Raw genomic sequence first — 55,573 nt, 5'->3', positions numbered from 1 at the left:
TTGTTCGCCGTGGCGACCCCGGTCCTGCTGGTCGCGCTCGCCCTGGGCTGGATCGGGCCGACCGGCCTGGCCGTGGCGTCGCTGCTGCTGGGCACGGCCGCGTTCGCCGGGCTCGGCCTGCTGACCCGGTACATGATCCCGGCGCTGCGGGTGCGCAGCGAGCTGCCGCAGTACACCGTCCGCGAGAGCAACATCCCGATCGACCCGTCCGACGACCTGTACGGCAGCGAGCGCGCCAGGGACGGACTGACCTCTGGAGCGAACCTGTGAGCACAGCGAACCTCATCATCCTGGGGGCCGGGGAGGACCAGGTCCCGGCGTACGTCGAGGGCCGCCGCCTCGGGTACCGGATCATCGGGGTCGACCAGAAGCCCGACGCGCTCGGCGCGTCCCTGGCCGACGAGTTCCTCTGCCTGACCACCCGCGAGCCCGAGGCGATCGCCCGGCGGCTCGGCGCCATCGACGTGGCCGCGGTGATCTCGCCCGCCAGCGACGCCGCGCAGGCCTCGGTCGCCGCGCTGAGCCGGCACTACGGCACCGCCTTCCAGCCGGCCCCCGACGCGGTGCGCGCCTCCGAGGACAAGGGCTACTTCCTCTCCGTGGTGGAGAAGCTGGGCCTGCCGCGGTACCGCAGCGTGCACGACAGCGACCCCGACGCCCTCGCGCGCGCCGCCGCCGGCCTGCGCTACCCGCTCGTGGTGAAGCCCGCCGACGCCTCCGGCAGCAAGGGCCTGCGCTGCGTGACCGACCCGGCCGACCTGCCGGGCGCGATCAGCACCGCCCGCAAGCACTCGTTCAGCGGCGAGATCGTCGTCGAGGAGTTCGTCTCCGGGACCCACTACTCCGTCGAGTGCTTCGCCCGCGACGGCCGCCCCGAGCTCACGATCGTCACCGAGCGGACCCTCACCCCGATGCCGCACATGATCAGCGTCTCGCACCTGGTGCCGGCGTCGCTGTCCTGCGCGGTGCGGGCCCGGCTGCAGGACATGGTGACCGCCGTGCTGGCCGAGCTCGGGCACCGCAACGGCCCGGTCAACCTCGACGTGATCGCCGGCGAGGACGAGAAGCTGTACTTCGTCGAGCTGGGCGCCCGCCTCGGCGGCAACGGCATGCCCCGGCTGGCCGCCCACGCCTACGGCGTCAACACCGTCGCCGCCGCGATCCGCCTCGCCGCCGGCCGCCCGCCGGAGCTCACCACGCACGCCGAGCCGCGGGTCGTGATGCTGCGCATCCTGACCGCCGACACCGAGGGCGTGGTGACCGGCATCGCCGGCGCCGACGCGGTCCGGGCCCTGCCCGACGTCGCCGCGCTCGAGCTGTTCAAGGAGCCGGGCCAGCGGGTGCACCCGTACACCCAGGCCGCGCACAAGCTCGGCTACCTCATCGTCGCCGCGGACACCCGCGAGTCGCTGCAGCGCACCCTCGACACCGCGCTCACGACACTGTGCATCGACATCGAGCCGGACCAGACACCACAGGAGATCACGTCATGAATTCCGCGCTGCGCCGCAACGCCGCCGCCATCGTGCTGGCCGGCCTGGCGGCCGTGCTCGCCGCGATCATCTGGTTCGTGCTGCCGCACGACCGGGAGGTCAAGAACCTCGGCATCTTCCTGTTCAAGCTGCTGCCGTTCGTGCTGGCCACCGAGGCGGTGTCCCGCATGCCGGTGGAGTGGTTCGCCCGGCGGAACCTCGTGCGCCTGATCGTGCCCGCCTCGTTCGCGGTGTACTTCCTGTTCTTCGTGCCGAAGATCTTCTTCTACGCCGAGGACCACCCGACGCTGTACTACCACATCCTGGTCCTGACCCCGTTCCTGATCCTCGCGCTGACCACTGCCTACCGGCTCGGCGGCGGCACGCCCGGCAACGTGCGCCGCGTCTCCTACGCGATGCTGCTGCTGATGGTCTCCGGCGCCGAGGACCTCGCGTTCCTGAAGGTCAACCACCACACCGACCCCGAGTGGGCGACCGTCCCGGAGCGCTGGAACTGGGCCTCGCACATCAAGGTCTTCCTCGGCCACTACCCGACGAAGTACGAGGCGTACGTCTTCATCGCCGTGCACGTCGTGATCGTGCTGTTCGTCCTGCTCGCGCCGACCCGCTGGTTCGAGCGGCTCAACCCGTGGCGCAACCGGCGCCCCGCGGCCGAGGCCGTGCCCGCCGGCCGGGCCGACCGCGACTCGGTCGAGGTCTGAGGCGCCGGCCGTGTTCCTTCGCGAGGCGCTGTACATCCCGGTCACGCTCGTGCGCCAGCACGCCTCCCGGGCCGCCGTCGACCGGCGCAAGCTGCGCTGGATCAATGAGATGCTGGCGTTCAGCCGGGTGCACGTGCCGTACTACCGCGACGACGCCCGCTACGAGCACGCGCCGCTGCGGGACCTCGCGGAGCTGGCCGACCTGCCCGTGCTGGCCAAGCCGACGCTGCGCGAGCGGCCGCTTCCCGACCTGCTGGCCGAGGGGTCGCAGGACCGGCCCTTCCGGCAGTTCCAGACCAGCGGCAGCACCGGGCAGCGGGTGACCGTCCGGCACGACCAGCGCACCCACGACTACCACATGGCGGCGTGCTTCCGGCGCTTCGCGGCGACCGGCCGGTACCGCCCGACGGACCGGCTCACCCACGTGCGCCCGTACGTCGCCCCGACCCGCGGCTTCGAGAAGCTCAAGCTGTTCCGCCGGCACACGATCCTGTCGCACCGGCCGATGGCCGAGATCAAGGCCGAGCTGCTGGCCAACCGCCCGCACGTGCTGGCCGGGCAGCCGGTGCACATGCGCGAGGTGCTGCGGGCGCTGGAGCCGGACGAGATGGCCGTCCTGCGCCGCACGCTCAAGATGGTGCTCACCGAGTCGGAGCTGCTCACCGACGAGCACCGGGCGCTGCTCGTGGACGGCTACGGGGTGCCCGTCTTCGACGAGTACTCGGCCTTCGAGATCCTCAACATCTACTTCGAGTGCCCGCACGGCGGCCGCCACGTGGCCGAGGACCGCATCCACGTGGAGGTCGTCGACGACGCCGGGCGGCCCGTGCCGGCGGGCACCGAGGGGCGGCTGGTCATCACGCCTTACATGGAGCGGGCCATGCCGCTGATCCGCTACGAGCTCGGCGACATCGGGGTGCTGGACCCGAAGCCGTGCCGGTGCGGGCGCGCGTTCCGCACCATGCGGCTGACCAAGGGCCGGTCCAACGACTACGTGATCCTGCCCGACGGCCGGCGGCTGTACCCGGACACGTTCGTCTGGTTCGCCGCCATCCACCCCGACATCGCCGAGTGCTTCGTCGAGCAGGACGCGCAGGGCCGGGTGCGGATCAACATCGTCTCGGCCGGGACCGAGGACCTCCAGCCGGTCTTCGACAGCGTGCGCGCGGAGATGTACCGCGTCGCCGGCGGCCCGTTCGAGCTCGACGTCGTGCGCGCCGAGCGGCTGCCGCTCACCGCGGGCGGCAAGGGCAAGTTCATCACGTCGGAGTACACCGTTGGGGCCTGAGCTCGCGGCGGCCGGGGCGCCGGCCGCCACCGGGCCCCCACCGGCGTCCTCGTCGCTGCTGCCGCGCGGCGCCATCGGGGGCCGCCTGATGCTCTCGCTGCTGGCCGGCCGGGGCGGCTACCGGGTCGCCACCGTGCTGTCCAACGTGCTGCTGCTCGCCGCCTGGGGCGAGGCCGGGTTCGCCGGCTACGCGCTGGTCATGGGCGGCTTCACGGCGGTGCTGTACCTCACCGCGTTCGGCGTGGAGAAGAGCGCCCTGACCCTGCTGCCCCGGGTGCGGCGGGTCCGCGGCGAGCTGACCGCCGTCTTCGTGGCGCTCTCCGCCGGGCCCGGCCTGCTCGCCCTGATCGGGATCGGCGGCTACGGACTGGCCACCGGCAAGCCCCCGATGTGGCTGCTGGCCGGGGCCCTCGCCGTCGGCCTCGGCCTCAACCAGGTGCTCGTCGGCCTGCACCGGGCGCTCGGGCGGCCTTGGCGGGACGTGGCCAACCACGGCGTGCTCGTCGCGGCCGTTGCCGCCGCCACCGGCGGGGCGCTGCTCGGGCTCGGCCCGACCGGCGTGCTCGCCGTCCTGCTCACCGCGGTCGCCGCGCTCGACCTCGCGCTGCTGCCCGGCCTCGCGGCCCGCCCGCGCGGCCTGCGCCGGCCGGCCCTGCTGCGCCCGGCCGCCGGCACCGCGGTGCTCATGTCGGCCGGCGAGCTCGCGGCGGCCGGCACGGTCAGCGCGGTCTTCCTCGTCCTCGACCACACGGGGCGGGCGGGCCAGAGCGGCCCCCTGTACCTCGCCGTGAGCGCCTCCGCCCTGCTGGCCAACGCCTTCGGGTACCTGCTGCGGATCGTGCAGCCGCACGTCTCGCTGGCCCTGCACCGCTCCCGGGCCGAGCGCCCGGCCGCCCGGCGCGCGGCCCGGGGGCTGCGCCTGCTCGCGCTGGCCGGGCCGCCCTGGGTCGCCGCCGCGACCGGCGCCGCCGTGTGGTGGTACGGCCACGCCGCCGGCACCGTCCAGGCGGTCGCGCTCGGCGCCCTCTACGTCGCCTGCCTGCCGGTCTTCTTCGGCCTCGGCAGCCTCAACTTCCTGCTGGAGAACGGCGACCGGCACACCCTGCGGCGCACCGCCACGGGCTCGGCGGCCGGGCTGGCCGGGGCGGTGCTGGCCGCGCTGGTGCTCGTGCCGTGGCTGGGCGCGCCCGGCGCGATCGCCGCGATGGCGACCGGCGACCTCGTCCACGCGCTGGTGCTGCTGCTGATCCTGCCCCGGACGGCCCCATGAGCACCTCGCTGACCGAGCCGCTGGTCGAGCCGGCGCCGCTCGTGCGGCACCCGCGGCGCATCTTCGTGGTGTCCCTCGCCGTCTGCCTCGTCCCCGCGGCCGCCCTCGGCCTCTTCCTCTGGCACAACCACGGGCTCGGCGGCGCCGGGGCCGGGGCGAGGGGCGGCGGCCACCCGGGGCTGCCGGTGTACCTGCGGCTGTTCTTCGCGGTGCTGGCCATCGGCGGCCTGGCCCACGCGGGCGGCTGGGCGGCCCGGCGGCTCGGCCAGCCCGGCGTCGTCGGCGAGATGATCGCCGGGCTGCTGCTCGGACCGTCGGTCCTGGGCCGGTTCCTGCCCGGCGTGACCGCCGAGCTGCTGCCGTCCGACGTGCGGGGCCACCTCGCCGTGCTGGCCCAGGTCGGGCTGGTGCTGTTCATGTTCTCGGTCGGGGCCGAGTTCGACCCGTCGGCCCTGCGCCGGCAGGGCGCCGCGATCGGCATGCTCAGCCAGGCCACGATGACCGTCCCGTTCGTGCTCGGGCTGCTGCTCGTGCCGGCGGTGTTCCCGCACTTCGCCGGGCCCGGCGTCGGGCAGGCCCCGTTCGCCGTGTTCCTCGGCACCGCGATAAGCATCACCGCGTTCCCGGTGCTGGCCCGCATCGTCGAGGACGCCGGGCTGGCCCGCACTCCGCTGGGGAACCTGGCGATGGTCTGCGCCGGCATCGACGACGTGCTGGCCTGGTCGGCCCTGGCCGTGGTGCTCGCCGTGATCCAGGCCGGCAGCCCGCTCGGGGCGCTCGTCGCGCTGCCGCTGGCCGCCGGGTTCGCCGCGCTCGTGCTGTTCGTGGTCCGGCCGCTGCTGGCCCGGGGCGCCGACCGGCTGCGGGACGTGCGCGCGCCCGTCGCCGTGCCGCTCGTCGCGGTGCTGTGCCTGGTGTTCACCCTCGCCGGGCTGACCGACCGCATCGGCGTGCACGCGATCTTCGGCGCCTTCCTGGCCGGGATCGTGCTGCCGCGCGGCTCCCGGTTCCTCGCCGGCGTGCCCGAGCGGCTCGGCACCCTCAACCGGGCGCTGCTGCTGCCGGTCTTCTTCGCCTCCATCGGGCTGCAGGTCGACGTGGTCAGCGCCGTGGGCGACGCGGGGCTGCTGGTGGCCGGCGCGGTCACCATCCTCGTCGCGATCGGCGGCAAGCTCGGCAGCGCCGCGCTCTGCGCCCGGGCCGGCGGCCTGTCGTGGCGGGCGTCGGCCGGGCTCGGCGTGCTGCTCAACGCCCGCGGCATCACCGAGATCGTGGTGCTGCAGACCGGCCTCGCGATCGGGGTCATCAACGAGCGGGCCTTCACGGTTCTGGTGTTCATGGCGCTCGTCACCACGGTGATGACGATGCCGTTGCTCCGCCTGCTGGGCCTTGTACGCCCCGGCGGGTCCGCTCCTACCCAGGAAAGGTTGGCTCGGTAATGGCTCAGCCGACGTCCCTCGTCACCGGCGGCGCCGGTTTCATCGGCGCGAACCTCGCCCGGGAGCTGTTGCGCCGCGACCACCGCGTCGTCGTGCTCGACGACCTCAGCGGCGGCGTGCGCGAGAACGTGCCCGGCGGCGCGGAGTTCCGCCACGGCAACATCTGCGACCCCGCGCTGGTCGACGCGCTCTTCGCCGAGCACCGCTTCGACTACGTGTTCCACCTCGCCGCCTACGCCGCCGAGGGCCTCAGCCACTTCATCAAGCGGTTCAACTACACCAACAACGTGCTGGGCAGCATCAACCTGATCAACGCCGCGGTCAACGCCGGCACCGTGCGCTGCTTCGTGTTCACCTCGTCGATCGCGGTGTACGGCGCGGGCCGGCTGCCGATGACCGAGGACCTGACCCCGGCGCCGGAGGACCCGTACGGCATCGCGAAGTACGCCGTGGAGCAGGAGCTGCGCGTCACGTACGAGATGTTCGGCCTGCCCTACATCGTCTTCCGGCCGCACAACGTCTACGGCGAGTTCCAGAACATCGGGGACCGGTACCGCAACGTCATCGGCATCTTCATGAACCAGGCGCTGCGGGGCGAGCCGTTCACCGTGTTCGGCGACGGCGAGCAGACCCGCGCGTTCAGCTACATCGGCGACGTGGCCCCGGCCATCGCGCGCTCGGTCGAGGTGCCCGCGGCCTACAACGAGACGTTCAACATCGGCGGCGACACCGCGTACACCGTCAACACCCTGACCAGCGAGACCGCCGCGGCCATGGGCGTGGAGCTGTCGGTGCAGCACCTGCCCGCGCGGCAGGAGGTCCACGACGCGTACGCCAGCCACGACAAGGCCCGCAAGATCTTCGAGCTGACCGGGGAGCCGGTGCCGCTGGCCGAGGGGCTGGCGCTCATGGCGGCCTGGGTCCGCGCCCGCGGACCGCAGGAGCCGTCGGTCTTCGACGCGGTCGAGGTGCGCCGCAACCTGCCGCCGTCCTGGCTCGCGGTTCTGCGCGGCTGAATTCGTGAAGGGGTTCTGATGCCGTCCGCCCTGCGTTCCTCGATCAGTCTCGCGCCGGTCGCGGCCAACCTGGTGCTCGCCCGCAACCGGGAGCGCCGGCCCGCGGCCGCGCTGCACGAGCTGCAGAGCCGCCAGCTGCGCACGCTCGTGCGGCACGCGTTCGAGCACGTGCCGTACTACCGCCGCGTGCTGACCCCGGACCAGGTCGACGGGGTCCGCTCGGCGGCGGACCTGGCCGCGCTGCCGGTGCTGGACCGCCGGCTGGTGCACGAGCTGCCGGAGACCGACCTGCTCGCGGACGGCTTCACCGCGGCGAACACCCGCGCGGCCCGCACCAGCGGCTCGTCGGGCATCCCGGTGACGTTCCGCAACTCCGAGCGGGACCTGGGCTACCTGCGGGCCACCTACCTGCAGGACATGCTCGCCTCCGGGCTGCGGCTGACCGACCGGATCGGGTACTTCCGCACCGCCGCGTTCCTGCGCCACCCGCTGGAACGCCTCGGCATCGTGCGCAACCTGCACATCGACACCTCCCGGGGCCTCGATCAGCAGGTGGAGACCTTCCTCGCCGCCCGCCCGACGTTTCTGTTCGGCTTCCCGAACGTGATCGCGACCCTGGTCGAGGAGCTGCAGCGGCGCGGGGTCGAGTACCCGCACGTGCACACCGTCGTCTTCGGCGGCGAGCGGCTCACCCCGGCGGCGCGGGCGAACGTGCTCGGCTACTTCGGCGCGCAGGGCCACGAGGTGTACGCCTCGGTGGAGATGTTCACCGCCGCCCGCACCTGCCCGCGCGGGTCGCTGCACTTGCGCACCGGCAACGTCGTGCTCGAGGTCGAGCACGACGACGGCAGCGTCTCGGTCGAGGACGGCGAGGGCGAGGTCCTGGTCACCCGGCTGCGCAGCGAGGCGATGCCGCTCATCCGGTACCGCCTCGGCGACCGCGTGACCATCCGGCCCAACGACTGCCCGTGCGGCGTCGCCCACACCCCGATCGTGAGCGCGGTGCAGGGCCGCAGCGAGGACCGGCTGGTCGGCCCGGACGGGCGCAGCCTGCACGCGGACTTCCTGACCAAGGTGGTCGAGCGCTTTCCCGCGGTACACCGGATGCAGCTCTTGCAACGGCGGCCCGGGACCCTCGACGTGCACGTCGTGCTGACCGGGGTCGTGCCCGGGGACCTCACGAGCCGGATCCAGGCCGCGGTCGCCGGGGCGCTGCCGGCCTACACGGTGGAGGTCCGGCCGGTGGACCACATCGTCCCGGAGGCCAACGGCAAGATCAAGCTGGTCAAGGCGGTACCCGCGGCCGGGTGACGCCGCTACGCGATCACCCAGGAGGGACGTCGTCCGTGCCTGAGCGGTGTCATTCGGGCACGATGGTGCCGTGCTCGTCCACGACCTTCGTCTGCCAGTACCGGTACCACTCGTCGCCCACGTGGACCGGCTCCTGGCCGGCGGGGTAGCGCACGTACCCGGCCGGCGGCTCCTGGCCCTTGGCCACGCACGCGGCGCCTGTCCGATTCCCGACCGCCTTGACCGGGTACTCCTGTGACCGGCACACCCGCTCACGGCCGTTGCAGCCGGTCGCGGGCAGGACGGCGAGGACCAGCACGGCCACGGCGGTGCGGATGCGGAGCTGGTGCATCCCACTATGGTGTACCACGATGGCGCTGAATGACCGGCTGCGCGACGCGCTGCGCGATCCGAACGCCGTGGTCCGGCTCGACGCGGCGCGCGCCGCCGCCGGCTCCGGGGACCACCGGCTGGTCGAGCCGCTGCTCGAGGTGGCCTTGCGCGACACGGCCGAGGTCCGGGTGGCGGGCGGGCTCGGCGAGACCGTCGAGCACGTCGGGGACGCCGCCGCGGTCGCCCTCGGCGAGATCCTCGCGCGCCGCAACGGCATCGACGCGCGGATCGCGCTGGCCGCCGAGGACCTCAACTGCGACGACGACCGGATCGCGACCCTGCTGTACTACCTCGGCCCCCGCTACGAGCCGCTGCGCCAGCGCCTCGAACGGCATGAGCAGCCCCGGATCCGGCTGCGGGCGGCCCGGGCCGTGCTGTCCTTCAACCGCACCGCGGCGTTCGCCGCGCGGCTGCTGAACGACCCCTCGCCGCTGCTGCGCCTGGAGGGCCTGCAGGTGCCCGCCCACGTCCGCGACGACGCCGTCTGCCTGCGGCTGATGCGCATCGACCCCGACCCGCGGGTCCGCGCCGAGGCCGCCATGCTGCTGCGGTTCACCGCCACCGGGGTCGAGCCGTTCGCCGCGGCCGCGCGGGAGGAGCCGGATTCCGGCGTCCGGGCCGCTCTCGTCGCCTGCCTGGCCCACCGCCGCCGCGAGCCGGAGGCGGTGCGGGCCGTCGCCGCGCTGCTCGGCGACCCCGCCCTGGCCGTGCGGCGCGCGGCCGCCGAGGCGCTGCGCGACGCCACCGACCCGGTCGCGGGCGCGGCGATCGGCCTGCGGATCCTGGCCGAGCCCGACGACGGCGTGCTGGGCGAGCTGCTGCGCTACCGGGGCCTGCTCGATGACGCCCCGGAGCTGCGGCCCCTGATCGAGCGCCTGCAGCGGTACGCCAACTTCGACGACGACCGCCGCGCGCTCGGCGCACTGCTCAACGCCCGGCTCAAGGCCGCCCCGGCCGCCGCCTACCCGGCCGACGGCCGCCTGCTGCGCGCGGTCCTGCGCCAGGCCGCGGACGCGCTCGGCTCGGGGCCGCTGCGCGACTGGCTCGACGACCCCGGCCGCCCGGTGCCGCTGGGCCCGCCCGAGGTCGACGAGTGCGTGCAGGCCTGGTCGGCGCTGGACACCGAGCGGGCGCTGACCGCGGGGGAGAACGCCGCCTACACCGCGGCCCTCGCCGACCCCGCGCACGCCGGCCCCGACCCGGTCCGCGGCCCGACGACAGCCGCCCGCCGCGCCCTGGAGCTGACCCGGGTCGCGCACGTGCTCACCGCGCGGCTGCTCACCGCCGGGGCCGAGCCGCCGCCGGCCGCCCCGATCCAGCGGCTGGTGCTGCCGGGCGAGGACTCGATCGAGGCGCTGCGCTCGGTGCTGTCGATCGAGGAGTGCCGCCGCGCCCGCAACGTGACCTGGCTGCGGCTGCTGATGCGCCCGGCCGACGAGGCCTGGTACCTGGAGGCCCTGCACGCCGCCTACCCGAAGACCCCGCCGCCGGAGGACCAGGTCAGCGACTGGCACCTCGACCTGGCGGTCACGGCCGCGGAGGGAAGGCGCAGCACCGGCTACCACTGAGCCCGATTTCAGTGCGCCGTCAGGGTGCGGTGGCACCCTGCGGCGATGACACCCCTGGAGGCGGCCCTGGGCGCGGCCGTCGGGCACGTGGGGCCGCCCACGGACGCGGAGCTGGCCGCGGTCGCCGAGCTGACGGTCGTGCGCCCCGGCGACCTGGGGCCCCTGGCCCGCTGTACCGGCCTGCGGCGCCTCACCCTCGTCGGGGCCGACGTCGCGCTGCCGCCGCTGCCCGGGCTCGAGCACCTGCGCCTGGTCGGCTGCCGGATCCGCGGGCCGCTCGCCGGTGCGCGCCGCGACCTGCTCTTCAGCGCCGCCGCCGACCTGCCCGCCAACGACGACGAGGTGCTGCGGGTGGCCGGGGCCGGGCTCGTCGCCGGGGTGCCGCACTCCCGCTCGGTCGCCGGGTACCGCGCCGAGCTCGCGGCGGACGTCTCGGAGTACGAGCGGCGGCAGTGCGTGCGGCTGTGGGAGCGCACCGGGGCGGTCTTCGGCGCCGGGCTGCTGGTGCGGCCCGGGCCGGACTTCGGGGCCGTGCGGCTCTCGGCCGCGGACCTGGAGCGGGAGCTCGACGCGCCCGGGTTCTCGCTGCCTTCGATGTTCCGGCGGTACGCGCCCGGGCCGGCCGGCCTCCCCGCGCTGCTCGCCCTGGTCGCCGACCCGCCGGGCGCCCGGCTGCGGCGGTGGGCGGCCGCGGCCGAGCTCTGGCCGGACGACCGGCTCGGGGTGGAGCGCTTCGCCCAGCGGTACCCTCGGGCCCGGCTCCGCACCGATCCGCGCCCGGTGCTCGACGCCGTCGCGGCCGCCTATCGCGGCCTGGTGCCCGCCCCGTTCCTGCTGCGCCCGAAGCTCGCGCGCTGGCTGCTCCTGCGGACCGCGCCGGGGCTGTGCCTGGGCCGGCTCCCGGGCCGCACGTGGCGGGTCGGGCTCGCCCCGGCCCCGCCGGCCCCGGACGACGTGCTGCTCGCGCTCGGGTACCTGGTGATCGGCCGCGCCGAAGGCCCCGAGGTGCTCGCGGTGCGCACCGACGACGCCGGGCGGATCGTGGCGCTGGACCCGGCGCGGGTCGCGGCGGCGCTGGCCGGGCGGCCGAGCCCGTTCCCGGCGGTGCGGGCCGGCGGGGAGCCGCCCGCGCTGGGGGAGCCGGTGTACCGCTCCTACCGCGAGCTGCTCGACGACGTGACGGCGCTCGGCCCGGCCGTTGCGGCCGCCGAGCCGCCGCGGTCCACCGAGGACGGCTTCCTGCCCCGGCCGGTCCGGCTGGAGCTGCGCCGGCTCGGGCTGGTCTACAAGGGACGGTCCACGGTGGACCCGGCGGGCCTGGAGGAGCTGCTGTCCGGCGTGGTCAGTCGGCCGGACGGGGCATGACCGGGCGGAGGCGCTGGACGGTGGCGGCGAGGGCCTCGCCGAAGTGCGGGTCGGTCCAGACGGCGTCCTCGAGGGCCTGGATGACCCGCCGGCGCGTGCCCACGCTCGGCGTCGGCGACGCCGCGGCCTCCCGCTCCAGGGTGCGCAGCGCCGGGTCGTCGTCGAGCTTCGCCCGCACGAGCCCGGCCAGCCCGCGCAGCTGCTCCTCGACCGCGGGCTCGGCCTCCTGGGCCTGGCCCCGGTCGAACAGGTGCGACGCCAGCCAGCCCACCGCGAGTTCCACCATCGTCACGGTGCATACCATCGCACATTCACCGCCCGTCAAGAATGGCCGCGAAGCGCTCCTCGGCGAGGTCGAGCTGGCGGAAGATGTGCTGCTTCACGAGCCGGGACAGCGGGGTGTCGGGGCGCGCGACGAGTTCGCGCAGCACGGGGACCATGGGGCGATATTTCGTCGCCGACCGCTCGACCTTCGGGCCCGTGGTGTGGATCACACCGACGCCGTTGTCGGTGAAGTCGGAGACCTTGATGACCCGGGCCCAGGGCTCGCGCTCGAGACTGGCCCTGACGTGCTCCCGGTACTGCTCGTACTTGTCGAATGACGGGTCGTACACAGGGTTGGTGACGGCGGCGACGAGCCCGGCGACCCGGTCGCCGAACCGGCCGGCGAGCGCCGCGACCGCCTGCTCGCTCGTCGCGCCCGGGTGGCCGGCGAGCTCGTCGGGGTGGTCCTCGGCGGTGTCGTGCAGGACGGCCGCCGCGATCACGTCGACGTCGGAGACCTCGTAGTGGTGCATGATGCGGATCGAGACGCGCAGCAGGTGGTTGACGTACGGCTCCCGCACCCGCCGGTCGTCGCGGTGCAGCTCGCTCGCCAGCCGCAGCGCCGCGGCGAGACGTTCGCGGTCGGGCGGGGCGAAGCGCTGAATCTCCAGGTGGTACCGCTCGCGCAGCCCGGCCTCGCCATAGACTTCGGTGATCGCGTGCATCGGCATCGTGCCGAGGTACGACGGGAACTCCATGGATATGGATTATCAGACGGTACGATCCGCAACGTGAACCGCCGTCACCTTCGCTGGGTCGTGCCCGCCGCCACCGTCGTCGTCGCCTCGGTCGTCGCCGTGGTGCTGGTGACCCAGGTCGGCGGCAGCGCGGCGTGCGCGGCCGGCGGCTCCGCGTCGTACTACACCGCCGGGCGCAACGGCATGTGCAACCTCGGCACGCCCGCCGACGGTGCCTATGCGGCGGTCGGGCGCGCCGAGTACGCCGGCGGGAAGGGCTGCGGCACGCTGCTCGACGTGACCGGGCCGAACGGCACCACCCGCGTCCAGGTGATCGACCTGTGCCCGGGCTGCCCGGCCGGGAAGATCGACCTGGGCAAGGGCGCGTTCGCCAAGATCGGGTCGCTGAGCGCCGGGGTCATCCCGGTCACCTACACGACCGCCCGCGACCCCGAGGTGGGCCCGCTGCGGGTGAAGGTCAAGGGCGGCAAGGGGTACTCGTCGCTGAGCGTGGTCGTCGACAACCACGGCAACCCCCTGTCCACTGTGGAGCTGCAGCAGGGCGCCGGGTTCACGGCCCTGAGCCACGGCGAGGACAACACCTGGACGGGCCCGTCCGGCCTCGACGGGACGGTCGCGCTGCGGATCTCCGACGTGTACGGCCATCAGGCGCTCGTCTCCGGCCTGGCGTTCGGCCAGAGCGACTTCCAGCAGACGACCCAGCAGCTGTACGGCGGCCCGTCGCCGTCCCCGTCGCCGTCCCCGTCCCCGTCGCCGTCGCCATCCACTGTGGAGTCCCCGTCGCCGGCGCCCTCGGTGGTCCCGGCCGGCGTCGGGACCACGGCGCCGCCGGTGAAGTGCTAGCCCCTAGCGGCTGACGGCCTTCTCGACCAGTGCCACGACCGCGCGCGGGTCCTCGACCTCGATGACCAGCCGCGCGTACCGCTCGTCGGCGAGCTCGATGACGACGGCCTTGCGCGCGTCGTGCACGTCCCAGAACACCTTCTCGCCGTCGAGGTGGAAGGTGCCGGCGGTGATGACGTTCGGGATGTACGCGCCGGGCGCGCGGATGCCCTTGGGCTCGCGGGCGATGCCGGGGTCGGCGGTCGCGCCGCGCACGTTGGCCAGCGGGATCGCCAGCCGGCTCTTGAGGGCCCAGAGCTTGTCGAGCCCCTCGATCTCCACGACGAGCGTGTCGCCGTCGATGTTCACGGTTGCCATGGTGTCTACTCCCCGGTGTCGATCCGGGCCCGCAGGCGCAGGCCCAGTAGCAGGTTGGCCGCATCCGGCCCCAGCACGTCGTCGAGGCGCCGCAACGCCCCGCCGACCAGCGCCCCGACCTCGCCGTCGAGCGGCGCCTGCTCGGCCGCGGCGAGCAGCAGCAGGTCGAGCTTGTCGCTCGTCCGCAGCCCCTCGGTCGTGGCCCCGGCGACGAGCAACGGCTCCAGTTCGTTGCGCAGGTACCAGCGCAGCGCGGTGAGGTACAGCCCGCGCTTGCTGCCGAAGGTCTTGTAGAGGCTGTTGCGGTGGACCCCGAGCCCGGTGACGAGGTCGTCCACCGAAAGCCCGTCATAGGCCCGTCCGGAGAACAACGCCACCGCCTCGCGGGTGACCGCCTCTTCGTCGAATCCCCGCGGTCGTCCCATGGGTAGGACGGTAGCGCTTTGAGGAACGATCGGTCAAGAACGAACGTTCCCGAATGGCGCGGCTCACACCTGCCGCCTCGCTTCAGGCTCGTTTCAGCGCCACGTCAGGACGGGTTGGCACGCTCTTCCCAGCACCGCGATACGCCCCGGCCGGTTCACCGGCCAGCTGCCCAAACTTTCACGGGTCCGGCCGGGGCTTCTACCAACCGCGAGCACGCGCACCGCCTGCCGCGAGTCGAAGACCACGACCCCGGCGTGGCGGGCGGCGATACGGCGCGGCGTCACCTCGACCCGCGGCGGCCGCGGGTAGTCCGGCGCGCAGCTGCGCATCATCCCCGGCGCCGGACACCTGTGGAACCTCGAGCGGCCCGAGGCCTTCACCGCGCTGCTGCTCGAGGCCTGAGCCACCGGACGCCGTAGACACTGTCTACGCGATCGTGTAGACAGTGTCTATGCACGATGACGAGGGGCTCCGTGAACGGCTGGTGCGGGCCGGGGTGGACCTGGTGGCGCAGGAGGGCTCGGCGGCCGTATCGCTGCGTGAGATCGCCCGCCGGGCCGGGGTTTCGCACGGGGCGCCGCGGCGGTACTTCCCGACGCACGTCGAGCTGCTGTCCGCGATCGCCCGGGAGGGCTTCGCCGGCCTGACCGCCTGCCTGGGCGCGGTGCCCGCCGGGGGCTCACCCCGCGAGCGGCTCGGCGGCCTGGCGCGGGCCTACGTCGCGTTCGCCCAGGAGCACCGCGGCATGTACGAGCTGATGTTCCGCCACGACCTGCTGCGCTCCGACCGCCTCGGGCTGCGCGAGACCAGCCTGCCGCTGTTCGGGCTGCTGGCCGAGCTCCTCGCGGCGACCGGGGTGGGGCCGGGCGATCAGCGGGCGGCGGCCGGGGCGCTCTGGGCGAACCTGCACGGGATCGTGCAGCTGTGGCGGTGGGGGAGTCTGCCGCTCGCCACGGGGACGGCCGACGTCGCCGAGCTGGTCGACGTGGCCCTCGACGCCTACGCGGGGCCGGGGGCCGCGTGACGCCCGTGCTGTACCGCCTCACCCGCGCCACCGCCGGGCGCGTCCTGCGCGCCGGGTGGCGGCCCGAGGTCCACGGGCTGGAGCACCTCCCGGCCGGCGGCGCGATCCTCGCCGGCAACCACCTCAGCGTCGCCGACCAGCTGTTCCTCGGGGCCGTCGTGCCGCGGCACATCGCGTTCTGGGCCAAGGCCGAGTACTTCCGCGGCCGCCGCCTCGCCCGGGTGCTCGTCCGCGGGCTCGGGGCGATCCCGGTCGAGCGGGCCGGCGGGCGGGCCGTGCTCACCGCGTTCGACGCGGCCGTGCCCGTGCTGCGCGCCGGGGGGCTGGTGGCGGTGTTCCCCGAGGGGACCCGCTCGCCCGACGGGCGGCTGTACCGCGGCCGGACCGGCGCCGTCCGCCTCGCCCGGCAGGCCGGGGTGCCGATCGTGCCGTTCGGGGTGGTCGGCACCGACGCCGTGCAGCCGATCGACGCCCGCTGGCCGCGCCTCGTGCCGGGGGGCCGGGTCGGGTACCGCTTCGGGCGCCCGGTCGACGTGGCCGGCGGCTCGGTGCGGGCCGCCACCGACGAGGTGATGGCCCGCATCGCCGGGCTCAGCGGGCAGGAGTACGTGCCCGCCTACGCGCCGCTGCTGCGCCTCGGCCAGGCCTGACCCTAGAGGCGGCGCACCGTCTCGGCGTCCTCGGCGCCCGCGAAGTAGCGGTCCAGGACCCGGGCGAAGCGGTTCTCGGCCGGCTCGGCGTGCGCGAACAGGGTCATCGACGAGCGCAGCTTCATGGCGTCCACCTCGCCGAAGATGCTCACGGCGGTGTGCTCGGCGTCGCCCAGCAGCGCGTCCGCGCACTCGAGCAGGCGCGGGCCCAGCACCGGATGCTGCAGGTACGCCCTCGCCTCGTCGAGTGAGCCCAGGGCGTACCGCTGCGCCATCGAGCTGCGGCCCAGGCCCTGGATCTGCGGGAAGACGAACCACATCCAGTGGCTGCGCTTGTTGCCGTCCTTGAGCTCGCCGACGGCGTGGTCGTAGACGTGCTCCTGCGCCTCGACGAACCGGGACAGCTGGTATGGATCCTCCATCAACCCAGCCTAAACGGGTCCGTCGAACTCCGCCGTGAGCTCGGCGATCCGCCCGGCCGACCAGCGCACGCGCAGGGTGCCGCCGCCCCCGGCCGACCAGGTCACCCGGGCCACGTCCCGGTCGCCGTCGGACTCGACCGAGGTGACGCTCAGGGTGTCCGCGGGCGGGGCCGCGGCGTAGGCGGCCGCGATCGCGTCCCGGCCGACGTACGGGCTGCCGGGGTCACCCTCGATGCGCAGGGTGGCGTCGTCGCCGAACCGGTCCAGGTAAGCGCCCCAGTCGCCGGTGCGGACGCCCTCGTTGAACAGCCGGCACTGGTCCAGCACTCGCTCTGCCATGCCGAAGGTGTACCACCGGCATCGACCGATGTCACTAACCGACCTCGGCGCCGCGCAGGAAGCCGTCGGCCCGGGCGGCGATCGCCGACGCGCCGATGGCCTCGGCCCAGCGCAGCACCTCCGTGGCCAGCGCCACCGCCCCGGGCTCGTCGCCGGCGTCGCGGGCCAGCACGGCCAGCAGGATCTGCTGCGACAGGGTGCCCGCGGACATCCCGGCCCGGGCGCCCAGGGCGGTCGCCTCCCGCCAGCGCAGGAGCGCGCCGGCGTGGTCGCCGGCCTCACGGGCGTGGCCGCCGAGGTGCCGCTGCGCCTCGCGCCGCAGCAGGTCGTCGCCGGCCGAGCCGGCCAGGGCCAGCTCGTAGTGGGGCGGCGCGCCCGCCGGGTCCCCGAGCACGTTGTCGTGGATGAGGCCGAGGTACATGTGCGCCCAGCCGCGCCGGTTGCCGTCCGGCGCCGTGGCCACGAAGCCCTCGCCCTGCTCGCGCAGGGCCGGATCGGGGCGGCCGAGGCGGCTGCGGTACTCGCACCGCAGCCCCGCGAAGCCGAGGTCCCACCGGTGCGGCGGGTCGAGGGCCGCGGAGTCCACCTTGGACAGGAGGGCGGCGCCGTCGTCGTTGCCGTTGTACCACGCGGAGTCCACCGCGATCTCGGCCGCCGCCAGGGCGAGCCGCGCGTTCGCGGAGCGGCCGGCGGCGGACGGCGGCAGCCCGGCGGCCGCGGCGTCGAGCAGCCCCGTGGCCTGCTCCCACCGCGCGGCCAGGGCGAGGCCCCGGGCGGCCGCGAGCAGCTCGTCGAGGGCGATCGTTGCGGTTGCTGTCATGGCGCCGACGGTAGTAATCAGGAAAACTATCCACAAGAAAACTACTTGGAGGCCGCCGTGCAGGACGATGCCGACCGGCTCGTGGACGTCTGGGCCCGCGAGCTGCCGGGGTTCGACCCGCTCGCCGAGGCCATCTTCATGCGCCTGCACATGCTCGGGCGGCACCAGGCCCAGCTGCGCCGCGACGTGCTCGAGGCGGGCGGGCTGCAGCACTGGCAGTTCAAGGTGCTGCTGATGCTGCGCCGCAACGGGCCCCCGTACACGGCCAGCCCGTCGCAGCTCGCCGACTTGCTCGGCCTCACCCGCGGGGCGTTGTCGGCCCGGCTCGCCGCGATCGAGGACGCGGGCTGGATCGTGCGCGAGAGCGACGCGGCCGACCGGCGCCGGGTGCACGTGCGGCTCACCGCGGCCGGGCACGACACGCTGGTGCGGCATCTGGGCGGCGAGTCGCACGGAGAGCGGGTACTGCTGGCGGGGCTGGACGAACAGGACCGGCGGACCCTGGCGGAGCTGCTGCGCCGGATGGTGCTCGCGGCCGAGGACCAGCCGTGAACGTCCACCGTGGACGGCGCGGGGAGAGAGCCCGCCGCCGTCCACGGTGGACGAGTCCCTACTTCCAGGTGGCGTTCACCGTCTGCGCCGCCGTGCCCGTGTTCAGGGTGCGGTTCGCGCCGCTCTCCCACGTGACCGAGCCGTCGGGGTTCTTCTTGATGAACTTGTACTCCACCGCCGTGCTGGCCGGCAGGGTCACCGTCGCCGACCAGATCGGGTAGTTGGCCGAGGACAGCGCGATCGCGTTCGCGGTGTTCCACGAGCCCAGCGCCGGGATCGAGCCGACCACGAACACGTTCTGCCCGAGCGTCGTGGTGACGTTGGCGTTGAACGTCACCGCCGGGCTGGTGGTCGAGGAGCCGTTCCACGTCGTGCTGACGGTCCCGGTGCCGGAGGCGGGCACCGTGTACGTGTGGTTGCTGCCCGGCTCCCAGGTGACCGTGCCCGAGCTGGTCTTCGTGATGAACTTGTACTCGACCGCCGTGCTCGCCGGCAGCGGCACCGTCGCCGTCCAGTTCGCGCCGCCGGCCGTCATCGGGATCGCGTTCGCGGTGTTCCAGGCGCCCAGCTGCGACACCGAGCCGACCAGGTAGACCGGGTTGCCGGTCGGGGCCCCGGAGACGGTGAAGGAGACGCCGGAGGTGGTCCCGGTCGGGGTCGGGGTCGGGGTTGCGGTCGAGCCGCCGGTGACCCGCGCGCCGACGTGGATGGCGACCGCGTCCTTGGCCGCGACGCCGACGGTGGCCTGGCCGCTGCCGTTCACCGTGACCGTCGGGCCCGAACAGGTCGACGCCGCGGCGTTGAAGTCGCCGTGGATGACGTCGCAGTAGACGCCGGCCGGCAGCCCGGTGCTGAAGGTGCGCGACCCGACGGCGGCGCCGCCGTTGTCGATGGCGATCCAGCCGTTGGTACCGCGGGAGAAGGCGATCGCGTTCGACCCGTCCGACCACCAGTTGCCCACCGTCGTGTCGGCGCGCGTCGCGTTGTGGAAGCCCACCATGTTCTTGATCGCGCGCTGCCGGTGCTGGCACTCCCAGCCGCTGCCGCAGGTGACGGCGGTGACGTACCCGTTGCCGTCGGCCGGCGGCGAGGCGTCGTTGTTGGAGAAGCTGAACGAGCTCATGACGTTCGGGGTGCCGAAGTTCCAGGCGAGCATGAACACGTTCGCGAGGGTGTCGGTGGTGCCGGCCTTGTAGTTCAGGGTCGAGCCGTTGCGCTCGGTGTCGTGGTTGGACACGAACACGGTCGACTTGGCGCTGGGCTCCAGGCCCCAGCTGGGCCCGAACGTCTGCAGGTTGGCGATGCTGCCGTTGAACTGGTTCTTGAGGCTGGTGGCGTAGGTGAACTCGAGCACGCCGCCGACGCCCTCGTAGGCGGCCGGCGTCAGGTTCCCGGGGCTGCCGGGGATGACCTCCTGCGCCCAGTACACACTCTGGTTCGTGAGCTTGCCCTTGATCGCCGAGAGGTCGGCCTGGGCCATGTGCTTGGCCGCGTCGACCCGGAACCCGTCGACCCCGATCGAGATGAGGTCGTTGAGGTACCCGGCGATCTTCGTGCGCACGTAGTCGGTGCCGGTCTTGAGGTCCGACAGCCCGACCAGCTGGCAGTTCCAGACCTCGGTCTGGTTGTTGTAGTCGTGGATCTGGTTGTCCGACTGCGGGCAGTCGGCCGGGTAGAAGTGGAAGTCCGATGAGCTGTAGCCGGCGCTGGGGTAGCTGTAGTTGTTGGTGAAGCTCGCCCCGCCGTACGCGGTCGTGCTGGACTGGTTCGCGCCGGTCATGTGGTTGATGACGGCGTCGACGTAGACCTTGACGCCGGCGGCGTGGCAGGCGTTCACCATGCTCTGGAACTGGGCCCGGGTGCCCATGCGGCCGTTGATGTCGTATCCGGCGGGCTGGTAGATGTCCCACCACGGGTGGCCGGAGACGCTTATCGAGTCCTCGGGCGGGGCGACCTGCACCGCGCCGTAGCCGGCCGGGCCCAGGACGTTGGTGCACTCGGTGGCGATGGACGTCCAGGGCCACAGCCACAGGTTGGCGATGACGTCGTTGGAGCCGACGGCGGCCTCGGCCTTGCGGTCGCCGGTGAGCAGCGGCACGGTCAGCGCCGTACACAGTAGGAGGCCGCCGACAGCGGCCAGGGTTCGTTTGAGGGACACGCGCACGAGGGCCTCCGGAATGGCGGTAGCGGAGCCGGCGGGAAGGGTGTGACGCTGAGCTTCGGCCCAGCGGAAACCGCTGTCAAGGACCTTGCAGGAATTGCCCGCGAGCAGTTCTCGCAAGGCCCTTGACCTGTAGAAACGCCTAGGAAGTACTGACAGTTCTTGCAAAGATCCAAACTGTCGTGTCGGCCGGAAGTGTACCGCCGTCAATGGGTCGGCTGGCCAGGACGACCTCGGAACCGGGCCCCTCGGGCAGCGCGACCGGCCCGCCCGAAAGGTTCACGACGCAGCGCAGCCCGTCGCGGGTGAAGTCCAGCACGCCCGGGGCGCTCTCGTGCCAGCGCAGCGCGCCGGTGAGCGAGCGGCGCAGCGACAGCGCGGCGCGGTACAGCTCCACTGTGGACGACCGGTCGGCGGCGAGCGCGGCCCACTCCGGCGGCTGCGGCAGCCAGGACTCGCCGGTGGCCGAGAAGCCGAAGGCGGGCGCCCCGGCCTGCCACGGCAGCGGCACGCGGCAGCCGTCGCGCCCCGGGTCGCTGCCGCCGGACCGGAACCACACCGGGTCCTGGCGGGCCTGCGCGGGCAGGTCGAGCACCTCCGGCAGGCCGAGCTCCTCGCCCTGGTAGAGGTACACCGAACCGGGCAGGGCCAGCATGAGCAGCGCGGCGGCGTTGGCCCGCTCGAGGGAGCCGAGGCGGGTCGCGTGCCGGCGCACGTCGTGGTTGGACAGCACCCACGTCGTCGGCGCGCCCACCGGCTCGGCGGCGTGGATGCACGAGTCGATGCTCGCCCGCACCGCCGCCGGATCGTCCCAGTCGGCCTGCAGGAACTCGAAGTTGAACGCCTGGTGCAGCTCGTCCGGGGCGGTGTACTGCGCGAGGCGCTGCGGGGTGGAGGCCCACGCCTCGGCGACGGCCATGCGCTGCCCCGGGTACGAGTCCAGGATCTTGCGCCAGGCCTTGTGGATCTCGTGCACGCCGTCCTGGTCGAAGTAGGGCAGCACGCGCCGCCCGAGCAGCCCGATCTGGCCGGTCAGCCCGGCCGCGGGGTACCCGGCCGCCTTGACCATCCCGTGCGCCACGTCGATGCGGAAGCCGTCGACGCCGCGGTCGAGCCAGAAGCGCAGCACACCCTCGAACTCGACCCGCACGTCCGCGCTGTCCCAGTTCAGGTCCGGCTGGGCCGGGTCGAACAGGTGCAGGTACCACTCGCCGTCCGGCGCCTGCGTCCAGGCCGGCCCGCCGAACACGGACTCCCAGTCGTTCGGGGGCGTGCCGTCGGCGGTCGCGGGGCGGAAGTGGTACCGCGCGCGGGCCGGTCCGCCTGGAAGATCTTGCAAGGCTTGCGTGAACCAGGCGTGAGCGCTCGAGGTGTGGTTGGGCACCACGTCGATGATCACCCGCAGGCCGAGGTCGTGCGCGGCGGCCAGCATGGCGTCGAAGTCGGCGAGGGTGCCGAAGCTCGGGTCGACGTCGCGGTAGTCCGACACGTCGTAGCCGCCGTCGACCATGGGGGAGCGGAAGAACGGGGTCAGCCAGACCGCGTCGACGCCGAGGTCGCGCAGGTGGGGGAGGCGTTCGCGCAGGCCGATGAGGTCGCCGACGCCGTCGCCGTTGCCGTCGGCGAAGCTGCGGACGTACACCTCGTAGATGGCGGCGGTGCGCCACCACGGTCCTGACAAATCCGAAATATCCGGCATGGGAAGCCCTTCAGGAGGCGGGAAAGGGGGAGGGGGCGCCGCTTCCCGGGTCGCGGCGCTGTTTGGAGCCGGCGCGGCGTCGACGGGGGCGCGATCCGGTCGAGCCATGTTTCACCGGCTCGGCGCCGAGCGGAGCGCGACCCGATGGGGGCCGCGTTCGCCGGCGCTGGTTCGGCCTCGTTCGACCGGCGCGGCGCCGGCCGGTCTGACCCCGGCTTCGGCCGTGTTCGACCGGCGTGGTGCCGGCCGGGTGTGATCCCCGGCTTCGGCCGCGTTCCACCAGCGCGGCGTGGAGCCGGGACGCGACCCGCGGGAGCCGCGCGGCGTTGCCGGGGTGCAACCCGGCGTCGCCTGCTACCGGGGTGCGATCCCGGTGGAGCTGCGCACCACCAGCTCCGGCGCGAAGAGGAACTCCGAGTGCGGCGACGGCTGCCCGTTTATCGCATCGATCAGCGACTGCGCCGCCGCGTTCGACATCGCCAGCACCGGCTGGCGCAGCGTGGTCAGCGGCGGGTCGGTGAACGCGATGAGCGGCGAGTCGTCGTACCCGACCACCGACACGTCCCCGGGCACCGTCAGCCCGCGCAGCCGCGCGGCCCGCACGGCGCCGAGCGCCATGAGGTCCGAGCCGCAGACCAGCCCGGTCACGCCGCGGTCGAGCAGCCGCCCGGCCGCCGCCGCGCCGCCCTCGACGCCGAAGAGCGACAGCTCCATCTCCTCGTCGAGGCCCTGGCGCCGCATCGCGTCGCGGTACCCGAGGATCTTGCGCTGCACCGGGGTGAAGCGCTCGGGGCCCGAGATGAAGCCGATGCGGGTGTGCCCCAGCGAGGCGAGATGGTCCACCGCCAGCTCGCTGGCCCGGGCGTCGTCGCAGGAGATGCACGGCGCGTCGAGGCCGGGGACGTGCCCGGTGATCATCACGATCGGCAGGGGTCGGTCGATCAGCTTGCGGTACCGGTCGTGGTCGGCCGTCGTGTCCGCGTGCAGGCCGGAGACGAAGATGATGCCGGCGACCGCGCGGTCGAGCAGCATCTCGATGTACTCGTCCTCGGTCACCCCGCCCGGCGTCTGCGTGCACAGCACCGGCGTGAAGCCGTGCCGGGACAGCGCCGACTCGATGACCTGCGCGAACAGCGGGAAGATCGGGTTCTCCAGCTCCGGCGTCACGAGGCCGACGAGGCCGGCGCTGCGCTTGCGGAGCCGTTCGGGTCGCTCGTAACCGAGCACGTCGAGCGCGGTGAGCACGGCGTGCCGGGTGTCGGCGCTGACCCCGGGCCGGTCGTTGAGCACCCGCGAGACGGTGGCCTCGCTGACCTCCGCCTGCTTGGCGATGTCGGCAAGGCGGGCTCGGGGAGCGTCCATGGCCATGCGACGAGAGTAAGCGGCCCGGCGGCGAAATTGAAAGTCGCTTGGAAGCTCTTTCATTCCATGCAAGTCCTTGCTACGTTCTGCGCCACCGGCAATCGATCGACACCCCTTGGACCTTTGCCGTCACCCATTTCCGCAAGCTCCGTGCCTGCCCTCCACCGGCCGGCGCGCGCTGCACCCTGAACAGGAGCACCCATGCGCATGCCCCTGCGCGCCGTCGGCGTGTTCGCCCTCGCCGCGTTGACCCTCACGGCCTGCGGGTCGTCGAAACCCTCCGAAAGCGCCTCCACGGCGCCGACCGCGACGCTCGCCATCTGGGCGGACGATCAGCGCGCGGCCGCGCTCAAGCCGTTCGCCGAGCAGTTCGGCAAGGCCAACCACGTGGACGTACAGGTCCAGGCGGTCTCCAAGGACCTGCAGACCAACTTCGTCACCGCCGCGCAGTCGGGCAAGGGCCCGGACATCGTCGTCGGCGCCCACGACTGGATCGGCAACCTGGTGCAGAACGGCACCATCGACCCGATCCAGCTCTCCGACTCGCAGAAGTCCGGCTTCGCCGACGTGGCGATGAAGGCCGTGACCTTCAACGGCCAGGTCTACGGCGTGCCGTACGCCATCGAGAACCTGGCCCTGATCCGCAACACGGACCTGGCCCCCACCGCCCCGGCCACGATCGAGGACCTCGTGGCGGCCGGGAAGGCGCTCAAGGACGCCGGCAAGGTCACCAACATCATGTCGCTGCAGGTCGGGCAGAACGGGGACGCGTACCACGTCTATCCGCTGTTCGCCTCGGCCGGCGGCTATCTGTTCGGCACCAAGGCCAACGGCGACTACGACCCGGCGGACCTCGGCGTGGGCAAGCCCGCGTCGGTGGAGGCGTTCAAGAAGATCGCCGCGCTCGGCGAGAAGGGCTCCGGCGCGCTGACCCGCTCGGTCAACAGCGACAACGCGATCCCGACCTTCACCGGCGGCAAGACCCCGTTCCTGATCTCCGGGCCGTGGGCCGTCGCCGACATCAAGAAGGCCGGCCTCAAGTACGACATCACGCCCGTGCCCGGCTTCGCCGGCGGCAAGGCCGCGACGCCGTTCGTCGGCGTGCAGGCCTTCTACGTGGCCAGCAAGGGCAAGAGCAAGGCCCTCGCCAACGAGTTCATCACGAACTACCTCACCAAGCCGGAACTGCAGGTCGCGCTGTACCAGGCCAACCCCCGCCCGCCGGCCCTGAACGCGGCGATGGACCAGGTCAAGGCCACCGACCCGGACATCGAGAAGTGGCTCGCGGCGGGCAAGGGCGGCGCCGTGCTGCCGGCCATCCCGGCGATGGCCGCGGTCTGGGACCCGTTCGGCAAGGCGGAGTCGGCGATCGTCGGCGGCGCGGACGTGCCGTCCACCCTCGCGGGGGCGTCGAAGACCATCTCCGACGCGATCGCCAAGTAGCGCCATGACGAACACGCACCCCCGGGGCATCGTCGTGAAGATCGCGGTCCTCGGGCTCGCCCTGGCGCTGGCGGTCTACGCCGCCTTCCCGCTCGCCGACGCCCACGCCTGGGGATGGCTCACCGTCCTCGTCGTGGTGACCGGCCTGATCTTCGCGATCTACCTGTCGCCGCGGGCCGTCCCGGCGAAGTACCTCGTCCCGGGGGTGCTGTTCCTCCTGGCCTTCCAGATCATCCCGGTGCTGTACACCGTCGCCACCGCCTTCACCAACTACGGCGACGGGCACCGGGGCAGCAAGCAGGAGGCGGTCACCGCGATCCAGAGCGCCTCCGTGCAGCAGGTGCCGGGCTCGGTCGAGTACGCCCTGTCGGTCGCGGTCGACGACGGCGGCCTCAAGTTCCTGCTGCTGTCGTCCGACGGCAAGGCCTACAGCGGCGACGCCGACGGCCTGCACCCGCTCGACGGCGCCACCGTCGCGGCCGGGCGCATCACCGCGGCCGACGGGTACCGGCTGCTCGACCTCGGCCAGGCCACCCAGCGCAACGACGAGATCCTCGCGTTCACCGTGCCGACGACCGGCGGCGCGATCCGGGCCTCGGGCCTGACCCGCGCCTACACCGGCCAGGCCACCCGCTACTACGAGGCCGGCTGCGACTGCGTCACCGACCGCGGCACCGGCCGGCAGTGGAAGGCCGACGAGGACACCGGCGCGTTCGTGGCCGGCGACGGTGAGCACCTCGCCCAGGGCTGGAAGGTCAACGTCGGCTTCAGCAACTTCGCCCGGGTCATCACCGACGAGCGCATCGCGGGCCCGTTCCTGCGGACCCTCGTGTGGAACCTCGCGTTCGCGGTCGGTTCGGTGCTGGTGACGTTCGGCCTCGGGCTCGCCTGCGCGCTCGCGCTGAACGCGAAGATGCGGGGGCGGAGCTGGTACCGCGTGCTGCTCGTGCTGCCGTACGCGATGCCCTCGTTCGCGATGCTGCTCGTCTGGCGGGACCTGTTCAACCAGGACTTCGGGCTCATCAACCGGCTCACCGGCCTGCACGTGGACTGGTTCGGCTCCCCGTGGACGGCCCGGCTGGCGGTGATCCTGGTGCAGCTGTGGATGGGGTACCCGTACATGTTCCTCGTCGCCACCGGCGCCCTGCAGGCCATCCCGCGGGAGATGTCGGAGGCGGCCGCGATCGACGGCGCCACCGCGGCCCAGCGCTTCCGGCGGGTCACCCTGCCGCTGCTGCTGGTCGCGCTCACCCCGCTGCTCATCTCGTCGTTCGCCTTCAACTTCAACAACTTCAACGCCATCTACCTCACCACCGAGGGCGCCCCGTTCCCGGCCGGCAACTCGAGCATCGGCGCGACCGACCTGCTCATCACCTACACGTACCGGCTCGCGTTCGGCGGCTCCGGCGCGCAGCTCGGCTTCGCGGCCGCCATCTCGGTGTACATCTTCACGATCGTGGCCGTCATCTCGGTCATCGGCTTCCGTCGCAGCCGCAAGCAGGAGGAGGTCTACTCGTGATCGCCTGGGTCCGTAGGACGGGCTGGCGGCACGCGGCCGGGCTGCTCGCCGTCGCCTTCTCGCTCTTCCCCATCGTCTTCGTCATCTCCGCGGCCCTCAACCCGCTGGGCTCGCTGAGCTCGACGCAGCTCATCCCGCAGGCCGCGGGGCTGGGCAACCTGAAGGACCTGTTCTCGAAGACCGCCTTCCCGCACTGGTACCTCAACTCGATCCTCATCGCCGGGATCGCCGCCGTGGCCGGGGTGTTCCTGTCGGTCCTGGCCGCGTACGCGTTCTCCCGGATGCGGTTCAAGGGCCGCCGGGTCGGGCTCGTCTCGCTGCTGCTGATCCAGATGTTCCCGCAGTTCCTGTCGGTCGTGACCATCTACCTCATCTTCGCCGCGCTGGGCGACTACTACCCGGCGATCGGGCTCGACCGGCCGTGGGGCCTGATGCTGCTGTACCTCGGGGGCGCCCTCGGCGTGAACACCTGGCTCATGAAGGGCTTCCTGGACACCGTGCCCAAAGAGCTCGACGAGTCCGCGGTCATCGACGGGGCCAGCCACGCCCAGATCTTCTTCCGGGTCACCCTGCCGCTGGTCACGCCGATCCTCGCGGTCACCGCGCTGCTCGGCTTCATCGGCACCATCAACGAGGTGCTGCTGGCCAACGTCTTCCTGCACAGCGACGGCGCCAAGACCCTGGCCGTGGGCCTCTACGGCATGGTCGCCGAGCAGCGCAACGCCAACTTCGGCATGTTCTGCGTCGGCTCGCTGCTCACCGCGGTGCCCACGGTCGTGGTGTTCCAGGTGCTGCAGCGGTACATCGTGTCCGGCCTCACCACCGGGGCGGTGAAGGGATGAGCGTCCACCACGACGGCTCGGCCCTCTACGTGCCGGACCAGCACCCCCGGCTCGGCTCCAATGTGGACGTCTGGCTGCGGGCGTCGGCGGACGTGCGTTCGGTACACGTGCGGTCCATCGAGGACGGCGAGCCGCGCTTCACGGCCGCCGTCCGCGACCGGCGGGGCGGCGAGCTGTGGTGGCGGGCCTCGGTGCTGGTGCGCAACCCCGTCACGCGGTACCGGTTCCTCGTCGACGGCGACTGGTACACTGTGCTCGGCCGCTTCGGCCACGACGTGCCCGACGACACCGACTTCCGGCTCGTCGCGCACCCGGGCCCGGCCCCGTGGACGCGCGAGGCGATCGTGTACCAGATCTTCCCGGACCGCTTCGCCCGCTCCGCCACGGCGCCGGCCACCCCCGGCTGGGCGGTGCGCTGCGAGTGGGACGAGCCGGTCGACGTGGCCGCCGCGTCCCGGCAATGGTACGGCGGCGACCTCGACGGCATCGCCCGGCGCCTGGACCACATCCAGGACCTCGGCGCCGACACCGTGTACCTCACCCCGTTCTTCCCGGCCCGCTCCAGCCACCGCTACGACGCCGTCGCCTTCGACCGCGTCGACCCGCTGCTGGGCGGGGACCGGGCCCTGCGCCGGCTCGCCGACGCCCTGCACACCCGGGGCATGCGGCTCGTCGGCGACCTGACCACGAACCACACCGGGGTCGAGCACCCGTGGTTCGACCAGCCGGACCTGTACTACATGAGCGCCGACGGCGGCTACGAGTCCTGGCTCGGGGTACCGTCGCTGCCGAAGCTCAACTGGCACTCGGCCCGGCTCCGCGAGCGGTTCGTCACCGACCCGGACTCGATCGTGCGGCGGTGGCTGCGGTACCTCGACGGCTGGCGCGTCGACGTGGCCAACATGACCGGCCGGCGCGCCGGCGACGACCTGACGCTCGAGGTCTCCCGCCTCATCGCCGACGCCGTGCGCGGCGCCCGCCCCGACGCCCTCCTGGTCGCCGAGCACGCCCACGGCGCCGGCGGCGACCTCGACGCGGGCGGCTGGCAGGGCACCATGAACTACGCCGGCTTCACCCGTCCACTGTGGACGTGGCTGCGCGGCGACCCGCTGCCGTCGCCGGACTTCCTGGGCGTGCCCGGCCCGGTCCCCAGCCGCGACGGCCACGCGTTCGTGGCCACGATGCTCGCGATGATGGCCACCATGTCCTGGCGTTCGTGGACGCACTCGTGGAACCTGCTCGGCAGCCACGACACCGCCCGCATCCGCACCGTGGTCGGCTCCCTCGAGCGCATGGAGGTGGCGGCCGGCCTGCTGGCGACGCTGCCGGGCGTGCCGATGGTCTTCGCGGGCGACGAGTTCGGCCTGACCGGCACCACCGGCGAGGCCTCGCGCACCCCGATGCCCTGGCGCACCGGGACTTCGGTGCTGCCCTGGTACGGCCGGCTGCTCGCCCTGCGCCGCAAGCACCCGTCGCTGCGCGGGGGCGGCCTGCGCTTCGCCCACGTGGACGCGGACGCGATCGCCTTCTGGCGCGAGACCCACGACGAGCGCCTGCTGATCCTGGCCCGCCGCGCTTCGGGCGCACCGGTGGAGCTGGCCGGCGTCCCCGAGGCCACGAACCTCTACGGCGGCGCGGCGTGGACCGGCGCGCTGCCCGGCGACGGCCCGACCCTGCAGATCTGGTCCGTCCCCGCCTGAGCGTCAGCCCACCGGCCGGAGAGCCGCGACGATCTCGTCGACGGCCAGGTCGGCGTCCTGCGGCTGCGGGTCGCTCATGTGCAGGCGGTGGGCGAGCGCCGGCCGGGCGAGGGCGTCGACGTCCTCGACGGAGACGACGTCCCGGCCGTCGGCCGCGGCGACGTCCCGGCCGTCGGCCGCGGCGACGTCCCGGCCGTCGGCCGCGGCGACGACCCGCGCCGCGGCCGCGAGCGCGACGAGCCCGCGCCCCGGCCCGGCCGGAGGGCTCCCAGCTGTTCGCCGCCATCGGGGCGGTGCTGGCGGAGCGCCTGGTCGCGCGCCTTGAGAAGCCGTCACCGGGTGTCCACTGGGAAAAGGACCTCGTCGAGTCCCTCGTGCGCCTGGTCGGTGACATCGAGGAGGGCCGGCCGTCGCCGCCGGACAGCGAGGCGGTGGTCGAGCTGGTCCGCCGGGCGGCGGCGGGAGTCGCCGCGGAGTGCTCGCTGAGCCTGGCCGAAGCCCGGCTCGCCTCCGCGTTGAGCAACTCCACCGAGCTGCTGAGCCGGCCGATCGGGCCGGAGTCGGCCGCGCTCGGCGAGATCCGGCCGGCGGCGCTGCTGCTCGCGGGGGCCGCACTGGAGGAGGGGCGCAGGTTCGTCGCCGGGGAGCTGCACGGCGTCGCGCTGGGGGCGATGCTGATCCGGCTGCGCCAGGACGTTTCCGAATTTCTCGAGGGCGTTTTCGTCGTCCGGGCCTGAAACTGTCGTACCCCGCCGATAACGTGCCGGCATGGACGAGGTTGAGTTCTCCCTCCAGCAGAGTGCGATCACCGATCCCGGGCGGCCGCTGACCGGTCTGCCCGCCGGCGTGGCCGACCTGGCGAAGGTCGTCGGGGGCGTGCTCGTCCACCGCGACTGGGCCCCGCACCCGGTCCGCCGCGAGGACGCCGACCTCCGGTTCGTCGCGGCGATGCTCGACCGGCTCGGCTCGCTCGACGAGCGGCCGTCCGAGCGCCGGCTGGCCGTCACCTGCCGCGACTTCACGGTGCTGCTCGTCGCGCTGCTGCGCGCGGGCGGGGTGCCGGCGCGGGCCCGGGCCGGGTTCGCCGGGTACTTCGCCGAGGGCTTCTACGACGACCACTGGGTGGTCGAGACGTGGGCCGAGGGGCGGGGCTGGCACCTCGTCGACGCGCAGGTCGCCAGCGGCGAGCCCGGGGTCTACGGCACCAAGGACCTCGACCCGCTCGACGTGCCCCGCGACGCGTTCCTGGTGGGCGGGCAGGCCTGGATGGAGTGCCGGTCCGGGGTGCGCGATCCGCGGACGGTCGGCACGAGCGCGGCCGGGCTGACGGGGTTCTGGGAGATCCAGGGCAACGTGGTGCGGGACCTCTCCGCGCTCAACGGGGTCGAGGTGCTGCCGTGGGACGCGTGGGGGCTGATCCCGGTGCACTTCGACGAGCTGCCGCAGGCCGACGTGGCGCTGCTGGACGCCGTGGCGCCGGTGAGCGCGGCGGGCGGCCCCCTGCGGGTGGCGCAGGAGACCGCCGGGCTGGACCCGCGGTTGCCGGCTCCGCCGGAGCTCAGCCGGCCACCGGCGTGAGGTCGGGCTCGTCCGCCGCGAAGTGTTCGCGCTGCTCGCTCGCCGGGGTCCCGGTGCGGCGGGGGCGGGGGATGAGCAGGGCGACGGCGACGGACAGGGCCCCGGCGGCGCCCAGGGCGATGAACGCCGTGGTGTAGGCCGACTCGGTCGGCAGGCCGTCGGCGCGCAGGTCGCTGGTGACGATCGAGCTGACCACGGCCGTGCCGATCGAGGCGCCGATGGTGCGGATGTTCGCGTTCATGCCGCTGGCCGCGCCCGTCTGGGCCATCGGGACGCTGTGGACGATGAGCGAGGTCATCGAGGCGTAGGCGAGGCCGATGCCGACCCCGAAGACCGCGGCGGCGGTGGCGACCTCCCACGGATGGGTGTGGGCGAAGGCGAACGCGGCGCTCGCCGCCGTGGCCAGCAGCGAGCCGGCGATCACCTGCGCGCGGCTGCCGAACCAGGCCGCCATCGGGCCGCTGAGCATGCCGGCGACCGCCATCGTGGCCAGCATCGGCACCATGAGCAGGCCGGCCTGGCCGACGGTGGAGCCGAAGCCGTAGCCGGTGGAGCTCGGCACCTGCATGAACTGGGGCAGGAAGGCGTACACGCCGAACATGCCGGCGCCGAAGAGCAGCGCCACGATGTTCGTCGTCCACACGGCCGGCCGGCGCATCATGCGCATGTCGATGAGCGGGTTGCCCGAGCGCACCTCGACCGCGACCCACCCGGCGGCCAGCACCGCGGCCGCCGCGAGCAGGCCGATGGTGCGCGGCGACGTCCAGCCCCAGGCGTTGCCCTTGCTCAGCGGCAGCAGCAGCGCCACGAGCCAGGCCGACAGCAGCACGGCGGCGAGCCAGTTCACGCGGCCCCGCGAGCGCGACGGCGACGGCGGCACGAACCGCCAGGCCAGCAGCCCGGTCACCACGACCACGCCGAGCGGGATCCAGAACAGCCAGCGCCAGTTGAGCGCGGCCACGACCGGGCCGGCGAGCACGATGCCCAGGCCGCCGCCGAGCGCGATCACCGCCGACATCGCCCCGACCGCGGAGATGACCCGGGCCGGCGGGAACTCGTCGCGGATGATGCCGAACGACAGCGGGAACAGCGCGCCGCCGAGGCCCTGGATCACGCGGGCCACGATGAGCACGCCGACGTTGGGGGCGAGCGCGGCGAGGAGGCAGCCGACCGCGATGGCGGCGAGCGCGGCCAGCAGCGTGCGCTCCTTGCCGATCATGTCGCCGATGCGGCCCATGAGCGGCGTGGCGACGGACGCGGCGAGCAGCCACGCGGTCAGCACCCACGTCACGGTGCCCGCCGACGTGTGCAGGTCCCGCTGCATGACGGGCAGTACGGGACTGACCAGCGACTGCAACATCGAGAACGCTGCCGTGGACGCGGCGAGGACGCCGAACGTCAGCCGGTACGAGGACCGAGAAACTTGAGGCATGCCTCCACATTACCGGAGGCGAGCCTCCGCGCAACGGCATTTCGTGTGTCCGGGATCCCATCGCGATATCTGTAGGCAAACTGTGTAGGCTGGCTACCGAATCTTGGGGGTGCGGGATGGACGAGCCATTGGCGGCCGCGGCGGCCCGGGACCTGGTGGAGCTGTTCCGGCGGCTGCGGGCCCGGCTGCGCCAGGTGCCGTCGGGCGGCCTGACCCCGTCCCAGGCCGCGGTCGTGCTGCGCCTGCACCGCGACGGCGCCTCGTCGACGACGGTGCTGGCGCTGGCCGAGGGCGTCCGCTCGCAGTCGATGACGGCCACGCTCAACGCCCTCGACGAGCTCGGCCTGATCGCCCGCGCGCCCGACCCGGAGGACGGCCGGCGGCACGTCATCACCCTGAGCGAGGCCGGCCGGGCCCGCGCCCTCGCCGACAAGCAGGGCCGCAACGCCTGGCTGGCCCACGAGCTGGGCCGGCGCTACACCGAGACCGAACTGGCCACGATCAACGAGGCCCTGGCCCTGCTGGCCCGCCTGGGCGACTAGGGGCTGTGTCGAAGTGGGGGTCGGAGCGAGGCGAGGCTCAGCGTCGGCTGGGGCCGCGCCGGGCGCGCCCCGATACCGGGGTTGTATCGGGGTGTGACCGGGGTGGTTCCCGGCGGCGTCTGAGTCCGCCGCAGCCCGGCCATCCACTTCGATACAGCCCCTAGCCCTGAACCACGCACCCCGAAAGGCTTACCGCATGTCCGAACGCCGCCCCGTGCTGCTCGCCATGGACTTCCAGCAGGGCATCGTCGACCGGGCCGGCGGTGGCGCCGCCCTCGCCGCCGTGAGCCGCGCGATCGAGGCCGCCCGCGCCGCCGCCATCCCCGTCATGTACGTCCGCGTCGCCTTCCGTCCCGGCTACCCCGAGGCCGCCCCGGCCAACCCGGTCTTCGGCGCCATCCATCGGTCCGGCGACGCCATGACCCAGGACCACCCGGCGACCCAGCTGCACGCCGCCCTGCCGGTGCGCCCGGGCGAGCCGGTCATCCTCAAGCGCCGGGTGAGCGCCTTCGCCGGCAGCGACCTCGACGTCCTGCTGCGCGCGGCCGGCGCGACCGACCTGGTCCTGGCGGGCATTTCCACGAGCGGCGTGGTCCTGTCGACCGTGCGCCAGGCCGCCGACCTGGACTACGCCCTGACCGTCCTGTCCGACGCGTGCGCCGACCGCGACGAGGAGGTCCACCGCGTCCTGACCGAGAAGATCTTCCCCCGCCAGGCCGCGGTGACGACGGCCGACGAATGGATCAGGGCGCGCTGAGCCGGAATGGATCGCACCATCCGCCGGGGGTCCACACCGGACGGACAGCCCGCGGTACCTGTAGGGATCGGACCTTCGCGCGGACATTGAGGCGCCCGGCGCACGGTTGCTAGAACTTGGGGCAGCCGGTCCCCGATGTCCTGTGAGGCCTATGTGTTCGGGCTCGATTCGCTGCTCGTCGCCGTCCTCGGCGGACTGGCGCAAGGCATCATCGGGCGGGCCCGGGACATGCTGCGCCAGCGCGACGACCGCCGGGGGTTCGCCGAACGGCAGCAGCTGCTCAGCACGCTGCGCCGCGAGGAACAGAAGCTGCAGAGCGAGCAGCGCCGGGCCGAGCGCGAGGTCCAGGGCATGCTGGCCGAGCGCCAGGCCCGCCGCGACCACGGGCGCGCGGTCGAGCTGGTGAAGTTCGAGGCGCTGGCGTCGCTGCAGCAGCAGCGGGCGGCCATGCGCGAGGCGCAGACGCCGTTCCAGTTCGACCGCGCCGAGGTCCGCCGCGTGCTCGACGAGAAGCTGCGCGCCGGGCCGCCCGTGCTGCTCATCGCGCCGTTCTTCGACGACGCGCGGAGCGGGCCGCAGTTCGACGTGGCGCTGCGGCGCACCTGGGAGTCGCTGCCGTGGTCGGACAACCTGACGAGCCTGGCCGGGCTGTTCCGGCGGCCGCTGCAGCAGGCCGACGTCGACCTCATGATGATTGGCGACGCCCTGCAGGGGCGGCCCGCGGTGCTCATCCACGGTGACATCCAGGCCGGGCGGCGCGTGTGGACGTCGCTGCTGGGCTTCGGGCTGATCTCGGGCGGCCCCGACGACCTGCTGAAGGTCAACCTGCCGAAGCTGCACCTGCCGGAGACCGCGGCCGGCGGCGACGAGCTGCTCGCGTTCCAGGACCAGCTGGCCGAGCTGTGCGGCACGGTGGCCGGCGTGTTCGGCGACTGGTACCACCTGCTGCGCAGCGGCCGAGCGCCGCAGGTGCACCGGCAGTGCCGCGACGACGCGGTGCGCCGGAGCCTGGGCGCCGCGCTGGCCGGCGCCTACGACGTCGCCGCCGCGAAGGGCCGGCTCGGGCAGGAGGAGGCCAGCCTCGGGCAGGCCCGCGTGCTGGCCGAGAGCGGCCTGGGCCACGCCGCGGCCGCGCTGGCCGGCGCCGTACCGCGGGCGGCCATCGCCGGCAACCGGGCGCTGCGCGACGGGTGGGCCGGCATCGAGGAGCTGACCGGCCACGACCTGCACCTGCCACCCAGCGCCCCGGCCGGCACCGCCCGCGACCCGCACCGCCCGTCCGGCGGCGCCGCCGAAGCCGGTTCCGGCGACGCCACCGGAGCCGGCCGCGACCCGCACCACCCGCCCGCCGGAGCCGGCCGCGATCCGTTTCAGCCACCCACCGGCGCCGCCGAAACCGACCGCAAGAAGGCGGAACGAGCCGCCGACTTCTTCCTGGGGTAGCCGCGATGACCAACCACCGCCCACAGACGCAGCCGTCCCAGCGGGCCCGCCGCTTCCCCCGCCACGCCCGCCCGCGCGTGGCCGCCGCAATCGACTTCGGCACGCACGGCAGCGGCTTCGCCTGGGCCTTCACGAGCGAGGAGCAGCGCCCGATCGCCGAGCGCCGGCTCACCTTCCACATGGAGTGGATCGACCAGCCGGCGCCGTACGTCAAGACGCGTAGCGCCCTGCTCGTCGACGGCGGCGGCGCGATCCTCGACTGGGGCTTCGCCGCCGCCCGGCGCTACAAGCTCGAGTCCCGCGGCGGCGCCGCCATCGCCCTCGAGCACGGCTTCAAGATGCGGCTGCCCGACGGTGACCCGGCCGCGGTCGAGCTCGTCACCGGATACCTGCAGGAGTTGTACCGGTACGCCGTGGAACGCATCACGGGCGAGGCCCAGGTCCGCGAGGAGGAGATCCGCTGGTGCGTCACGGTTCCGGCGATCTGGCGCGACCGCGAGCGGCACCTGATGCGCCGGGCCGCGGTGGCCGCCGGGATGCCCGACGACGTGCGGCGGCTGCTGATCGCGGTCGAGCCCGAGGTCGCCACGCAGTACTGCCAGGGGCATCTGCAGCTCGCCACCGCGGACGACGAGCCGGACGAGGCCGGCGACTGGAGCATGCTGGTGATCGACGCCGGCGGCGGCACCGTCGACCTGAGCTCGTTCCGGATCGACGAACGCGGTTCGCTCACCGAGCTCGGGCACGCGTCCGGCGGCCCGCACGGCGGCACCTTCGTCGACCGGGCGTTCCTGGTCAACGTGCTGGCCAAGCGGATCGGCGGGGACCTGCTGCAGCGCCTGCAGGTCGACCTCCCGGCCGCGGTGCTGGAGATCCTGGACAACTGGGAGCGCGACAAGCGTTTCTTCGACCCCTCCCGCGGGGCGCCGTTCAACCTGCCGCTGCCCGTGAAGCTGTACCAGCTGCTGTCCCAGGAGGGCCGCCTGTCCCGGTTCGCGGCCTCCCAGCAGGGCATCGAGGAGCCGATCGTCCTGAGCAACGCCGAGGTCAAGGCCGCCTTCGACGAGGTCGTGGAGCCGATCCTCGCCCTCGTCGACGAGCACCTGGTCCGCGTGGCCGGCCAGCTCGACCACGTGTTCCTGGTGGGCGGGTTCGCCCAGTCGCCGTACCTGCGCAGCCGCCTGACCCAGCACCTCGCCGGGCGCGCGGCCGTACAGGTGCCGCCCAACCCGGCCTCGGCCGTGCTGGCCGGCGCCGTGCACTTCGCCCTCGACCCCGACGTCGTCATCGCCCGCAAGAGCCCGCGCACCTACGGCATCGCCACCAACCTGCCGTTCGAGGACGCGGTGGACCCGCCCGACCGGCTGCTGCCGGGCAACGGCAACGGCCAGCGGCTGTGCATGGACCGGTTCGAGGCGATCGTGCAGCGCGACGACCTGCTGCCGGTCGACACCGAGCGCAAGATCACGCTGTTCCCGGTCAGCGACACCGAGACCGAGCTGGAGCTGGTCATGCTCGGTGCCGAGGCCGCCGGGGTGCCGCGCTACGCCGACGAGCGGCAGGTGCACGTGCTGGGGACGGTCAACGTGCCGATCGGCCCGGCGAACGGGCGCGCCGCCGCCGACCGGGGCGTGGTGCTGACCCTGGCGTTCGGCGGCACGGAGATCGCGGTCACCGCCGTCGACGCGGCGAGCGGGCACACGCTGCAACACCGGATCACCTTCGCGAGCATGGGCAGGGGCGGGGCATGAGCAACGCATCGCGCCGGAACGAGCCGTTCGGCCTGGCCGACGCCTACCACTGGCTGCTGTCGCTGCGGCAGACCACGGAGCACCACGGGGCCCGGCTCACCGAGCTGGGCCAGTCGGTGAAGCAGGTGGCCGCGTCGCTGCGGGAGGTGCAGGAGGCGGTCGCGCGGCTGGAGATCCGCCGCGACGGGGCCGACGGCGCGACCGCCGCGCTCGAGGCCGAGATCAACCGGCTGAGCCTGGAGATCGCCGCGCTGACCGAGGAGCACGACGACCTCGACGGGCGGTTCACGCAGGTCCTCGCGGCCCGCGCGACGGCCGCGCCCGGCGCCGCGGCGACCGCGCGCCACGTCGAGCACCAGGAGATCGCCGAGCGGTTCCGCACCTTCATCGACCAGGAGATGACCAGCGCCGCGCGGGCCGCGGTGCTGGCGAAGAAGCGCCGCGCCCTGCGCCGCCCGGAGCCCGACCAGGAGCAGATCGCCGAGCGGCTCGCCGAGCTGTGCCGCGCGATGTTCGGCGGCCCCGACATCGACGAGGCGCGGCTGCGGGGGCTGCTCGAGGAGGCGCCGGACTGGCCGGTCCGGCTGGCCGCCACGGGCGCCGAGCTGCGGTGGCGGGCCCGGGCCGCGAGCCCGGAGGGCACCTGGGACTTCGAGGCCAAGCCGGGCCAGCCGGCCGACGCGCAGTCCCAGCGGGTCTGGGGCGAGTACCGGCCCGACGGCAATGTCGCCGGGGTGGTCGCGCCCGCCTACGTGGTCGCCGGGCGGGTCTACGAGCCGCAGCGCGTCACGACACACAGCCATTGACGTCCGTAAGGGAGCGCCGGAGATGTCAGACATCGACCTGAACGAGGTCCGCGACCGCATCAAGCGCGCCCAGCGCCGCGGTACGCCGTACCCGCCCGACCCCGCCGACCGCGTGGTCGTCGACCGCGAGGGAACGATCCGGCTCGGCGACCAGTCGGCCGGCGAGCCGGTGTCGGTCGTGCACCAGGCCACGTTCGCGGCGCTCGACCGGATGGTGCGCGACCAGCAGACCGCGCGGAACAAGCTGCCGCGCAACACCGTGTTCATCAACGAGACCGACGTCTCCGGCTGGCTGTACTCCATCACCACCGAGCTCGGCCACGAGTACACCCTCTTCGCCTACTTCGACGGCACGGACTACAAGGTCAAGCTCGTGGCCCCGGAGCTGGAGGGCAAGCTCCCGGCCCACGGCGCCCACCTCTACGGCAGCGGCCTCATCTGCCTCGACGAGCGCAAGGGCTCCGGCCAGGCGACCCTGGAGGAGGCCTTCTCCAAGTCGGTGCTGTGGGCCCTGGGCGTCAGCTACGTCCGCGAGGGGTTCACGTTCCCGTTCTCCATCAACAACGAGAACGACTAGCCGTGGCCGCCCCCCTGCCGACCCTGCGCATCACCGACTACGCCCTGCAGTCGCTCGTCGAGGCGCTCGGGTCCCGCGCGCCCGAGCAGGGCGGCGCGCTGCTGGGCATCCGCGGCGCCGACGTCGTGACGACCTTCCTGCACGACGTCGACGCGCCGGTCACCGCCGTGGAGTACCACAACACCGACGCGCTCGGCCGGCAGATCCGCCAGATCGAGACCGAGACCGAGGCCCGGTTCAAGGGCATCGTGCACTCGCACCCGCGGGGCATGCCGCACCCGTCGTCGCAGGACCTGTACGAGTACGGCCGCAGCCTGGTTCTCAACCCGGGGATGTCGCAGTACCTGGCGGTCATCGTCACTTTCGGCACGAGCCGGCCGCCGGAGGCCCACGAGGTGATCGTCGACGGCAACGCCCGGGTCTCCTGCTTCGGGGCCCGCTCCGGACGCGACGGCGTCGGGCTGGTCCGGCTGCGCCCGCGGCAGATCCCGATCATGGAGGCGGTCCGCCGGGCCGGGCTGCGCTTCACCGAGGGCGAGCCGGTGCTCGTCGACATCGACGGCACCCCGATGATCTGCGGGCAGGTCGAGGGGGCCGGCTACGACGACGCTTCGCTGCTGTTCAGTGCGGACTTCCCGGCGGTACCGCCGCTGCTGCTCGACTTCGCCGGCGCCGCGCAGGAGGAGCCGCTGGCCTGGGACCTGCGGGTGCGCCCCGTCGACCGGCTGACGCGGGCCCTGGAGGCCGCACGCGACTACCACCGGTTTCGCTCCGCGCCGCACCGCCCGGCCGACGGACCCGCCGGACCAGCCGGGATCGATCCGGCGCCTGTACCGCCGCCTGCGCCCGAACCGGACGTGACCGCCGCGGCCGAACCGCCGCTGTTCGCCCGGACCGGGGGCATCCTGTCCACCCGGCTGCGCGAGCGGCGGGCGCTGGTCGTCGGAGCCGGCTCCGTAGGCTCCTACGTCGCCGAGGTCCTCGCCCGCTCCGGCGTCGGCGCGTTCACGCTCGTCGACCCGGACCGGGTCGAGCCGGAGAACCTCGGCCGCTGCGGGTACCTCACCGCCGACGTCGGCCGGTCCAAGGTCGACGCGCTCGCCGGACGGCTCCGGGCGATCAATCCGGCCGTGCGCGTCGACCGGCACGCCGCCGCCGTCGACGACCTCGACCGGGCGGCGCTCCTGACCGAGGTCCAGGGCGCCGACCTCGTGGTCGCCGCGACCGACGACAACCGGGCCCAGCAGCGCCTCAACCACCTGGCCTACTGGTCGGGCACGCCGGCCGTCTTCATCGGCGTGTACGCGCGCGCGGCCGGCGGCGAGGTGATCGTCACCTACCCCGGCGGCCCCTGCTGGCAGTGCAGCACCGGCAACGCGCGCATCGACCGCGCGCCCGGCGTACGCCGCGGCACCGACTACGCCACCGGGCGCCTGGAGGCCGAGCCGGGCCTGCTCACCGACATCCACTTCGTCAGCGCCGCCGGCGCCAAGCTCGGCCTGGCCCTGCTGCACGGCGACGGGGACGGCGGCGGCCTGCGGGCCTTCCTCGAGGAGCCCCGGCAGCGGCACATGGCGACCGTGGCCTTCGCGATGGTCCCGCGCTACGAGCTGTTCCACCGCGTCCTCGGCCGCGTCCCGGGCCAGTACGCGTTCCAGAGCATCTGGATGTCGGCCCAGCCACAGCCGGAGTGCCCGGTCTGCGGCGAGCCGGCCGGGCGCAGCAGCCCCCTGGCCGCCCCGGCCCCGCCGAGCACCGAGAGCCTGCTGCGCCACCTCACGCCCGACCAGGCCGCGCAGTTCGGCCTGGTCACCCAGCGACCCCCGGCCGAGCAGCCGACCCTGAACCCGGCCGGCGCCGACTGACATGACCAACGACGACCTGAACAAGATCCGCGACGCGGCCCGCCGCGCCCGGGGCGACGCACCCGGACCGCCGCCGACCCCGGCCCCGCGCCCGCCGAGCGACTCCCAGGTGGCGCCGCCGCCCCGCCCCACCCCGCGCCCGGCCCCGCGCGCCGCCCAACGCCCCGCGGGCGGCGGGCAGTTCGGGATCCGCCTGCAGCGCGGCGGCTGGACGCTGCTGACCATGCTGCTGGTCATCTGGCTCGTGGGGGTGGTGTGGCAGACCTGGTTCGGGCACGGGTACGAGCCGGACGAGGGCCACGACGTCGGCCGGCACGCCGCCCGGGCCCAGGCCGCGCTCGCGCTGCTGTGCCTGGTCGCCGCGTTCGCCCTGACCCTGGTCCTGGGGCGCCTGGGCGCCTGGCTCGGGGTGCTCGCGGCGGCCCTTGTGGCCCGCTTCCCCGAGTGGGTGCCGGACCCGCTGGGGGAGTGGAGCGCGCGGCACGTCCCGGACTGGTGCGCCTCGGCGCTGCTGGACCTCGGCGGCTGGTACGGCGAGCGCCTGCGCCTGGTCGCGTACGGCCTGTACCCGGTGCTCATCCTGCTCACCCTGGTCCAGGCCGTACGCCGGCGCTGATCACGCGTACAGGTTCACCTCCGCGATCGACCACCAGCTCGTCGACGTGCCCGTCTGGACCACGCGCACGTAGCGCGCCGTCGTGGCCGGGAACGCCGCGGTCACCAGGGCCGCCGATCCCGTCCCCGTGGCGATCGGCGCGCCCCAGGTGACCCCGTCGGCCGAGGTCTGGATCTGGTACCCGCGGGCGTAGTCGGCCGCGCTGCCCGCCGAGTCCATGCGCAGCTCCTTGAACGTCCGCGCCGTGCCCAGGTCCAGCTGGAGCCACTGGCCGCCGGCCATCGGGGTGCCCGTCGACCAGCGGGTGGCCGCGTCGCCGTCCAGGACGCGGGCCGGGACGTCGGTGCCGCCCGCGGCCGAGGCCGTGGCCGTCCAGCCCGTGCGGGGCAGGACGCCGCCGGCCGGGGGGACGGTGCCGGACGTGTCCAGGTTCAGCTCGGCCACCGACCACCAGCTCGTCGACGTGCCCGTCTGCACGATGCGGACGTAGCGGGCCGTCTGGGCCGGGAACGTGGCCGTGATCAGCGCGCCGGTGCCCGTGCCCGTGGCGACCGGGGCGCTCCAGGTGGTCCCGTTCGACGAGACCAGGATCTGGTAGCCGCGGGCGTAGTCGTTGGCGCTGCCCGCCGAGTCCATGCGCAGGCGGTCGAAGGTCTGGGCCGAGCCGAGGTCGGCCTGCAGCCACTGGCCGTTGGCCATCGGGGTGCCGGTCGACCAGCGGGTGGCCGCGTTGCCGTCGACGGTCCGGGCCGGGACGTCCGCGCCGGCCGAGGACGAGGCGGTGACGGTCCAGGCGGTGCGGGGCAGCGGCGTCTCGGTGGGCGTCGTGCCGCCGATGGTCGCCTGGCCGGTCAGGCGGATGTCGCGCGACGAGGCGCCGACGTAGACCTGGTGGGTGCCGGCGGCCGTGGTCCAGGCGGTACCCCAGTACTGGAAGCTGCGCGCGTCCAGGGTCACCGTCACGCGCTGGGTCTGGCCCGGGTTCAGGGTGACCCGGGCGAAGCCGCGCAGGTTCTTCGGGGGCTCGCCGGTGGCGGCGGGCGGCCCGACGTACACCTGCGGCACCTCGGAGCCGGCCCGGGAACCCGTGTTGGTGACGTCGAACGCGACCGCCACGCGGCCGTTCGCGTCCGGGGTGCCGACGGACAGGCCGGCATAGGCGAACGAGGTGTACGACAGGCCGTGGCCGAACGGGAAGAGCGGCGCCACGTTCTGGGCGTCGTACCACCGGTAGCCGACCTTCAGGCCCTCGGAGTACTGGACCTGGCCGTTCTGCCCGGGCCACTGCGCCGCCGTGCTCGCCGGGACGTCGGCCAGGCGGGCCGGGAAGGTGACCGGGAGGCGGCCGGTGAAGTCCGTGTCGCCGTAGAGCAGGGCGGCGAGGGCGTTGCCGTCCTCCTGGCCCGGGTACCACGCCTCGACGACGGACTTGACGCTGTTCACCCACGGCATGGTGACCGCGGAGCCGCTGTTGACCACCACGACGGTGTTCGGGTTGGCCGCGGCCACGTCGGCGACGAGCTGGTTCTGGGCCGCGGCCAGGTCGATGCCGGCCAGGTCCGAGCCCTCCGACTCGAAGTTGTCGACGAACACCACGGCGGTGGCGGCGCCGCGGGCGGCCGCGATCGCCTGGTCGTGCACCGACTGGCCGGGCGCGGACCAGCCCAGCGTCAGGTTGCTCGCGCCGCCGCCCTGGAAGTAGTCGACCTCGACGCTGACGTTCTGCCCGGCGGTGAGGGCGACCGAGCCGGTGCGGGTGGTGCTGCCCTGGTTGAACCAGTTGTTGATCACCTGCTGGCCGTTCACGAGCAGACGGCTGCCGTCGTCGCTGGTCAGGGAGAACTGATACGTGCCGCTCACCCTCGGGTGGAGGGTTGCGGTGTACCGCGCCGACCAGTTCGTCGCCGCGACGCCCGGGGCCGGGGAAGCGCCGCCCCACACCTTGTCGATCGTGCTCTCGGCGCGGGTGAGCACCGCGGTGCCGGAGAGGTCGGTGCTGTTGTAGTACGCCGCCGTCAGGACGGTGAACGCGCTCGCCGGCACCGGGGGCAGGGCGCCGTCGGCGGCCGCGATGCCGGGCGCGTAGACGGCGGAGGCGGTGCGGGCGTGGATCGCGTCGTAGGGCGTGACGAGGTAGGGCGCGTTGACCGCGGCGCTGCCGCCGCCCTGGACCATCGCGCGGGTGCCGCCGCCGGGGCCGATCACCGCGACCGTCGCGCCGGCGGGGAGGGGGAGCGCGCCGCCGGCGTTCTTCAGCAGTACCGCACCCTCCTGCGCGATCTGGCGCGCGACGTCGGCGTGGGCCGGCGTGGTCACGACCGCGGCGGTGTCGACCGTCTGCGCCTTGTCGAACAGGCCGCGGCGGAACATCGAGAGCAGGATGCGCCGCACGTGGTCGTCGACGGTCGCGGCGGACACCTGGCCGTTCTGCACCGCGGTGGTGAGCGCGGCGCCGAAGTACTGGCTGCCCGGCATCTCCATGTCGAGGCCGTTGTTCGCGCTGGCGACGGTCGAGTGGGTGGCGCCCCAGTCCGAGGTGACGAAGCCGGTGAAGCCCAGGTCGCGTTTGAGCACGTCGTTCTGCAGAGGCCCGTTCTCGCAGGCGAAGGTGCCGTTGACGGCGGAGTAGGAGCACATCGCCGAGTCGGCCTGGCCCTGCTGGACGGCGGCCTCGAAGGCGGGCAGGTAGATCTCGCGCTCGGTGCGGGCGGCCACGACCGCGTTGTCGGCCAGGGTGTTGCGGTTGGTCTCCTGGTTGTACGCCGCGTAGTGCTTGACCTGCGCCATCGGGCCCTGGGCCTGGATGCCCTGGATGTCGGCGGCGCCGATCTGCCCGGCCAGGTACGGGTCCTCGCCGAACGACTCGAACGCCCGGCCCCAGCGCGGGTCGCGCACGATGTTGATCGTCGGCGCGAGCACGACGTTCGTGCCCTTGCCCCACTGCTCGGCGCCGAGGACCTCGCCGTAGCGGCGGGCGAGCGCGGTGTCGAAGCTGGCCGCGGCGGCGACCGGGGCGGGCAGCTGAGTGACGCCCGTGAACCCGTCGCCGGCGCCGACCGGGCCGTCCTGCAGGCGCAGCTGCGGGATGCCGAGCCGGGTGTTGGCGTCGACGCAGCCGGCGAAGCCGCAGCCCGCCCCGCCGTGCAGCATGGTGAGCTTCTCGGCCTGGGTCATGGCGGCGAGCAGCTCGTCGGCGCGCTGGGCGGGGGTCTGGGTGGCGTCGCGCCAGGGTTGGTCGGCGGCCTCGGCCGTGCGGACGCCGGCGACGAGGCCGCCGGTCAGCGCGGCGGCGAGGACGGCGGCGAGCACGGCACGGTTTCTGGACAGCATGGAGCTCCGTTCGGCGGTCGGGGCGGCGACCGCGGGCCGGCTTGGGAGAGCGCTCTCCGAGCCTCGCCCCCGGCGCCCGGACTGTCAAGGGCCTCGATTTCGCACGCCGGATGACCAGCGCCGATCCGTCGCACCTGCATGTGCGACCTTTCTTCGGGACTGCGACGCCGCCCGCCCGCGGACGGTTTGCCCCGCCGCGGCGGCGGGGAGCAGGCCTGGGCCGGCACCACGCCGGCGTTCGGCACCAGGATCGATACCCTGCTCGCCGTGCTCGGCGACGACGGCATCAACGTGGCCCGCCTGCACCTGGAGGCCCGCCCGGCCGTGGCGCGCCTGGCCGCGCAGCTGCCGTAGGGCAGCAGCCACTCGCGCGGGATTGGCCGCAGCGCCGCCGCAGCGGCGGGGCCATGATGACCACGTGCCCGACTTCACCGACCTCACCACCCCGCTCGTCGCCGACGCCTGCGTACGCGCCGGCCTCGCGCCGCGGATCGCGCCCGCCGGCATCAGGCCCGTCATTGCCGGGACCCGCCTGGCCGGACGGGTGCTCCCGGTCCGCCACTACGGCAGCGTCGACGTCTTCCTCGAGGCCTTCGAGTCCGCCGAGCCCGGCGACGTGCTCGTCATCGACAACGAGGGGCGCACCGACGAGGCCTGCATCGGCGACCTGACGGTCCTCGAGGCGGCCGCGGCCGGGGTCGCCGGCCTCGTCGTCTGGGGCCTGCACCGCGACACCACCGAGCTGGTCGAGATCGCGCGGCCGGTCTTCAGCTACGGCGCCCTCCCGCTCGGCCCCCTGCGCGTGGACGACCGTGACGACGAAGATGTCCGGTTCGGGCCGCATGTCGTGACCAGCGGCGATTTCGTGGTCGCCGACGACGACGGCGTGGTCTTCGTCGCCGCCGGGCGCGCGGCGGAGATCGAGGGCATCGCGAACAGCATCCGCGAGACCGAGCGTGAGCAGGCCCGGAAGATCCGGAGCGGGGAGACGCTGCGGCAGCAGACCGCGTTCGCCGACTACCTCGTGCGCCGCGCGGCCGACCCGCAGTACACCTTCCGCCGGCACCTGCGCCGGATCGGTGGGGCCATCGAGGAGTAAACGCAGGGCCAGGCAAAGGGTCCACCGTCGTTGACGGGGAAGTTCGTCGATGTGAGGGTGCGAATCACATTGACGGGCGGCTACGCGTAGCCCACGACCGCCGCGCGTACCCCAACGAAGGGATCCCCCATGCGCAAGAGACGGACACTCGCAGTCGGCGCGGCCATCCTCGCCGTCGCCGCGAGCGTCGTCGCCGGCCCGGCGCCGGCCCAGGCACTCGCGGTCACCGGCCTGGGCTCGACGATCGCGCTGAACAACTGCTCGGGCTCGCTGGTGCGGTGGCCGCAGTCGGTGGACTCCGACCGGGCCATGCTGCTGACCAACGGCCACTGCTACGAGAACGGGTTCATCCCCGCCGGCCAGGTGTACACGAACCGCACGAGCAGCCGCTCCGGGACGCTGCTGAGCGACTCCGGCGCATCCCTCGGCACCGTCCGCGCCGACAAGCTCATCTACGGCACCATGACGGGTACGGACGTGTCGTTGTACCAGCTCACCGACACGTTCGCGCAGATCAAGTCGAAGTACAGCAACACCACCGCGCTCACCGTCGCCGCCGCCCGTCCGGCCGACGGCACCGCGATGACGATCCCGTCGAGCTACTGGAAGCAGGTCTGGACCTGCTCCATCAACGGCTTCGTGCCCACGCTGCGCGAGGACACGTGGACCTGGCACGACTCGATCCGGTACAACTCCGGCTGCCAGACGACGCACGGCACGTCGGGCTCGCCGATCATCCGGACGTCGGACCGGCAGATCATCGGCATCAACAACACCGGCAACGACGACGGGCAGAGCTGCACGCTCAACAACCCGTGCGAGGTCGACGCGAACGGCAACGTGACCGTCCACCAGGGACAGTCCTACGGTGAGCAGACCTACTGGTTCACCACCTGCCTGAACTCCGCGCGCGCGATCGACCTCACGGTGGCCGGCTGCATGCTGACCGGCGCCACCGCGCCGGGCAACACGGTCACCGTCGCCAACCCGGGCGCGCAGACCGCGACGGTCGGCACGGCGAAGTCGCTGCAGATCACCGCGACCGACTCCGCCTCGGGCCAGACGCTCACCTACTCGGCGACCGGCCTGCCCGCGGGCCTGAGCATCAACGCGAGCACCGGGCTGATCTCGGGCACGCCGACCACGGCGCAGACCACCACGAGCACGGTGACCGCCCGGGACACCACCGGCGCCACCGGCAGCACGTCCTTCACGTGGACGGTCAGCGGCGGCGGCAGCAGCTGCAGCGGCCAGCAGATCACCAACGGCGGCTTCGAGTCCGGCGCGACCGGCTGGACCGGCACGACGGGCGCGATCGGCCAGTGGTCCTCGCAGGGCGAGGCGGCGCACGCGGGCACCTACAGCGCGTGGCTGCTCGGGTACGGCTCCACGCACACCGAGAGCATCTCGCAGTCGGTGACCATCCCGGCCGGCTGCACGACGACGCTGACGTTCTGGGTGCACATCGACACCGCGGAGACCACCACCTCGACGGCCTACGACAAGCTGACCGTCACCGCGGGCTCGACGACCCTGGCGACCCTGTCGAACCTGAACAAGGCGACGGGGTACGTCCAGAAGTCCTACAGCCTCAGCGCGTTCGCGGGCCAGACCGTCACGCTCAAGTGGAACGGCACCGAGGACTCCTCGCTGCAGACGTCGTTCGTCATCGACGACGTCGCCCTCACCTTGAGCTAGACAAGCCGGTGGGCGGGACCGGCCCCGGACCGGTTCCGCCCACCTTTGCCCGCCCTCGACTACGAGTCCTGCGCCTTGCCGGTCGTGAGCCGGGCCAGCACGAGGGCGACGAGGATGATCAGGCCGTACACGGCCTGGATCCACTGCGCCGAGACCCCGGCCAGGGTCAGGATGTTGTTGATGAGCCCCAGCATGAGCACGCCGCACAGCGCGCCGAACAGCGTGCCCTTGCCGCCGTTCATGCTCACCCCGCCGATGACCGCCGCCGCGAACACCTGGAAGATCATGCCCGAGCCCTGGGCGGCGGCGACGGAGCCGAGCCGGCCGGTCATGAGCAGCCCGGCCAGCGCCGCGAGGACCCCGGCGACCATGAAGACGATCCACATGACCCGGTCGGTGCGGATGCCGGCGGCCCGGGCGGCGTCGGCGTTGCCGCCGATGGCGTAGACGGCCCGGCCGTGGCGGAACCAGCCGAGCACCGCGATGCCGACGGCGAAGATGGCCGCACACAGCCAGATCGACAGGGGCAGGCCGAGCCAGGTGGCGTTGCCCAGATAGAGCACCGACGGCGGCAGCTCGAAGAGGTTCTGCCCGCCGGTGATGCCGATCTGCAGGCCGCGCAGCTCGATGAGCATGCCGAGCGTGACGATGAACGCCGACAGGCCGAAGCGCAGGATCAGCAGGCCGTTGACCGCTCCGACGGCGAGGCCGACCAGCAGGCAGATCGGCACGGCCAGGGCGTCGGACCACTCGGTGCCGATGCCGTTGCTGGCCGCCGGGATGACCAGGGCCACGCCGAGGGCCGGGGCGAGGCCGACGGTCGACTCCAGGGACAGGTCGAACCGGCCGCCGATCAGGATCAGCGTCTCGGCCAGCACCAGCAGGGACAGCTCGGTCTGCTGCTGCAGCACGTTGACGAGGTTGGCCCGGGACAGGAAGACCGGGTCGATCAGCGCGCCGACGATCAGCAGCACGACGATGGCCGGGACCAGCGCGAGGTCGCGCATCCGCCCGAGGCTCAGGGAGGGGCGGGCGACGGCGGTGGTGGTCATGCGGAGACTCCTTCGACGGCGGCGACCACGTCGGTGTCGCTCCAACCGGCCGCCAGCTCGGCGGTGACGCGTCCGTGGAACATGACGAGCACCCGGTCGCAGTGGCGCAGGTCGTCGAGCTCGTCGGAGATCATGAGCACCCCGGTGCCGGCGTCGGCGGCCGCGCGCACGGCCCCGAGCAGCGACTCCTTCGAGCGCACGTCGACCCCGGCGGTGGGGTTGATGAGCACGAGCACCCGCGGGTCGCTCGACAGCGCCCGGGCCAGGACGACCTTCTGGGCGTTGCCGCCCGAGAGGCTCGCGACCGGCGCGTCCGGGCCTTCCGTGCGGATGTCGTACCGCCTGATGAGCTCCTGCGTCACCGTCCGGCGCCGCGCCGGCACGACGGCCCCGGCCGGGCCGAGCCGGTCCGCGATCGGCAGGGTGGCGTTCTCGGCGACGGACAGCAGCGGGATCAGGCCCTCGCGGTGCCGGTCCTGGGGCACCAGGCCGATGCCGGCCGCGAGCGCGGCGGGGACGCCGGGCTTCAGGACGGTACCACCGACGGAAACCTGCCCGGAGGTGGCCTTGCGGAGTCCGCCGACCGTCTCCGCGAGCGCGACCTTGCCGCTGCTGCCCGAGCCCGTCACCCCGACCATCTCTCCGGCCCGCACGTCCAGCGTGACCGGGCCGTAGGTGCCGCCCACCGCGAGATCCTGCACCTGCAGCACGACGGAGGACACCGACGGGGACCGGGGCGCGACCGTGGTGAGGCCGGACGCCTCGCCGGTCATCGCCGCGACGAGCTCGTCGTGGCCGATGGCGGCGACGGGCTCGGTGAGCACCCAGCGGGCGTCGCGCAGGACGGTGACGGTGTCGCAGACCGCGTACACCTCCTGCAGGTGGTGCGAGATGAACAGCATCGTCACGCCCGCCTCGCTCAGCGACTTCAGGCGCGCGAACAGCCGGTCGATGGCTGTCGCGTCGAGGCGGGCGGTCGGCTCGTCGAGGATGATGAACCGGGCCCCCTGCGACAGGGCCCGCGCGATCTCGACGAGCTGCCGCTGCTCGACGCCGAGGTCGCCGGCGAGGGCCCGCGGGTCGACGTCGACGGCGTACTCGCCGAGCAGCTCGGCCGCCCGCCGCCGCAGGCCGGTCCAGCGGATCGGCCCGCGGCCGGCCTGGCGGTTGAGGAACAGGTTCTCGGCGACGGTCAGCGTGGGGATGATGGTGGAGCGCTGGAAGACGCAGGCGACCCGGGCCCGCCACGCGCCCCGGTCGGCCACTGGCGGGGCGGCCTCGCCGCCGAAGCGGACCTCGCCGCCGTCCGGCCGGTGCAGGCCGGTCAGCAGCGAGACCAGGGTCGACTTGCCGGCGCCGTTGCGCCCGACGAGCGCGTGGGTCTCGCCGGGCGCGATGCGCAGGGACACCTCGGACAGCGCCGTGGTGGCCCCGAAGCGCTTGGTCACCTCGTGGGCCGCCACGGCCGGACTGGCTGCGGTCATCACTTCCCGATCTGGTTGCCCCACAGGGCCTTGTCCTCGACGTTGTCCTTGGTGACCAGCGGCGCGGGCAGCTGGTCCTCGAGCACGCCGTCGCGGACCTGGACGATGGTGCTGTCGTGGTCGGTCTTGCCCGGGGCGAAGGTCTTGCCCTCGACCGCGGCCTTGGCGTAGAAGAGCGCGTACTTGGCGTAGAGGTCGGCCGGCTGGGAGACGGTCGCGTCGATCTCGCCCTTGCGGATGGCGTCGAACTCCTGCGGGATGCCGTCGTTGGAGACGATGAAGACGTGCTTGGGGTCGCTCGGCGGCACGAGCAGGTTCTTGGAGCGCAGCAGCTGCAGCGTCGGCGCCAGGAACACGCCGCCGGCCTGCATGTAGATGCCGTTGATGTCGGGGTGCTGGGCCAGGCGGGTCTGCAGCGCGGCCGAGGCCTTGGCGCCCTCCCAGTCGGTCGGCTCGGCGAAGACGGTGATGCCGGGGTACTTGCTCTGCATGCACGCGGCGAAGGCCTCGGACCGGTCGCGGCCGTTGACCGAGGACAGGGCGCCCTGGAACTCCACGACCTTGCCCTTGCCGCCCAGCTTCTGGCCCAGGAACTCGCAGGCCTTCTCGCCGTACGCCTTGTTGTCGGCGCGCACCACCATGTACACCTTGCCCTTGTCCGGGCGGGTGTCGACGGTGACCACGGGGATCTTCTTCTGCTCCAGGGTGGTGAGGGTGGTGGCGATGGCGCCCGTGTCCTGCGGTGCCATCACGATGGCCTTCGCGCCCTGGCTCGTCAATGCCTGGGTGTTGGCCACGAGCTTGGCGATGTCGTTCTGCGAGTTGGTCGGCGCCATCAGGTTGATGCCGCTCTCCTTGGCGAACTGCGGGATGTACTTCGCGTAGGAGTTCCAGAAGTCGGAGTCGGCCCGGGGCAGGTCGACCGCGATGGGCGGGCTGGCGGTGTCGGTCTTGGTGTCGGCGGAGTCGCCGCACGCGGCGAGGGAGACGAGCAGGGTGGCGGCGATGAGAGGCGGGAGCATTCTCATGACGTGGCCTCGTTCCAGATCGGACCGTCGGGGTAGGCGTAGCGGGCGCGGCTCTCGGGCCGCATGGTGGAGCTGAACCCGGGCGCGGTCGGCGCCAGATAGCGGCCGGCGCGTAGGCGGACCGGGTCCACGAAGTGTTCGTGCAGGTGGTCGACGTACTCGATGACGCGGTTGTGCGTGCTGCGCGAGACCGCCACGTAGTCGAACATCGACAGGTGCTGGACCAGTTCGCACAGCCCGACCCCGCCCGCGTGCGGGCAGACCGGGACGCCGAACTTGGCCGCCAGCAACAGGATCGCCACGTTCTCGTTCACCCCGGCGACGCGGGCGGCGTCGAGCTGGACGAACGAGACCGCGCGCAGCTGCAGCAGCTGCTTGAACACGACCCGGTTCTGCACGTGCTCGCCGGTGGCGACCGGGATCGGCGCGATGCGCCGGGCGATCTCGGCGTGCCCGACGACGTCGTCGGGCGAGGTGGGCTCCTCGACCCACCACGGATGGAACGGCGCCAGGGCCCGCACCCACTCGACGGCGGTGCCGACGTCCCAGCGCTGGTTGGCGTCCACGGCGATGCGCACGTGCGGCCCGCAGACCTCGCGGGCGATGCGCAGCCGGCGGATGTCGTCGCCGAGGTCGGCGCCGACCTTGAGCTTGATCTGGGTGAAGCCGGCCCCGACGGCCTCGCGGCACAGCCGGGTCAGCTTGGCGTCGTCGTAGCCGAGCCAGCCGGGCGAGGTCGCGTACGCCGGGTAGCCGTCGGCCAGCAGGGCCGCGACGCGCTCCTCGCGGCCCTCCGCGCCGGGCTTGAGGATCTCCAGGGCCTCGGCGGGGGTTAGGGCGTCGGTGAGGTACCGGAAGTCGACGAGCTCCACCAGCTCCTCCGGCGCCAGCGAGGACAGCAGCCGCCACAGGGGCAGCCCGGCCCGCTTGGCCCGCAGGTCCCACAGGGCGTTGACGACCGCGGAGATCGCCATGTGCATGACGCCCTTCTCCGGGCCGAGCCAGCGCAGCTGCGAGTCGTGCACCAGCTCGCGCCACAGGCCGCCGAGGTCGTCGAGCACGGCGGCGACGGAGCGCCCGGTGAGGTACGGCCGCAGCGCCAGGATCGCCGCCGTCTGCACCTCGTTGCCGCGGCCGATGGTGAACGCGAACCCGTGCCCCTCGTGCCCGTCGGCGGCGTCGGTGCGCAGCACGACGTAGGCGGCGGAGTAGTCGGGGTCGGGGTTCATCGCGTCGGAGCCGTCGAGCTGGCGGGACGTGGGGAATCGCACGTCGTAGGTATCCAGGGACGTGAACCGTTCGCTCATACATCGGATGTTTAGCAGAGTGGTGGCGGCTAGGGCAAGGCTTTCTTCCCGCAGAACAGAAGTTCGGCGACTGCTTGACGCGGGATACCTCGGATGTTCACTCTGACGTCGAGGGTTGCCCATGGTTCGATGTGCGGAGCCACCGCCACGGGTCCGGGCGACGCCGGGGAGATGTGACGCCGACGCGGATCCCCGGGACAGATGCCGGCCGCGGGGCGCCCCGCGGCCGGCATCCTCACGTCATACGCTGCCGAGGCCTCACGAGCTGCCGAGGCCTCACGCGCTGCCGAGGCCTCACGCGCTGACGAGGTCGAACTTCTCCCACGGCCCGATCGCGTCGCGGTTGGCGATGAGCGGGGCCGCGCCCGCGCTCTCCGCCGTCACGTACCGGCCGTTGACCGTGGCCTGGAGGCTCACGGTGTTGTCGGCGTTGCGCAGGAGCCGGAACGTCTCCCACGACCCGGCCTGGGCGCGGTTGGCGACGAGCGGGTTGGCCCCGGCGTTCTCGGCGCACACGAACTGCCCGTTGACCCGGGCCCGCAGCGCCACCAGGCCCCCGCCGAGGTCGACGACGTCGAACTGCTCGGCGGTGCCGATGGCGGTCTTGCTGGCGATGAGCGGGCTCGTGCCGCCGGCGTCGGCGGTGACGTACCGGCTGTTGACCTGCGCCCGCAGCGCCTGCCCGCCCGGCGGCGGGGTCGTGCCGGTGGTGATCCGCAGCGCGTCCACCATGCCGACCGACGTGGTCTTGTTGACGATCCGGATGGTGTGGGTGCCGTTGGCCAGGCCCGTCTTGCTGTACACGGTCTGCTGGACCTGCCGGGCGCCGGCCGCGTTGAGGTTCACGTTGGCCTGCAGGACGTTGTCGATGTACACGTCCATGTTGCCCATGTCGCTGAAGCGCTCGGAGAGCAGCTGCACGCCGGTGCCCGTGAACGTGTAGCTCGCGGTCGCGCCGACGGTGGTGCTGTGGTGCGTGTCGTCGTTGTAGTCGCCGTAGCCGCGGCTGGTGGTCTGGTACCAGTTCGCGTCGTACGTCAGCGCGGTGTCGTTGACGAGCCCGGGCTGCCCGGCGCCGGCGGTGCCGAGCGTCGAGGCGGTGCCGGACAGCGTCTTCACGCCCTGGTTGGCCGCGCCGGTCAGCTGCGTGTGGGTGTACGACGTCAGCGGCTTGGCGGTCCGCTCGACGACGTACACCGTGTTCGCGGCGGTGGCGAAGGTGACCTCGCCGGCCGTGGTGGTCGTCAGGACCGCGTTGTCGGAGGCGCGGCGGACCCGGATCTCCTGGGTGCCCCACGGGTTCACCACGCGGGCCTGCTTGCCGTAGAGGCTCCTGAGCCCGACGTACTTGGTCTCGTTGCCCTCGCGCTCGGAGCTGACCAGGAACCCGTCCTTGGCCAGCAGCGTGAACCGCCCGCTGAAGCCGGCGTCGTTCGGCGCGGCCGGGAACACCCGGATCTTGTCGTTGTAGGACTGCAGCAGGGCCTCGTTGGTGGCGGCCAGGTGCACGCCGAGGTACTCGAAGACGCCGTTGGTGTTGTTCGTCATGCCGTTGGGGTAGTTCTGGTACCGCTGCAACATCAGCTTCATCCCCGACAGCGCCTGGTCGCCCAGGCCCAGCCGCGCGGCCTGCACGGCGTCGTTGGCCCACACGTTGCTGTACGGGTTCGGCCGGTTGTTCCAGCTGGTGAGCGCCGTCTGGTAGTCCGCCGCCCCGATGCCGGTGAGGTCGTACGGCCAGATCAGCTCGGCCGTGACGTTCTCGCCGTTGCGCTGCTGGGCGGGGGCGGGCGGGTCGTGCGGCAGCCAGGCGCCGCCGGCGACCTTGTACGGCTCGATGTTGTCGAGCACGTCCTGCCAGCCGGCCCGCAGGCCCGCGTCGAGCCCGAGCTGGTTGCTCACGGCGATCGTGAGCGGGAAGAGCAGCCGGACCGCGGCCAGGTCGGTGATCGCGTTCTTCACGTCCCAGTAGGTCTCGTGGGCGTTGGAGGAGGCCATGTAGTACCGGCCGGTGGCGGCGTCGCGGGAGAGCTTGGCCTGGTAGAACTTCACGACCTCGCGCATGAACGGGTACGCGGTGCCCTGCAGGTAGGCGGTGTCGTTCGTGTAGCGGTACTGCAGGTACATGTTGTACGCGGCCTCGGTGCCCGTCGAGTAGATGTCGTTGACGTAGTCCGAGTTCACCGTGCCGCGCGCGTTGCCGTCCCAGCCCATGGTCTCCGGCGTCCACAGCCCGTCGATGGCGTACCGCGTCTGGGTGTACGCCTTCAGCGCCGTGTAGTTGCGGCTGTAGAGCCGGTTCTCGGTGGCGGCGAGGTCCACGTGGTTCGAGGCCAGCATCGAGTTGTACAGGTCGCGCTGGTTCCAGTACCAGTAGCCGTTGCTCCACTTCGTGTTGTCCTGGGTCGCCCGGAACACGCCGTTGATGAAGTGGAACGGGTAGTTGCCGAAGCCGCCCGCGGCGATCATGTAGGTCGCCAGGTAGTACACGTTCTCGAGGTAGTCGCCGGTGCCGGCCGCGCCGCTGTACTGCACGAACGACTTCGCCCAGAACGCGTGCCAGAAGTTGCGGTAGTTGTTCAGCGTGGTCAGGTAGCCGGCGCTCTTGGCCGCGGCGAGCTGCCGGCGGGCTTCGGCGACCGAGTCGCGGTTCGGGGCGTTGATCCGGCTGGCCGCGGTGAACCAGACCGTGTAGCTCGCGGCCGGCGTGATGGTCAGCCGCACCTGGCGGCCGCCGACGACCTGGGTGCTGTAGCCGGCGCCCTCGACCGTCGCGGCGAGGGTGTAGCCGAAGCCGCCGGGGTCGCTCTGGCCCCGGCTGAACCCGGCGGCGGCGCTGTCGGCGAAGGTGCTGATCTGCTTCCACGTGTCGAGGTTGGGTACGTCGGCGCTGTTGGTCACCGTCGCCGGGTCCCACATGCTCAGGTCGAGGGTGGTGCTGCCCAGGTTCGTGCGGGAGTCCTCGACGTGCACCCCCATGACCTCGGAGCCGGGCACGCCGAGCACGGTGACCGTGCGGTTGCTGTCGTACTTCGTGGTCAGGGTGCCGTCGTACAGCGACAGCCGCTGCTGGTAGGTGGTGTACCCGGTGTCCAGGCCCGGGTTCGTGTTGAGGTTCACCAGGCCGGCCGCGTAGGCCGACTGCTCCGAGGCGTCCACGTTGGACACCTGCATGGTGAGCCCGTTGGCGTTCCACACCATCGCGCCGGTCCGGCCGTTGCCGACCGTCAGGCCGTACAGCGGGTTGGTCTGCGGGCTGTTGTAGACGATGTCGTGCTTGGACAGGTATCCGGCGTAGTCCACGTCCAGCACCCCGGTCCCGGGGTTGAACGCCTGGTCGGTGGTCGCGGCGGTGGCGGTGCCGCCGTGCAGGACGGCGACGAGCGAGCCCAACATCGCGGTGGCGGCCGCGAACAGGGCGAGTCGGCGGGTCACGGTTGCGTTCTCCTTCGCAGAGGTCGTGCCGGGGCGGTCCGCGACCCACGCCCGCCGATGGGGAGCCGCGTCCTAGCTTGCAGTCAACATGGGAGGTCTGACGTTCGTCAATGGCTTGGCTGGGGCTTTTGCCGCCCTTCAGTGTCGCAAAGATTGGATGAATGCGGGACGGCTCAGAAAGATCGGCGCGGTGCCGATAGGCCTGGCGTCTTGCACCGCTGCAACCGTCGAGGGTGACACATGCGTCGCTGGCGTATCACGACCCGCATCCTGCTGCTCGCCGTCATCGGCGTCCTCGTCTCCGGCGTGCTGCTCGGCACCGCCGCGCTCGGCTTCGGCCGGCAGCGCTCGGCCAGCGCCGAGACGAGCGCGCTCATGCGGCTGTCCCGCCTGGCGATGGAGGCGAAGTTCCGCGCCGCCGACATCGCCGGCTGGCAGACCGGCTACGCGTTCGACTTCGCCCGCGGCGTCCCCGGCGCGCTCGACGACACCGTCGGGCAGCGCAAGGAGTTCCTCGACTCCGTCGCCGCGCTGCGCGCCGACTTCGCCGGGATCTCCGGGTCGGCCCTCACCGGCGGCGAGCGCACCCTGCTCGGGCGGGCGACGAGCGGCTTCGAGGACTTCATGGCCATCGACACCCGGATGATCGGGTTGTACCGCCAGGGCACGGCCGGGGCCAAGGCGACCGCCGACGAACTGGCGTCGGGCGACTCCATCGACGCGTTCGGCGTCATGGCCGACGCGACGAACGCCGTGGCCGCCGCCGTCA

General features: G+C 73.1%; 51 protein-coding genes (2 of these 51 cut by a window edge). 31 read left to right on the top strand and 20 right to left on the bottom strand.

Annotated elements, in window-relative coordinates:
* The 8 genes in view from ACPPVO_RS30210 to ACPPVO_RS30175 are tightly spaced (at most 18 nt apart) and all read left to right on the top strand, a layout consistent with a single transcriptional unit that may run on beyond the window.
* Positions 1-270 carry the 3' portion of a glycosyltransferase family 2 protein gene (locus ACPPVO_RS30210; RefSeq protein ID WP_426501926.1) on the top strand. 804 nt of this gene lie to the left of the window's left edge, so 270 of the gene's 1,074 nt are visible here — the last part of the coding sequence; its start codon lies off the left edge, out of view; its stop codon occupies positions 268-270.
* Positions 267-1,493, top strand: a complete 1,227-nt coding sequence (locus ACPPVO_RS30205; RefSeq protein WP_426501925.1) for an ATP-grasp domain-containing protein — start codon at positions 267-269, stop codon at positions 1,491-1,493. The genes ACPPVO_RS30210 and ACPPVO_RS30205 overlap by 4 nt, the downstream gene beginning before the upstream one ends.
* On the top strand, positions 1,490-2,194 hold the full coding sequence (locus tag ACPPVO_RS30200) for a hypothetical protein (RefSeq protein WP_360389060.1): 705 nt from the start codon (positions 1,490-1,492) through the stop codon (positions 2,192-2,194). The genes ACPPVO_RS30205 and ACPPVO_RS30200 overlap by 4 nt, the downstream gene beginning before the upstream one ends.
* 10 nt (positions 2,195-2,204) lie before the next feature.
* On the top strand, positions 2,205-3,482 hold the full coding sequence (locus ACPPVO_RS30195) for a phenylacetate--CoA ligase family protein (RefSeq protein ID WP_426501924.1): 1,278 nt from the start codon (positions 2,205-2,207) through the stop codon (positions 3,480-3,482).
* Positions 3,472-4,752 (top strand): hypothetical protein, encoded by a 1,281-nt coding sequence (locus tag ACPPVO_RS30190; protein WP_426501923.1) that lies wholly within the window; start codon positions 3,472-3,474, stop codon positions 4,750-4,752. Before ACPPVO_RS30195 ends, ACPPVO_RS30190 begins: the two co-directional genes overlap by 11 nt.
* On the top strand, positions 4,749-6,191 hold the full coding sequence (locus ACPPVO_RS30185) for a cation:proton antiporter (protein WP_426501922.1): 1,443 nt from the start codon (positions 4,749-4,751) through the stop codon (positions 6,189-6,191). Before ACPPVO_RS30190 ends, ACPPVO_RS30185 begins: the two co-directional genes overlap by 4 nt.
* Positions 6,191-7,207, top strand: a complete 1,017-nt coding sequence (locus tag ACPPVO_RS30180; RefSeq protein ID WP_426501921.1) for an NAD-dependent epimerase/dehydratase family protein — start codon at positions 6,191-6,193, stop codon at positions 7,205-7,207. Before ACPPVO_RS30185 ends, ACPPVO_RS30180 begins: the two co-directional genes overlap by 1 nt.
* 18 nt (positions 7,208-7,225) lie before the next feature.
* Entirely contained in the window at positions 7,226-8,518 is a 1,293-nt protein-coding gene (locus ACPPVO_RS30175) for a phenylacetate--CoA ligase family protein (RefSeq protein ID WP_426501920.1), read from the top strand.
* A 49-nt stretch (positions 8,519-8,567) separates the two neighbouring features.
* Here ACPPVO_RS30175 and ACPPVO_RS30170 read toward each other — a convergent pair whose 3' ends face one another.
* Complete coding sequence (locus ACPPVO_RS30170; RefSeq protein WP_360389085.1) at positions 8,568-8,849, bottom strand: SCO0607 family lipoprotein; 282 nt, start codon at positions 8,847-8,849, stop codon at positions 8,568-8,570.
* Between the two features lie 19 nt (positions 8,850-8,868).
* Here ACPPVO_RS30170 and ACPPVO_RS30165 point away from each other — a divergent pair, with 19 nt between their 5' ends.
* Both ACPPVO_RS30165 and ACPPVO_RS30160 read left to right on the top strand, forming a co-directional pair.
* Positions 8,869-10,458 (top strand): HEAT repeat domain-containing protein, encoded by a 1,590-nt coding sequence (locus ACPPVO_RS30165; RefSeq protein ID WP_426501919.1) that lies wholly within the window; start codon positions 8,869-8,871, stop codon positions 10,456-10,458.
* A 45-nt stretch (positions 10,459-10,503) separates the two neighbouring features.
* Positions 10,504-11,823, top strand: coding sequence for a hypothetical protein (locus ACPPVO_RS30160; protein WP_426501918.1), 1,320 nt, complete (start codon positions 10,504-10,506; stop codon positions 11,821-11,823).
* On the opposite strand, the gene ACPPVO_RS30155 is transcribed toward ACPPVO_RS30160, so the two are convergent.
* Both ACPPVO_RS30155 and ACPPVO_RS30150 read right to left on the bottom strand, forming a co-directional pair.
* On the bottom strand, positions 11,801-12,115 hold the full coding sequence (locus ACPPVO_RS30155; protein WP_360389092.1) for a hypothetical protein: 315 nt from the start codon (positions 12,113-12,115) through the stop codon (positions 11,801-11,803). The genes ACPPVO_RS30160 and ACPPVO_RS30155 overlap by 23 nt on opposite strands.
* 19 nt (positions 12,116-12,134) lie before the next feature.
* Positions 12,135-12,845, bottom strand: a complete 711-nt coding sequence (locus tag ACPPVO_RS30150; protein ID WP_426501917.1) for an HD domain-containing protein — start codon at positions 12,843-12,845, stop codon at positions 12,135-12,137.
* Positions 12,846-12,878: 33 nt separating this feature from the next.
* Here ACPPVO_RS30150 and ACPPVO_RS30145 point away from each other — a divergent pair, with 33 nt between their 5' ends.
* The gene (locus ACPPVO_RS30145; RefSeq protein WP_426501916.1) at positions 12,879-13,688 is read left to right on the top strand and encodes an expansin EXLX1 family cellulose-binding protein; all 810 of its coding nucleotides are present in this window, start codon (positions 12,879-12,881) and stop codon (positions 13,686-13,688) included.
* Positions 13,689-13,691: 3 nt separating this feature from the next.
* Here ACPPVO_RS30145 and ACPPVO_RS30140 read toward each other — a convergent pair whose 3' ends face one another.
* Together ACPPVO_RS30140 and ACPPVO_RS30135 are read right to left on the bottom strand one after the other, a co-directional pair.
* Positions 13,692-14,045 carry a hypothetical protein gene (locus tag ACPPVO_RS30140; protein WP_426501915.1) on the bottom strand — a complete coding sequence of 118 codons (354 nt, stop codon included), beginning with the start codon at positions 14,043-14,045 and terminating at the stop codon, positions 13,692-13,694.
* Positions 14,046-14,050: 5 nt separating this feature from the next.
* A complete protein-coding gene (locus tag ACPPVO_RS30135) occupies positions 14,051-14,470 on the bottom strand; it encodes a TetR/AcrR family transcriptional regulator (protein WP_360389103.1) in 420 nt (139 codons plus the stop codon).
* Positions 14,471-14,922: 452 nt separating this feature from the next.
* Here ACPPVO_RS30135 and ACPPVO_RS30130 point away from each other — a divergent pair, with 452 nt between their 5' ends.
* Both ACPPVO_RS30130 and ACPPVO_RS30125 read left to right on the top strand, forming a co-directional pair.
* Positions 14,923-15,495, top strand: a complete 573-nt coding sequence (locus ACPPVO_RS30130; protein ID WP_426501914.1) for a TetR/AcrR family transcriptional regulator — start codon at positions 14,923-14,925, stop codon at positions 15,493-15,495.
* A complete protein-coding gene (locus ACPPVO_RS30125) occupies positions 15,492-16,145 on the top strand; it encodes a lysophospholipid acyltransferase family protein (protein ID WP_426501913.1) in 654 nt (217 codons plus the stop codon). The genes ACPPVO_RS30130 and ACPPVO_RS30125 overlap by 4 nt, the downstream gene beginning before the upstream one ends.
* Positions 16,146-16,147: 2 nt before the next feature.
* Here the strand turns inward: ACPPVO_RS30125 and ACPPVO_RS30120 are convergent, their stop codons facing one another.
* The 3 genes from ACPPVO_RS30120 to ACPPVO_RS30110 are packed head-to-tail and all read right to left on the bottom strand — an operon-like array spanning position 16,148 to position 17,726.
* Complete coding sequence (locus tag ACPPVO_RS30120; RefSeq protein WP_426501912.1) at positions 16,148-16,567, bottom strand: DUF1810 domain-containing protein; 420 nt, start codon at positions 16,565-16,567, stop codon at positions 16,148-16,150.
* A gap of 9 nt (positions 16,568-16,576) precedes the next feature.
* Positions 16,577-16,906 carry a nuclear transport factor 2 family protein gene (locus ACPPVO_RS30115; RefSeq protein ID WP_426501911.1) on the bottom strand — a complete coding sequence of 110 codons (330 nt, stop codon included), beginning with the start codon at positions 16,904-16,906 and terminating at the stop codon, positions 16,577-16,579.
* Between the two features lie 34 nt (positions 16,907-16,940).
* Complete coding sequence (locus tag ACPPVO_RS30110; protein ID WP_426501910.1) at positions 16,941-17,726, bottom strand: hypothetical protein; 786 nt, start codon at positions 17,724-17,726, stop codon at positions 16,941-16,943.
* Positions 17,727-17,783: 57 nt separating this feature from the next.
* Here ACPPVO_RS30110 and ACPPVO_RS30105 point away from each other — a divergent pair, with 57 nt between their 5' ends.
* A complete protein-coding gene (locus ACPPVO_RS30105; RefSeq protein WP_426501909.1) occupies positions 17,784-18,278 on the top strand; it encodes a MarR family winged helix-turn-helix transcriptional regulator in 495 nt (164 codons plus the stop codon).
* 58 nt (positions 18,279-18,336) lie between these two features.
* Here ACPPVO_RS30105 and ACPPVO_RS30100 read toward each other — a convergent pair whose 3' ends face one another.
* The 3 genes from ACPPVO_RS30100 to ACPPVO_RS30090 form a co-directional block, all read right to left on the bottom strand.
* Positions 18,337-20,436 carry a carbohydrate-binding module family 20 domain-containing protein gene (locus ACPPVO_RS30100; protein ID WP_426501908.1) on the bottom strand — a complete coding sequence of 700 codons (2,100 nt, stop codon included), beginning with the start codon at positions 20,434-20,436 and terminating at the stop codon, positions 18,337-18,339.
* A gap of 145 nt (positions 20,437-20,581) precedes the next feature.
* A complete protein-coding gene (locus ACPPVO_RS30095; protein ID WP_426501907.1) occupies positions 20,582-22,138 on the bottom strand; it encodes a glycoside hydrolase family 13 protein in 1,557 nt (518 codons plus the stop codon).
* 354 nt (positions 22,139-22,492) lie between these two features.
* A complete protein-coding gene (locus ACPPVO_RS30090) occupies positions 22,493-23,500 on the bottom strand; it encodes a LacI family DNA-binding transcriptional regulator (protein WP_426514725.1) in 1,008 nt (335 codons plus the stop codon).
* 207 nt (positions 23,501-23,707) lie between these two features.
* On the opposite strand from ACPPVO_RS30090, the gene ACPPVO_RS30085 reads away from it, so the two are divergent.
* The 4 genes from ACPPVO_RS30085 to ACPPVO_RS30070 are packed head-to-tail and all read left to right on the top strand — an operon-like array spanning position 23,708 to position 29,004.
* On the top strand, positions 23,708-24,943 hold the full coding sequence (locus ACPPVO_RS30085) for a sugar ABC transporter substrate-binding protein (RefSeq protein ID WP_426514724.1): 1,236 nt from the start codon (positions 23,708-23,710) through the stop codon (positions 24,941-24,943).
* A 4-nt stretch (positions 24,944-24,947) separates the two neighbouring features.
* Positions 24,948-26,462, top strand: coding sequence for an ABC transporter permease subunit (locus ACPPVO_RS30080; protein WP_426501906.1), 1,515 nt, complete (start codon positions 24,948-24,950; stop codon positions 26,460-26,462).
* Positions 26,459-27,304 carry a sugar ABC transporter permease gene (locus ACPPVO_RS30075; RefSeq protein ID WP_426501905.1) on the top strand — a complete coding sequence of 282 codons (846 nt, stop codon included), beginning with the start codon at positions 26,459-26,461 and terminating at the stop codon, positions 27,302-27,304. The genes ACPPVO_RS30080 and ACPPVO_RS30075 overlap by 4 nt, the downstream gene beginning before the upstream one ends.
* Positions 27,301-29,004 (top strand): glycoside hydrolase family 13 protein, encoded by a 1,704-nt coding sequence (locus ACPPVO_RS30070; RefSeq protein WP_426501904.1) that lies wholly within the window; start codon positions 27,301-27,303, stop codon positions 29,002-29,004. The genes ACPPVO_RS30075 and ACPPVO_RS30070 overlap by 4 nt, the downstream gene beginning before the upstream one ends.
* Before the next feature lie 3 nt (positions 29,005-29,007).
* On the opposite strand, the gene ACPPVO_RS30065 is transcribed toward ACPPVO_RS30070, so the two are convergent.
* On the bottom strand, positions 29,008-29,340 hold the full coding sequence (locus tag ACPPVO_RS30065; RefSeq protein ID WP_426501903.1) for a hypothetical protein: 333 nt from the start codon (positions 29,338-29,340) through the stop codon (positions 29,008-29,010).
* A 38-nt stretch (positions 29,341-29,378) separates the two neighbouring features.
* On the opposite strand from ACPPVO_RS30065, the gene ACPPVO_RS30060 reads away from it, so the two are divergent.
* A complete protein-coding gene (locus tag ACPPVO_RS30060; protein WP_426501902.1) occupies positions 29,379-29,741 on the top strand; it encodes a hypothetical protein in 363 nt (120 codons plus the stop codon).
* A 31-nt stretch (positions 29,742-29,772) separates the two neighbouring features.
* Positions 29,773-30,582: a transglutaminase-like domain-containing protein gene (locus tag ACPPVO_RS30055; protein WP_426501901.1), complete on the top strand. Its 810-nt coding sequence runs from the start codon at positions 29,773-29,775 to the stop codon at positions 30,580-30,582.
* Here the strand turns inward: ACPPVO_RS30055 and ACPPVO_RS30050 are convergent.
* Positions 30,563-32,014 (bottom strand): MFS transporter, encoded by a 1,452-nt coding sequence (locus tag ACPPVO_RS30050; RefSeq protein ID WP_426501900.1) that lies wholly within the window; start codon positions 32,012-32,014, stop codon positions 30,563-30,565. The genes ACPPVO_RS30055 and ACPPVO_RS30050 overlap by 20 nt on opposite strands.
* Before the next feature lie 116 nt (positions 32,015-32,130).
* Between ACPPVO_RS30050 and ACPPVO_RS30045 the strand changes: the two genes are divergently transcribed.
* From ACPPVO_RS30045 to ACPPVO_RS30010, 8 genes are all read left to right on the top strand, one after another.
* On the top strand, positions 32,131-32,556 hold the full coding sequence (locus ACPPVO_RS30045; protein WP_426501899.1) for a MarR family winged helix-turn-helix transcriptional regulator: 426 nt from the start codon (positions 32,131-32,133) through the stop codon (positions 32,554-32,556).
* A gap of 196 nt (positions 32,557-32,752) precedes the next feature.
* Entirely contained in the window at positions 32,753-33,313 is a 561-nt protein-coding gene (locus ACPPVO_RS30040) for a cysteine hydrolase family protein (protein ID WP_426501898.1), read from the top strand.
* 153 nt (positions 33,314-33,466) lie between these two features.
* The gene (locus ACPPVO_RS30035; protein ID WP_426501897.1) at positions 33,467-34,756 is read left to right on the top strand and encodes a hypothetical protein; all 1,290 of its coding nucleotides are present in this window, start codon (positions 33,467-33,469) and stop codon (positions 34,754-34,756) included.
* 5 nt (positions 34,757-34,761) lie between these two features.
* Positions 34,762-36,507, top strand: a complete 1,746-nt coding sequence (locus ACPPVO_RS30030; protein ID WP_426514479.1) for an Hsp70 family protein — start codon at positions 34,762-34,764, stop codon at positions 36,505-36,507.
* Entirely contained in the window at positions 36,504-37,313 is an 810-nt protein-coding gene (locus ACPPVO_RS30025; RefSeq protein WP_426514478.1) for a hypothetical protein, read from the top strand. The genes ACPPVO_RS30030 and ACPPVO_RS30025 overlap by 4 nt, the downstream gene beginning before the upstream one ends.
* Positions 37,314-37,335: 22 nt before the next feature.
* Positions 37,336-37,890 carry a hypothetical protein gene (locus ACPPVO_RS30020; protein ID WP_360389161.1) on the top strand — a complete coding sequence of 185 codons (555 nt, stop codon included), beginning with the start codon at positions 37,336-37,338 and terminating at the stop codon, positions 37,888-37,890.
* 2 nt (positions 37,891-37,892) lie between these two features.
* A complete protein-coding gene (locus ACPPVO_RS30015) occupies positions 37,893-39,755 on the top strand; it encodes a ThiF family adenylyltransferase (RefSeq protein ID WP_426514477.1) in 1,863 nt (620 codons plus the stop codon).
* A gap of 1 nt (position 39,756) precedes the next feature.
* Positions 39,757-40,371, top strand: a complete 615-nt coding sequence (locus ACPPVO_RS30010) for a hypothetical protein (RefSeq protein ID WP_426514476.1) — start codon at positions 39,757-39,759, stop codon at positions 40,369-40,371.
* Here ACPPVO_RS30010 and ACPPVO_RS30005 read toward each other — a convergent pair whose 3' ends face one another.
* Entirely contained in the window at positions 40,372-43,701 is a 3,330-nt protein-coding gene (locus ACPPVO_RS30005; RefSeq protein WP_426514475.1) for a glycoside hydrolase family 3 C-terminal domain-containing protein, read from the bottom strand.
* 138 nt (positions 43,702-43,839) lie between these two features.
* On the opposite strand from ACPPVO_RS30005, the gene ACPPVO_RS30000 reads away from it, so the two are divergent.
* From ACPPVO_RS30000 to ACPPVO_RS29990, 3 genes are all read left to right on the top strand, one after another.
* Entirely contained in the window at positions 43,840-44,055 is a 216-nt protein-coding gene (locus tag ACPPVO_RS30000; protein ID WP_426514474.1) for a hypothetical protein, read from the top strand.
* Positions 44,056-44,119: 64 nt separating this feature from the next.
* Positions 44,120-44,800 carry an RraA family protein gene (locus ACPPVO_RS29995; RefSeq protein ID WP_426514473.1) on the top strand — a complete coding sequence of 227 codons (681 nt, stop codon included), beginning with the start codon at positions 44,120-44,122 and terminating at the stop codon, positions 44,798-44,800.
* A 129-nt stretch (positions 44,801-44,929) separates the two neighbouring features.
* Entirely contained in the window at positions 44,930-46,498 is a 1,569-nt protein-coding gene (locus ACPPVO_RS29990) for a putative Ig domain-containing protein (protein ID WP_426514472.1), read from the top strand.
* A 59-nt stretch (positions 46,499-46,557) separates the two neighbouring features.
* On the opposite strand, the gene ACPPVO_RS29985 is transcribed toward ACPPVO_RS29990, so the two are convergent.
* The 6 genes from ACPPVO_RS29985 to ACPPVO_RS29960 form a co-directional block, all read right to left on the bottom strand.
* Positions 46,558-47,550, bottom strand: coding sequence for an ABC transporter permease (locus ACPPVO_RS29985; RefSeq protein WP_426514471.1), 993 nt, complete (start codon positions 47,548-47,550; stop codon positions 46,558-46,560).
* The gene (locus ACPPVO_RS29980; RefSeq protein ID WP_426514470.1) at positions 47,547-49,034 is read right to left on the bottom strand and encodes a sugar ABC transporter ATP-binding protein; all 1,488 of its coding nucleotides are present in this window, start codon (positions 49,032-49,034) and stop codon (positions 47,547-47,549) included. The genes ACPPVO_RS29985 and ACPPVO_RS29980 overlap by 4 nt, the downstream gene beginning before the upstream one ends.
* The gene (locus ACPPVO_RS29975; RefSeq protein ID WP_426514469.1) at positions 49,034-50,062 is read right to left on the bottom strand and encodes a sugar ABC transporter substrate-binding protein; all 1,029 of its coding nucleotides are present in this window, start codon (positions 50,060-50,062) and stop codon (positions 49,034-49,036) included. Before ACPPVO_RS29975 ends, ACPPVO_RS29980 begins: the two co-directional genes overlap by 1 nt.
* Complete coding sequence (locus tag ACPPVO_RS29970) at positions 50,059-51,369, bottom strand: L-fuconate dehydratase (RefSeq protein WP_426514468.1); 1,311 nt, start codon at positions 51,367-51,369, stop codon at positions 50,059-50,061. The genes ACPPVO_RS29975 and ACPPVO_RS29970 overlap by 4 nt, the downstream gene beginning before the upstream one ends.
* 294 nt (positions 51,370-51,663) lie before the next feature.
* Positions 51,664-54,765, bottom strand: coding sequence for a glycosyl hydrolase family 95 catalytic domain-containing protein (locus ACPPVO_RS29965; RefSeq protein WP_426514723.1), 3,102 nt, complete (start codon positions 54,763-54,765; stop codon positions 51,664-51,666).
* A gap of 177 nt (positions 54,766-54,942) precedes the next feature.
* Positions 54,943-55,573, bottom strand: the 3' portion of a protein-coding gene (locus ACPPVO_RS29960) for a hypothetical protein (protein WP_426514467.1). The gene runs 227 nt beyond the window's last position; only the last 631 of its 858 coding nucleotides appear in the window; the start codon falls outside the window, past its right edge — the gene reads right to left on this strand; its stop codon occupies positions 54,943-54,945.

This window comes from Dactylosporangium sp. McL0621 (genome assembly GCF_049995355.1).
GTDB lineage: Bacteria > Actinomycetota > Actinomycetes > Mycobacteriales > Micromonosporaceae > Dactylosporangium.
Note: the sequence above shows the minus strand (reverse complement) of the source record. Positions and strands in the feature narration are given on the sequence as shown.

Coding starts and splice junctions, on each gene's coding strand:
- ACPPVO_RS30090 (WP_426514725.1), bottom strand. CDS start 23,500: ATGGACGCTCCCCGAGCCCGCCTTGCCGACATCGCCAAGCAGGCGGAG.
- ACPPVO_RS29980 (WP_426514470.1), bottom strand. CDS start 49,034: ATGACCGCAGCCAGTCCGGCCGTGGCGGCCCACGAGGTGACCAAGCGC.
- ACPPVO_RS30185 (WP_426501922.1), top strand. CDS start 4,749: ATGAGCACCTCGCTGACCGAGCCGCTGGTCGAGCCGGCGCCGCTCGTG.
- ACPPVO_RS30150 (WP_426501917.1), bottom strand. CDS start 12,845: ATGGAGTTCCCGTCGTACCTCGGCACGATGCCGATGCACGCGATCACC.
- ACPPVO_RS30055 (WP_426501901.1), top strand. CDS start 29,773: ATGGACGAGGTTGAGTTCTCCCTCCAGCAGAGTGCGATCACCGATCCC.
- ACPPVO_RS29975 (WP_426514469.1), bottom strand. CDS start 50,062: ATGAGAATGCTCCCGCCTCTCATCGCCGCCACCCTGCTCGTCTCCCTC.
- ACPPVO_RS30020 (WP_360389161.1), top strand. CDS start 37,336: ATGTCAGACATCGACCTGAACGAGGTCCGCGACCGCATCAAGCGCGCC.
- ACPPVO_RS30120 (WP_426501912.1), bottom strand. CDS start 16,567: ATGGAGGATCCATACCAGCTGTCCCGGTTCGTCGAGGCGCAGGAGCAC.
- ACPPVO_RS30135 (WP_360389103.1), bottom strand. CDS start 14,470: ATGGGACGACCGCGGGGATTCGACGAAGAGGCGGTCACCCGCGAGGCG.
- ACPPVO_RS29990 (WP_426514472.1), top strand. CDS start 44,930: ATGCGCAAGAGACGGACACTCGCAGTCGGCGCGGCCATCCTCGCCGTC.
- ACPPVO_RS30080 (WP_426501906.1), top strand. CDS start 24,948: ATGACGAACACGCACCCCCGGGGCATCGTCGTGAAGATCGCGGTCCTC.
- ACPPVO_RS30045 (WP_426501899.1), top strand. CDS start 32,131: ATGGACGAGCCATTGGCGGCCGCGGCGGCCCGGGACCTGGTGGAGCTG.
- ACPPVO_RS30180 (WP_426501921.1), top strand. CDS start 6,191: ATGGCTCAGCCGACGTCCCTCGTCACCGGCGGCGCCGGTTTCATCGGC.
- ACPPVO_RS30000 (WP_426514474.1), top strand. CDS start 43,840: ATGTGCGACCTTTCTTCGGGACTGCGACGCCGCCCGCCCGCGGACGGT.
- ACPPVO_RS30165 (WP_426501919.1), top strand. CDS start 8,869: ATGGCGCTGAATGACCGGCTGCGCGACGCGCTGCGCGATCCGAACGCC.
- ACPPVO_RS30085 (WP_426514724.1), top strand. CDS start 23,708: ATGCCCCTGCGCGCCGTCGGCGTGTTCGCCCTCGCCGCGTTGACCCTC.
- ACPPVO_RS30030 (WP_426514479.1), top strand. CDS start 34,762: ATGACCAACCACCGCCCACAGACGCAGCCGTCCCAGCGGGCCCGCCGC.
- ACPPVO_RS30040 (WP_426501898.1), top strand. CDS start 32,753: ATGTCCGAACGCCGCCCCGTGCTGCTCGCCATGGACTTCCAGCAGGGC.
- ACPPVO_RS30005 (WP_426514475.1), bottom strand. CDS start 43,701: ATGCTGTCCAGAAACCGTGCCGTGCTCGCCGCCGTCCTCGCCGCCGCG.
- ACPPVO_RS30130 (WP_426501914.1), top strand. CDS start 14,923: ATGCACGATGACGAGGGGCTCCGTGAACGGCTGGTGCGGGCCGGGGTG.
- ACPPVO_RS29985 (WP_426514471.1), bottom strand. CDS start 47,550: ATGACCACCACCGCCGTCGCCCGCCCCTCCCTGAGCCTCGGGCGGATG.
- ACPPVO_RS29965 (WP_426514723.1), bottom strand. CDS start 54,765: ATGTTGGGCTCGCTCGTCGCCGTCCTGCACGGCGGCACCGCCACCGCC.
- ACPPVO_RS30110 (WP_426501910.1), bottom strand. CDS start 17,726: ATGACAGCAACCGCAACGATCGCCCTCGACGAGCTGCTCGCGGCCGCC.
- ACPPVO_RS30050 (WP_426501900.1), bottom strand. CDS start 32,014: ATGCCTCAAGTTTCTCGGTCCTCGTACCGGCTGACGTTCGGCGTCCTC.
- ACPPVO_RS30095 (WP_426501907.1), bottom strand. CDS start 22,138: ATGCCGGATATTTCGGATTTGTCAGGACCGTGGTGGCGCACCGCCGCC.
- ACPPVO_RS30160 (WP_426501918.1), top strand. CDS start 10,504: ATGACACCCCTGGAGGCGGCCCTGGGCGCGGCCGTCGGGCACGTGGGG.
- ACPPVO_RS30010 (WP_426514476.1), top strand. CDS start 39,757: ATGACCAACGACGACCTGAACAAGATCCGCGACGCGGCCCGCCGCGCC.
- ACPPVO_RS30175 (WP_426501920.1), top strand. CDS start 7,226: ATGCCGTCCGCCCTGCGTTCCTCGATCAGTCTCGCGCCGGTCGCGGCC.
- ACPPVO_RS30140 (WP_426501915.1), bottom strand. CDS start 14,045: ATGGCAACCGTGAACATCGACGGCGACACGCTCGTCGTGGAGATCGAG.
- ACPPVO_RS30025 (WP_426514478.1), top strand. CDS start 36,504: ATGAGCAACGCATCGCGCCGGAACGAGCCGTTCGGCCTGGCCGACGCC.
- ACPPVO_RS30200 (WP_360389060.1), top strand. CDS start 1,490: ATGAATTCCGCGCTGCGCCGCAACGCCGCCGCCATCGTGCTGGCCGGC.
- ACPPVO_RS30170 (WP_360389085.1), bottom strand. CDS start 8,849: ATGCACCAGCTCCGCATCCGCACCGCCGTGGCCGTGCTGGTCCTCGCC.
- ACPPVO_RS30115 (WP_426501911.1), bottom strand. CDS start 16,906: ATGGCAGAGCGAGTGCTGGACCAGTGCCGGCTGTTCAACGAGGGCGTC.
- ACPPVO_RS30070 (WP_426501904.1), top strand. CDS start 27,301: ATGAGCGTCCACCACGACGGCTCGGCCCTCTACGTGCCGGACCAGCAC.
- ACPPVO_RS29970 (WP_426514468.1), bottom strand. CDS start 51,369: ATGAGCGAACGGTTCACGTCCCTGGATACCTACGACGTGCGATTCCCC.